This is a genomic window from Arthrobacter sp. A5, assembly GCF_051131705.1.
GTDB lineage: Bacteria > Actinomycetota > Actinomycetes > Actinomycetales > Micrococcaceae > Arthrobacter_M.
In genome coordinates this window covers 2,172,124-2,227,489 of sequence record NZ_CP180316.1, presented here as the reverse complement: position 1 = coordinate 2,227,489, position 55,366 = coordinate 2,172,124, and the positions used below count along the sequence as shown (strand labels likewise).

Annotated in this window: 57 protein-coding genes and 2 pseudogenes (2 of these 59 running past the window's edge); 28 read left to right on the top strand and 31 right to left on the bottom strand. The window is 63.9% G+C overall.

Annotated elements, in window-relative coordinates; all coding sequences use genetic code 11:
• Positions 1–1,515: the 5' portion of an ABC transporter substrate-binding protein gene (locus ACLLJI_RS10425; protein ID WP_434612080.1), read on the bottom strand. It extends 78 nt beyond the left edge of the window; 1,515 of the gene's 1,593 nt are visible here — the first part of the coding sequence; its start codon is at positions 1,513–1,515; its stop codon lies off the left edge, out of view.
• A gap of 133 nt (positions 1,516–1,648) precedes the next feature.
• Here ACLLJI_RS10425 and ACLLJI_RS10420 point away from each other — a divergent pair, with 133 nt between their 5' ends.
• A complete protein-coding gene (locus tag ACLLJI_RS10420; RefSeq protein ID WP_434612078.1) occupies positions 1,649–3,046 on the top strand; it encodes an EamA family transporter in 1,398 nt (465 codons plus the stop codon).
• A 136-nt stretch (positions 3,047–3,182) separates the two neighbouring features.
• On the opposite strand, the gene ACLLJI_RS10415 is transcribed toward ACLLJI_RS10420, so the two are convergent.
• The 3 genes from ACLLJI_RS10415 to ACLLJI_RS10405 form a co-directional block, all read right to left on the bottom strand.
• Positions 3,183–3,362: a recombinase family protein gene (locus ACLLJI_RS10415; protein ID WP_434621410.1), complete on the bottom strand. Its 180-nt coding sequence runs from the start codon at positions 3,360–3,362 to the stop codon at positions 3,183–3,185.
• A gap of 187 nt (positions 3,363–3,549) precedes the next feature.
• Positions 3,550–4,299 carry an alpha/beta fold hydrolase gene (locus ACLLJI_RS10410; RefSeq protein WP_434612076.1) on the bottom strand — a complete coding sequence of 250 codons (750 nt, stop codon included), beginning with the start codon at positions 4,297–4,299 and terminating at the stop codon, positions 3,550–3,552.
• Between the two features lie 560 nt (positions 4,300–4,859).
• Entirely contained in the window at positions 4,860–5,801 is a 942-nt protein-coding gene (locus tag ACLLJI_RS10405; protein ID WP_434612074.1) for a patatin-like phospholipase family protein, read from the bottom strand.
• A 285-nt stretch (positions 5,802–6,086) separates the two neighbouring features.
• Between ACLLJI_RS10405 and ACLLJI_RS10400 the strand changes: the two genes are divergently transcribed.
• From ACLLJI_RS10400 to ACLLJI_RS10385, 4 genes are all read left to right on the top strand, one after another.
• A complete protein-coding gene (locus tag ACLLJI_RS10400) occupies positions 6,087–6,521 on the top strand; it encodes a VOC family protein (protein WP_434612072.1) in 435 nt (144 codons plus the stop codon).
• Between the two features lie 5 nt (positions 6,522–6,526).
• Entirely contained in the window at positions 6,527–7,168 is a 642-nt protein-coding gene (locus ACLLJI_RS10395) for a winged helix-turn-helix transcriptional regulator (RefSeq protein ID WP_434612070.1), read from the top strand.
• Positions 7,169–7,208: 40 nt separating this feature from the next.
• Positions 7,209–7,814: a dihydrofolate reductase family protein gene (locus ACLLJI_RS10390; RefSeq protein WP_434612068.1), complete on the top strand. Its 606-nt coding sequence runs from the start codon at positions 7,209–7,211 to the stop codon at positions 7,812–7,814.
• Between the two features lie 147 nt (positions 7,815–7,961).
• Positions 7,962–8,624 (top strand): hypothetical protein, encoded by a 663-nt coding sequence (locus ACLLJI_RS10385; RefSeq protein WP_434612066.1) that lies wholly within the window; start codon positions 7,962–7,964, stop codon positions 8,622–8,624.
• Here the strand turns inward: ACLLJI_RS10385 and ACLLJI_RS10380 are convergent.
• Positions 8,594–9,136: a hypothetical protein gene (locus ACLLJI_RS10380; RefSeq protein WP_434612064.1), complete on the bottom strand. Its 543-nt coding sequence runs from the start codon at positions 9,134–9,136 to the stop codon at positions 8,594–8,596. The two genes, ACLLJI_RS10385 and ACLLJI_RS10380, sit on opposite strands and share 31 nt — an antisense overlap.
• Between ACLLJI_RS10380 and ACLLJI_RS10375 the strand changes: the two genes are divergently transcribed.
• A complete protein-coding gene (locus ACLLJI_RS10375; RefSeq protein WP_434612061.1) occupies positions 9,129–9,284 on the top strand; it encodes a hypothetical protein in 156 nt (51 codons plus the stop codon). The genes ACLLJI_RS10380 and ACLLJI_RS10375 overlap by 8 nt on opposite strands.
• Before the next feature lie 750 nt (positions 9,285–10,034).
• On the opposite strand, the gene ACLLJI_RS10370 is transcribed toward ACLLJI_RS10375, so the two are convergent.
• Both ACLLJI_RS10370 and ACLLJI_RS10365 read right to left on the bottom strand, forming a co-directional pair.
• Positions 10,035–10,319 carry a helix-turn-helix domain-containing protein gene (locus ACLLJI_RS10370; protein WP_434612059.1) on the bottom strand — a complete coding sequence of 95 codons (285 nt, stop codon included), beginning with the start codon at positions 10,317–10,319 and terminating at the stop codon, positions 10,035–10,037.
• The gene (locus ACLLJI_RS10365) at positions 10,316–10,822 is read right to left on the bottom strand and encodes a tyrosine-type recombinase/integrase (protein ID WP_434612056.1); all 507 of its coding nucleotides are present in this window, start codon (positions 10,820–10,822) and stop codon (positions 10,316–10,318) included. Before ACLLJI_RS10365 ends, ACLLJI_RS10370 begins: the two co-directional genes overlap by 4 nt.
• On the opposite strand from ACLLJI_RS10365, the gene ACLLJI_RS10360 reads away from it, so the two are divergent.
• Positions 10,794–11,282, top strand: coding sequence for a hypothetical protein (locus ACLLJI_RS10360; protein WP_434612054.1), 489 nt, complete (start codon positions 10,794–10,796; stop codon positions 11,280–11,282). The two genes, ACLLJI_RS10365 and ACLLJI_RS10360, sit on opposite strands and share 29 nt — an antisense overlap.
• A 101-nt stretch (positions 11,283–11,383) precedes the next feature.
• Here ACLLJI_RS10360 and ACLLJI_RS10355 read toward each other — a convergent pair.
• A pseudogene (locus tag ACLLJI_RS10355) lies at positions 11,384–12,465 on the bottom strand (IS630 family transposase).
• A gap of 526 nt (positions 12,466–12,991) precedes the next feature.
• Between ACLLJI_RS10355 and ACLLJI_RS10350 the strand changes: the two are divergent.
• The 5 genes from ACLLJI_RS10350 (at position 12,992) to ACLLJI_RS10330 (ending at position 16,607) form a co-directional block, all read left to right on the top strand.
• Positions 12,992–13,231, top strand: coding sequence for a hypothetical protein (locus ACLLJI_RS10350; RefSeq protein WP_434612051.1), 240 nt, complete (start codon positions 12,992–12,994; stop codon positions 13,229–13,231).
• 27 nt (positions 13,232–13,258) lie between these two features.
• Complete coding sequence (locus tag ACLLJI_RS10345; protein ID WP_434612048.1) at positions 13,259–13,933, top strand: hypothetical protein; 675 nt, start codon at positions 13,259–13,261, stop codon at positions 13,931–13,933.
• Positions 13,905–14,993: a Fis family transcriptional regulator gene (locus tag ACLLJI_RS10340; protein ID WP_434612045.1), complete on the top strand. Its 1,089-nt coding sequence runs from the start codon at positions 13,905–13,907 to the stop codon at positions 14,991–14,993. The genes ACLLJI_RS10345 and ACLLJI_RS10340 overlap by 29 nt, the downstream gene beginning before the upstream one ends.
• Positions 14,990–15,379: a hypothetical protein gene (locus tag ACLLJI_RS10335; RefSeq protein WP_434612043.1), complete on the top strand. Its 390-nt coding sequence runs from the start codon at positions 14,990–14,992 to the stop codon at positions 15,377–15,379. Before ACLLJI_RS10340 ends, ACLLJI_RS10335 begins: the two co-directional genes overlap by 4 nt.
• A 958-nt stretch (positions 15,380–16,337) precedes the next feature.
• Positions 16,338–16,607, top strand: a complete 270-nt coding sequence (locus tag ACLLJI_RS10330) for a hypothetical protein (protein WP_434612040.1) — start codon at positions 16,338–16,340, stop codon at positions 16,605–16,607.
• A gap of 147 nt (positions 16,608–16,754) precedes the next feature.
• Here the strand turns inward: ACLLJI_RS10330 and ACLLJI_RS10325 are convergent, their stop codons facing one another.
• From ACLLJI_RS10325 to ACLLJI_RS10310, 4 genes are all read right to left on the bottom strand, one after another.
• On the bottom strand, positions 16,755–17,270 hold the full coding sequence (locus ACLLJI_RS10325) for a putative immunity protein (RefSeq protein WP_434612037.1): 516 nt from the start codon (positions 17,268–17,270) through the stop codon (positions 16,755–16,757).
• Positions 17,271–17,473: 203 nt separating this feature from the next.
• Entirely contained in the window at positions 17,474–19,864 is a 2,391-nt protein-coding gene (locus ACLLJI_RS10320) for an ATP-binding cassette domain-containing protein (RefSeq protein WP_434612035.1), read from the bottom strand.
• Positions 19,865–20,121: 257 nt separating this feature from the next.
• Positions 20,122–20,478 carry a VOC family protein gene (locus ACLLJI_RS10315; RefSeq protein ID WP_434612033.1) on the bottom strand — a complete coding sequence of 119 codons (357 nt, stop codon included), beginning with the start codon at positions 20,476–20,478 and terminating at the stop codon, positions 20,122–20,124.
• Between the two features lie 113 nt (positions 20,479–20,591).
• Complete coding sequence (locus ACLLJI_RS10310) at positions 20,592–20,717, bottom strand: hypothetical protein (RefSeq protein ID WP_434612031.1); 126 nt, start codon at positions 20,715–20,717, stop codon at positions 20,592–20,594.
• A 751-nt stretch (positions 20,718–21,468) separates the two neighbouring features.
• On the opposite strand from ACLLJI_RS10310, the gene ACLLJI_RS10305 reads away from it, so the two are divergent.
• On the top strand, positions 21,469–21,993 hold the full coding sequence (locus ACLLJI_RS10305; protein ID WP_434612028.1) for a GNAT family N-acetyltransferase: 525 nt from the start codon (positions 21,469–21,471) through the stop codon (positions 21,991–21,993).
• Positions 21,994–22,153: 160 nt separating this feature from the next.
• On the opposite strand, the gene ACLLJI_RS10300 is transcribed toward ACLLJI_RS10305, so the two are convergent.
• Together ACLLJI_RS10300 and ACLLJI_RS10295 are read right to left on the bottom strand one after the other, a co-directional pair.
• Complete coding sequence (locus tag ACLLJI_RS10300; RefSeq protein ID WP_434612026.1) at positions 22,154–22,708, bottom strand: type 1 glutamine amidotransferase domain-containing protein; 555 nt, start codon at positions 22,706–22,708, stop codon at positions 22,154–22,156.
• A 182-nt stretch (positions 22,709–22,890) separates the two neighbouring features.
• On the bottom strand, positions 22,891–23,286 hold the full coding sequence (locus ACLLJI_RS10295) for a hypothetical protein (protein WP_434612023.1): 396 nt from the start codon (positions 23,284–23,286) through the stop codon (positions 22,891–22,893).
• Positions 23,287–23,436: 150 nt separating this feature from the next.
• On the opposite strand from ACLLJI_RS10295, the gene ACLLJI_RS10290 reads away from it, so the two are divergent.
• On the top strand, positions 23,437–24,066 hold the full coding sequence (locus tag ACLLJI_RS10290; protein WP_283561989.1) for a peptide deformylase: 630 nt from the start codon (positions 23,437–23,439) through the stop codon (positions 24,064–24,066).
• Positions 24,067–24,106: 40 nt separating this feature from the next.
• Positions 24,107–25,897 carry a molybdopterin-dependent oxidoreductase gene (locus ACLLJI_RS10285; protein ID WP_434612020.1) on the top strand — a complete coding sequence of 597 codons (1,791 nt, stop codon included), beginning with the start codon at positions 24,107–24,109 and terminating at the stop codon, positions 25,895–25,897.
• Positions 25,898–26,088: 191 nt separating this feature from the next.
• On the opposite strand, the gene ACLLJI_RS10280 is transcribed toward ACLLJI_RS10285, so the two are convergent.
• Positions 26,089–26,694, bottom strand: coding sequence for a recombinase family protein (locus ACLLJI_RS10280; protein WP_434612017.1), 606 nt, complete (start codon positions 26,692–26,694; stop codon positions 26,089–26,091).
• A 361-nt stretch (positions 26,695–27,055) separates the two neighbouring features.
• On the opposite strand from ACLLJI_RS10280, the gene ACLLJI_RS10275 reads away from it, so the two are divergent.
• The 5 genes from ACLLJI_RS10275 (at position 27,056) to ACLLJI_RS10255 (ending at position 31,264) form a co-directional block, all read left to right on the top strand.
• Entirely contained in the window at positions 27,056–27,523 is a 468-nt protein-coding gene (locus ACLLJI_RS10275) for a TQO small subunit DoxD (RefSeq protein ID WP_434612015.1), read from the top strand.
• Positions 27,520–27,921, top strand: a complete 402-nt coding sequence (locus tag ACLLJI_RS10270; RefSeq protein ID WP_283560644.1) for an Rv1678 family membrane protein — start codon at positions 27,520–27,522, stop codon at positions 27,919–27,921. The genes ACLLJI_RS10275 and ACLLJI_RS10270 overlap by 4 nt, the downstream gene beginning before the upstream one ends.
• Complete coding sequence (fadE16, locus tag ACLLJI_RS10265; protein WP_434612012.1) at positions 27,899–29,209, top strand: Rv1679 family acyl-CoA dehydrogenase; 1,311 nt, start codon at positions 27,899–27,901, stop codon at positions 29,207–29,209. Before ACLLJI_RS10270 ends, fadE16 begins: the two co-directional genes overlap by 23 nt.
• Positions 29,091–30,602, top strand: coding sequence for a PhnD/SsuA/transferrin family substrate-binding protein (locus ACLLJI_RS10260; RefSeq protein ID WP_434612009.1), 1,512 nt, complete (start codon positions 29,091–29,093; stop codon positions 30,600–30,602). Before fadE16 ends, ACLLJI_RS10260 begins: the two co-directional genes overlap by 119 nt.
• Before the next feature lie 353 nt (positions 30,603–30,955).
• Positions 30,956–31,264 carry a glycosyltransferase gene (locus ACLLJI_RS10255; protein ID WP_434612007.1) on the top strand — a complete coding sequence of 103 codons (309 nt, stop codon included), beginning with the start codon at positions 30,956–30,958 and terminating at the stop codon, positions 31,262–31,264.
• A 57-nt stretch (positions 31,265–31,321) separates the two neighbouring features.
• Here ACLLJI_RS10255 and ACLLJI_RS10250 read toward each other — a convergent pair whose 3' ends face one another.
• Together ACLLJI_RS10250 and ACLLJI_RS10245 are read right to left on the bottom strand one after the other, a co-directional pair.
• Positions 31,322–31,666 (bottom strand): DUF4158 domain-containing protein, encoded by a 345-nt coding sequence (locus ACLLJI_RS10250; RefSeq protein WP_434621407.1) that lies wholly within the window; start codon positions 31,664–31,666, stop codon positions 31,322–31,324.
• A pseudogene (locus tag ACLLJI_RS10245) lies at positions 31,584–31,796 on the bottom strand (DUF4158 domain-containing protein); the annotation flags it as partial. The pseudogene ACLLJI_RS10245 and the gene ACLLJI_RS10250, both read right to left, overlap by 83 nt.
• Before the next feature lie 176 nt (positions 31,797–31,972).
• Here ACLLJI_RS10245 and ACLLJI_RS10240 point away from each other — a divergent pair.
• Together ACLLJI_RS10240 and ACLLJI_RS10235 are read left to right on the top strand one after the other, a co-directional pair.
• On the top strand, positions 31,973–32,329 hold the full coding sequence (locus ACLLJI_RS10240; RefSeq protein WP_283560633.1) for a cupin domain-containing protein: 357 nt from the start codon (positions 31,973–31,975) through the stop codon (positions 32,327–32,329).
• A 492-nt stretch (positions 32,330–32,821) separates the two neighbouring features.
• Positions 32,822–33,694, top strand: coding sequence for a putative RNA methyltransferase (locus ACLLJI_RS10235; RefSeq protein WP_434612005.1), 873 nt, complete (start codon positions 32,822–32,824; stop codon positions 33,692–33,694).
• Here ACLLJI_RS10235 and ACLLJI_RS10230 read toward each other — a convergent pair.
• A complete protein-coding gene (locus ACLLJI_RS10230) occupies positions 33,691–34,626 on the bottom strand; it encodes a YczE/YyaS/YitT family protein (protein ID WP_434612003.1) in 936 nt (311 codons plus the stop codon). The genes ACLLJI_RS10235 and ACLLJI_RS10230 overlap by 4 nt on opposite strands.
• Positions 34,627–34,789: 163 nt before the next feature.
• Here ACLLJI_RS10230 and ACLLJI_RS10225 point away from each other — a divergent pair, with 163 nt between their 5' ends.
• The 6 genes from ACLLJI_RS10225 (at position 34,790) to ACLLJI_RS10200 (ending at position 41,013) form a co-directional block, all read left to right on the top strand.
• Positions 34,790–36,199 carry a PLP-dependent aminotransferase family protein gene (locus ACLLJI_RS10225; RefSeq protein WP_434612001.1) on the top strand — a complete coding sequence of 470 codons (1,410 nt, stop codon included), beginning with the start codon at positions 34,790–34,792 and terminating at the stop codon, positions 36,197–36,199.
• Positions 36,200–36,257: 58 nt separating this feature from the next.
• Positions 36,258–36,749, top strand: a complete 492-nt coding sequence (locus ACLLJI_RS10220) for an NfeD family protein (protein ID WP_434611999.1) — start codon at positions 36,258–36,260, stop codon at positions 36,747–36,749.
• A 109-nt stretch (positions 36,750–36,858) separates the two neighbouring features.
• The gene (locus ACLLJI_RS10215) at positions 36,859–37,827 is read left to right on the top strand and encodes an SPFH domain-containing protein (RefSeq protein ID WP_434611997.1); all 969 of its coding nucleotides are present in this window, start codon (positions 36,859–36,861) and stop codon (positions 37,825–37,827) included.
• A 13-nt stretch (positions 37,828–37,840) separates the two neighbouring features.
• Positions 37,841–39,691 carry an ABC transporter ATP-binding protein gene (locus ACLLJI_RS10210; protein WP_434611995.1) on the top strand — a complete coding sequence of 617 codons (1,851 nt, stop codon included), beginning with the start codon at positions 37,841–37,843 and terminating at the stop codon, positions 39,689–39,691.
• 156 nt (positions 39,692–39,847) lie between these two features.
• A complete protein-coding gene (locus ACLLJI_RS10205; protein ID WP_434611992.1) occupies positions 39,848–40,192 on the top strand; it encodes a nuclear transport factor 2 family protein in 345 nt (114 codons plus the stop codon).
• A gap of 473 nt (positions 40,193–40,665) precedes the next feature.
• Positions 40,666–41,013, top strand: a complete 348-nt coding sequence (locus tag ACLLJI_RS10200; RefSeq protein ID WP_283560625.1) for an RNA polymerase-binding protein RbpA — start codon at positions 40,666–40,668, stop codon at positions 41,011–41,013.
• Between the two features lie 125 nt (positions 41,014–41,138).
• Here ACLLJI_RS10200 and ACLLJI_RS10195 read toward each other — a convergent pair whose 3' ends face one another.
• From ACLLJI_RS10195 to ACLLJI_RS10135, 13 genes are all read right to left on the bottom strand, one after another.
• On the bottom strand, positions 41,139–41,876 hold the full coding sequence (locus ACLLJI_RS10195; RefSeq protein WP_434611988.1) for a polyprenol monophosphomannose synthase: 738 nt from the start codon (positions 41,874–41,876) through the stop codon (positions 41,139–41,141).
• A gap of 477 nt (positions 41,877–42,353) precedes the next feature.
• Positions 42,354–44,024, bottom strand: coding sequence for an amidohydrolase (locus ACLLJI_RS10190; protein ID WP_434611985.1), 1,671 nt, complete (start codon positions 44,022–44,024; stop codon positions 42,354–42,356).
• A 109-nt stretch (positions 44,025–44,133) separates the two neighbouring features.
• Entirely contained in the window at positions 44,134–47,004 is a 2,871-nt protein-coding gene (locus tag ACLLJI_RS10185) for a DEAD/DEAH box helicase (RefSeq protein WP_434611982.1), read from the bottom strand.
• An 18-nt stretch (positions 47,005–47,022) separates the two neighbouring features.
• Entirely contained in the window at positions 47,023–47,817 is a 795-nt protein-coding gene (tatC, locus tag ACLLJI_RS10180) for a twin-arginine translocase subunit TatC (protein WP_434621404.1), read from the bottom strand.
• Between the two features lie 51 nt (positions 47,818–47,868).
• Positions 47,869–48,162, bottom strand: a complete 294-nt coding sequence (tatA, locus tag ACLLJI_RS10175; protein ID WP_434611979.1) for a Sec-independent protein translocase subunit TatA — start codon at positions 48,160–48,162, stop codon at positions 47,869–47,871.
• A gap of 33 nt (positions 48,163–48,195) precedes the next feature.
• Entirely contained in the window at positions 48,196–48,552 is a 357-nt protein-coding gene (locus tag ACLLJI_RS10170) for a hypothetical protein (RefSeq protein ID WP_283560620.1), read from the bottom strand.
• Positions 48,553–48,554: 2 nt separating this feature from the next.
• On the bottom strand, positions 48,555–50,570 hold the full coding sequence (locus ACLLJI_RS10165; RefSeq protein ID WP_434611976.1) for a helix-turn-helix transcriptional regulator: 2,016 nt from the start codon (positions 50,568–50,570) through the stop codon (positions 48,555–48,557).
• Between the two features lie 155 nt (positions 50,571–50,725).
• Positions 50,726–51,124: an FKBP-type peptidyl-prolyl cis-trans isomerase gene (locus ACLLJI_RS10160; RefSeq protein WP_283560618.1), complete on the bottom strand. Its 399-nt coding sequence runs from the start codon at positions 51,122–51,124 to the stop codon at positions 50,726–50,728.
• Between the two features lie 51 nt (positions 51,125–51,175).
• Positions 51,176–52,141, bottom strand: coding sequence for an FKBP-type peptidyl-prolyl cis-trans isomerase (locus ACLLJI_RS10155; RefSeq protein ID WP_434611973.1), 966 nt, complete (start codon positions 52,139–52,141; stop codon positions 51,176–51,178).
• A 108-nt stretch (positions 52,142–52,249) separates the two neighbouring features.
• A complete protein-coding gene (gene pafA / locus ACLLJI_RS10150) occupies positions 52,250–53,614 on the bottom strand; it encodes a Pup--protein ligase (RefSeq protein WP_283560616.1) in 1,365 nt (454 codons plus the stop codon).
• A 2-nt stretch (positions 53,615–53,616) separates the two neighbouring features.
• Positions 53,617–54,339 (bottom strand): proteasome subunit alpha, encoded by a 723-nt coding sequence (gene prcA, locus ACLLJI_RS10145; protein ID WP_283560615.1) that lies wholly within the window; start codon positions 54,337–54,339, stop codon positions 53,617–53,619.
• Between the two features lies 1 nt (position 54,340).
• Positions 54,341–55,162, bottom strand: coding sequence for a proteasome subunit beta (gene prcB, locus ACLLJI_RS10140; RefSeq protein ID WP_283560614.1), 822 nt, complete (start codon positions 55,160–55,162; stop codon positions 54,341–54,343).
• 9 nt (positions 55,163–55,171) lie between these two features.
• Positions 55,172–55,366: the 3' portion of a ubiquitin-like protein Pup gene (locus ACLLJI_RS10135; protein ID WP_283560613.1), read on the bottom strand. Its footprint extends 3 nt past the window's final position; only the last 195 of its 198 coding nucleotides appear in the window; its start codon lies off the right edge, out of view; the stop codon is at positions 55,172–55,174.

Genomic DNA, 55,366 nt, shown 5'->3' with positions numbered 1-55,366 from the left:
CACCAACCTGTCGGCAAAGAACGGCGTTAGGGATCCGCCGTCGTCGATGAGGACCTTCTGAGCATCCTGGTAAAGGGTCTTACGCTTGGCGTCATCCACCGTGGCCCGTGCTTGGTCGAGAATCTTGTCAAAACTCGGGTTCGCGAACGCGTTCTCATTGTAGGAGGAACCGGAGCGGAAGATCTGGTTCAGGAGCTGATCGACGGGTCGCCCGGTGTACCAGTAACTGGTCATTAGGGGTTTCTTCATCCACACATCCGTGTAGTAGGAATCTGCAGCTGAGGTCTTCACATTCAAGGTGAATCCGGACCCGGCAACGCTACCCTTCATGGCCAGGGCCAACGGAGTCAGGACAGAATCGTAGGTGGACGTCCAAATGTCCAGCGCGAGGGAGTCGTGGCCGGCCTTCTTCAGCAGCGACTTGGACTTCTCCGGATCGTAGTCGAGTCCGTAGTCCAGGTAATAGGCTTCCGTGGGCGGAACCGGGTTGTTGCGGGCGACCGTCGCGTTGCCATGAACGGCCAGCTGCGATACGTCCTTGGGGTTGTAGGCATGGGCCAAGGCCAGACGTACGTTGGGGTCCTTGAACTCCGGAGACAGGTTGAGCATGGGAACCGTGTACCACTGGGCATTTTTGACGGAACTAACCGTGGCCGTGCTTGAGGCAAGCACCGTTTGGGACGTCGCGTAATCCAGGTTTGTCTGCGAGATCAGGTCAACTTGGCCGGCAAGCAGGGCGTTCACGCGCGCCTGCGTGTCCGGAATCGAAGAGAACTCGATGGAGTCCAGCTTGGCCTTGTCGCCAAAGTAAGCGTCGTTGCGGGCAATCTTGCCTGGCCCTGCTGCCGTGAAGGACACGAGCTTGAAGGGGCCCGTGCCGATGCCCGATGCTCCGATGGTTGCTGCCGATCCGGCCGGTATGACATAGCAGTTGTAGCCGGTCATGAGGCTGGCAAACTCGGCGTTGGGAGAGGTCAGCGCCACGACCACGGTCACGTCATCCTTGGCCGTGGCAGAGGTGGCCGTGATGAAGGGTGAGAGAACGCCGGCCTGCGGGCTCTTGGTCTCCGGATCGAGCATGTGCGCGAACGTATAGACCACGTCCTGAGCCGTGAGCGGCTTGCCGTTGTGCCATTGGACGCCCTTTCGCAGATGGAAGGTCCAGGTCATCGCATCTTTGGACGTCTCCCACGATTCCGCCAGATCCGGCTGGACTGCACCCTTTTCGTCAAGGCGGACCAAGCGGTTGTAGATGGCACCCAAGTATTCGTACGCGGAAAGCGAGCTCGCTGGATCAAGAGTCTCCGCCTTCGACGCCGGAGGGCGGGCAATCCTCAGCGTTCCACCGGACTTGGCCACCGCCCCGTTGCCGCCGGACGAGGCCTGTGGAAGGGCGGAACCGCCTGATCCACAGGCAGTCAGGAATGCCGCAGACACAACGGCAAGACCGGAAACCGTCAAGACGCTGCGCCGCGACACCATGCCTTTTACTGCGCGGTTGTTCAAATGATCCATCTGCCTTGCCTCCATGTGACGAGTACTACACTGGACGATCTATTTGCTGTACTGTACAAATAAATCGGTCAGAAACGCAATAGTTTCAAACCAGAAAGCAATAAATATTCGGGAGCAGGTGGGTGCCACGTCTGTGCAATTTGTCTGGATCCGGCGGCCTGACGTGCTGATGGTCATTACCTCGGCACCCACATACGTGGCCACTAGCGAGGTCCTCAAGGTCTTGAACCCGCTGGACTTGACGCCGGTCCGTTTCCTGCTTGCCGCGGCAATCTTGGGCGGCTACTTCCTGCTGCGGAGGCGGAAGCTGCTGCTGCGCAAGGCAGATGTGCTGCGCGTAGTGGGGATTTCGATTCTTGGCTACGGCGCCTACGGAACCTTGCTCAACCTTGGGCAGACCACAGTTCCAGCGGGGACGGTCAGCCTGCTCTTGAACACGTCCCCAGTGTTTGCGTTCATTCTCGGCTATCTGGTGCTTGGCGAGCGAACTTCTCGCCGCGGGATCCTGGGGATGGCAATAGCCACGCTCGGCGTAGTCATCATCACCCTGTTCGGGCCGGGAGACCTCGGATTCGACTGGAACGCCATGGTCATCCTCGCCTCCGCCCTGATTCTGGCCGCGTTTCTCATCTGGCAACAACCCCTGCTTGCCCGCATCCCACCCGTGGAAATGGTGTTTTGGGGGTGTCTGGTTGGTGGCATCGCCACGCTCCCGACCGCCACCTACGATCTCCACCGCCAAGCCTGGGGGCTGACCACGCTCATTGCGCTGGTAGTTCTCGTGGTTATAAGCACAGTGCTGGCCTACTCCCTATGGAACCTGACGCTGGCGGGCACCAGCGTGGCCGAGGGTGGTTCCCTGCTTTTCGCTGTGCCCATCTTTTCCCTCATCCTCGGCTGGCTGCTTCTGGGCCAAGTACCCACCAATGCGTCAATCGCAGGCGGCTGCATTGCCCTGGCCGGAGTCGTGCTGCTGGGCCGCGCACATAACATCCCGCACCATCCCGACAAGGAAGAAGAAGTCATGACCACGCACCCCGTCGTCGAGGACGTCATCACCGTGTCGATCCACCGCGACAACGCGGAAGCGCTTCGCATGGCCGTAGACCAAGCAGCGGAACAGGTCGGGGCCAGGCTGGCCACGATCTCACTCTGGCGACCCGGGCAGGCTGACCTAGTGCGCGTTTACAGCTCAATGCCCGACATTTACCGATTTGGCGGTGTCTCCGCCGAGCTGGGTCTCGACTGGACCGAGCAGTGCGTGGTTCGCCTGGAATCCTTCATTGCCGAGTCCCCGGAGGACTTGGAAACGGACGCCTTTGAGCACCACGACACCTTAACAGCGCTCCGCCTGGGCGCAGGCATCAATGCCGTCATCCAATTGGACGGGCAGTTCCTGGGGTGCCTGAACCTAATGGATACACCCGGCAGCTACACGCACGCTGACCTAAACACAGCCCAGGCAATCGCGGACGGGCTGGCGCCGCTGTTGAATGCCATTTCCACCGCGATGGGTTCGGTCAGCTCCTGAGTGAGCGGGGCGGCCTAGTACGACTGGCATTTTTGAGGCATGTGCCCTGTTCGGTGGGCATCATTCCTGTTCTGCTTCAAAATGACTGTTTTCCGGGGGAGCTCTTTCTAGGGAACTGCTTCACCTGGCTGATCAATTAGGCCGGACGTGTCTTCGCCAGGCTGTCGAGCGCTCGATAAATCTCGGGTCGTGAGGCTCGCTCTCCGGATGCACCGTGATCCAAGGTGAGGTCATCGCGTCGTACGCCGATGTCCCCAAGGTCTGCCTGCTGCCGGTCGGTGGACTGCTGCCGCGTCGAAACGCGTGCGTAGCCGATCAGTCATTTCATGGGCTGCTCCAATGTGTCTCGTAACTAACGGTGAGTACACCGATTCAACCAGAAGGTTGTGAGACATAGTTAGGAGAATCGTCGTTCGTCGTCGAACTTGTGCGATTCCGCGAAAGCTGGACTATTGCATTCGCGGCGATCGCTCGTTCGGTGAGACGCCTCGTATCACTACGGCTCACTCGAGGGAATCAAAGAACGCCGTCACATCGGACGCGACCCGATCCGGGCATTCCCACAAGACCAGATGCGCCGCATCGGGGTAAACCTTCAGGACCGTGCCGGCTATCCGGGCTGCCAGGGTTTCCTGGTCGCTCCGTGGCAACAAGCTGTCATGGTCGCCCCACAAGATCAGTGTGGGTGCGTGGATGGTTCCCGACTTAGTTGGCGGCGGGGCGTTGCCTAGGCCATGCAGGATGCCCTTCCAGGCGTGGGCGGGCATTCTAACGCCGTCACGTATCCGGTCCTCAATAAACCAGGAGGGAACCGCACGCAGCAGTGGATACCAGGACAACGAATCCCGGACCCAGTCCTCGTCGATGGGGTCCGTCAGGCGGTCCACTTCATCGGCGAACGGGACCCGTCCGTGGAGGCTCAGGGGCGAGCCCACCAGCACGAGTGCCGCGACCCGCTCGGGGTAAGCGACGGTCAACTGCTGGGCGACGTAGCCGCCGCTGGAGGAGCCGAGAACGAAGGCCTTCGGAACGTTGAGGGCGTCAAGAATCGCGGCGGCGTCCTCGGCCTGTTCCGCAAGGGAGTAGCCCGACTCCGGTTTGTCCGCGTCGCCCTGCCCGCGGAGGTCGGGGGCGTAGACCCTGAAGCCAGTTAGCAGCGGTACCAGGCGGTCGAAGCAGCCGCGGGATTCGCCCCATGGATGCAGCAGCAGCACTGGCCGCGCGTCGGCGTCGCCCTGGACGAGACACGGCACCGTGATGCCTGTCCGGAGCCTAAAATCCCGGACCTCGGATTCCATAGCCTCAAGGTAGCCGCGCAAGTGGACCGTGGGCAAGGCTCATGCCAGACGCTGAGGCTCAGTAGAGGATGTGCTGGTAAAGGACGTGGTCCTGCCAGGTGCCTGCGATCTTGAAGCATTCCAGCCAGTAGGCCCCCGATTTAGGAGACATGCCCTGGCCCCTCTGCCAAACTGAACGAACTCATCAACGTTGCACTAGCCACTTGAGACCACCCGAGCATGGTGTCAGAAAATTGGGCAAAGCCCAGCGAGAGAATCGGCAGAAATGTCTCATAACCCAAATGTCTCATAACCCATGGGTTTCGAGGCACAAGAATTACGAGACACTTCAGCGTCTGGTTTAGACGGAAAACGGGTGATTACGAGAAGACTATTCATTGGCTTCGCTTACGAAACCAATGATGAAACGGATACCACTTCCCCCAGAGGCCACTTCCCCCGCTACGCCGCAGTTGCACGAAAGGTGAGCCGAATTCTGGCGCTGACGCCTACCGAGTCGACTGGGTCCGTAGGCGTCAGCGCCAGAATTCGGTGAGCTGCTCGGCGAGGGCTCTGCCTTGGTCGTAGCCGGCTCGAGCGGCGGGCGGACGCGTCGACGGATCCATCACATTGTCGCCGAATGCGTCGCGGGAGTTGCTATCCGGGAAGATCGTTTCGGCTCTGCTGCCGCCTGCGCGCAGTTCGTCGACCTGTGTTCTGAGATGCATGCCCCAGTTTAGCGGCGTCCGTGATCTGCCGCCGAATGGTGACAGCACCAGCACCCGCCCGTATCCGGCTGCCAGATCGGCATTCTCGGCGTTAGATCGGTAGCCGCCGTCGATGTATCGGTTGTCGCCGATACTGTAGGCGAAGCCACTGGCACAGCTGGCGGCCACGGCGTCCACCAAGTCGACCCCGCTGTGGCGGTCGAACACGACCGGTTCTCCGGTATGGGCATCGACCGCCGTGATGAGCATCCGCCGTTGCGGCCAGAGCTGATTGGGCAGCCGAGCGGCGACGGTAGTGCGCCACTGCGTTTGCGCAGACCTGTGCGACGCCGCGTCCGTCTCGAGCGCCGCCGCGCCCATCCTGCGGCGCATGTCGGCCGCATCCTCAGCGGCACCGATGATTGCGCTCGTTTTCTCCATGTGGTTCGCCGCCCGCCCAAGCGGAACGCGTCCACCGTCAGATCCGACCGGAGCAGTCCGTAGCGGTGGCACCTCGGCAAGGATGGCGGCAAGCAGTTCGGCCGGGTTCGCGCTAGTTATTTGGGCCGCAGTCGTCGATCCGGCCGACGTCCCGATGATCAGATCGGCCTCGGTCACATCCAACCCGGCCTCAAACAGGCCGGCGATGACGCCGATCAGCCACGCATTGCCTGCCGATCCGCCACCACCAAGGACCAACGCTGTACCGGAGGGGTGTTCCGAGACGCCGTCAGCGGTCGTCGCCGAGGTGAACTGAAGTGAATTATGCATGGTTCGTAGCTTTCTGAGAGTGCGTGCAGCGCTCCCCGCGACGGCTACGTCAGTCGCGCGATCGTGAACTCGAAGGAGCGCCCAGAGTGGACAGTGTGTGCATCGGGCTCACCTCCTCGAATCGTGTCACGTTCGCCGAGTAGTCTACCGGTTTGGGCTCCGTGTGCCAACGAATTCGACTGTTTCACTCGTGGGCGGGCGTTGCCGAGATCAAAGCTCTTGACGTGGCACTTGTTTTTGCAAGTGTTGTCTCGTTCGCATACAGAACCAACGAGGGAGACCACAATGACCGCGATGTTCGTCAACCTGCCGGTGACCGACCTGGAGCGCGCGAAGGCGTTCTACACGGCGATCGGCTTTACCATCAACCCGAAGTTCACCGATCACAACGCGGCCTGCGTCATCGTCGAGGAGGACCACAGCTACTTCATGATCCTGGTCCGCGAGTTCTTCCAGACCTTCACCGACCTCCCGATCGGCGACCCGGCTGTGAGCCCGTCGGTGGCGACCGCGATCTTCCTCGACGATCGGGAGGCCGTCGACAAGACAATTGCCGCCGGTGTCGCAGCGGGCGGCGCCGAACCGCACCCCGCGTCGGACTACGGTTTCATGTACCAGCGCACGCTCACCGACCCCGACGGCAACATCGTCGAGTTCGGCTGGATGGACCCGGTTGCGGCCGAGCAGGGCCCCGAGGCCTACGCGAACCAGCAGGACTGAGCTCGATGGCTGCTCGCGAGTACGGACAGTATTGCGGCGTCACGCGAGCCCTGGAGCTCGTGGGCGAACGCTGGTCAATGCTCATCGTCCGCGACCTACTCGTCGGGCCGCGCCGCTATGGAGAGCTCGCCGCTGGCCTGCCGCGAATCCCGAGCAACATCCTGGCGACGCGGCTCAAGGATCTGCAGGCGGCCGGCGTCCTCCGCCGGGTGCCGCACTCGCGCGTCATCGTCTACGAACTGACGCCCTACGGCCGCGAGCTCGAGCCGGTCGTGCTCGCGCTCGGCGCCTGGGGCTTCAAGGCGATGGGCGATCCGCGCCAGGAGCAGATCATCACCCCCGACTCGATGACGATGGCGCTCCGCACGGCCTTCCGGCCGCAGGTCGCGGCGAGCCTGCCGGCGACCGCCTACGCAGCGCGCTTCGGCCCCGCCGAGCTGCTCATCCGGGTGGACGGCTCCACGCTCGACGTGGCACGCGGCGACGGGCCGGTCGACCTCGCCTTCGCCGCTGGGCCGGCCATCCGGCGGCTCATCTCCGGCGAGCTCACCCCGGATCGTGCGATCGCGACCGGCGTGGTCGAGGTGCTGCGCGGGCGCGGCGACTTCCTCGACCGTTTCGCGAACACGTTCCACCTGGCCGCCTAATCCAAGAACGGCCCCACAACTACCAAAGGACATGCCTCACATGCGAAAGCTCATACTGAAAATGTCGATGTCACTGGATGGTTTCGTCGGCGGACCGAACGGCGAGATGGATTGGACGCTTCGCTCGCGGAGCGAAGACGGTGCAGCCTGGGTCTTGGAGACTCTCCAGCAGGCGGGCCTGCACGCCATGGGCAGCCACTTTTACAACGAAGTGGCGAGCTACTGGCCCACCTCGACGGACCCGATGGCAGCGCCGATGAACGACATCCCGAAGGTAGTCTTCACGCGGCAAAAGTCGTTCGACCTCCATGCAGGGCAGGGCGGAGTGCCAGCGCAGGAGCCGTCTCACGGCGCAGCCAGTTGGGCGTCGGCCAGGATCGCAAATGGAGACCTCGCGGAGGAGATGCAGCGCCTGAAGCAGGAGCCCGGCAACTACATCCTCGCCCAGGGAGGAGCGGACTTCGCCCGCAGCCTGGTAGAACTCGGCCTGCTCGACGAATACCGCCTCGTGATTCATCCGGTCGCGCTCGGCTCCGGTCTTCCACTCTTCTCCGACCTGCAACAGCCAATGGACCTCGAACTCATCAGCACCACCCAGTTTCGGGCAGGCGCCATGGCACAGGTCTATCGTCCCGTCAGCGCGTAGCAGGGAGTGTTTTCACACCCGCAATGGACCTGCAGGCAGGTAAGAAAGAACTGGTGGCTGACGCCGCGGTGCGGGGGTGCACCTCTCGTAATCGCGGAGCCCGAGACCGCCGACCTTGGACTGGCGAACCAGCGACTCGACTCTGGTTTGGCGGGCATCGACGATGAGGTCTTACGGGTCTACGAAAAGGTGCTTCCCAAGTCTGAGTACACGGTCCTTCTCATCGACCTGGCACCGCGTTTGGTGGAGCCGGGAGATGCTTCGGACTACTTCGCCCATGAGCAGGTGACTACGTGGGGCGTCGACCCGGTCGTTGGAGCTGCCGAAAACCCCGGCACCCCCTACTACAGGACGTTCGAAACTCCGGTGGGGAGGAAGCAACACCTCTACGAGTTCATCGTGCCGATGGTCCCGCCGGCGCGGAACGACACTGATCGGGTCGATGAGTACTCCGCCGACACGCGGGGCGAACCAGCGACAGCGGTCGCCTCTTCGCTTCTGGACCTGTTGCAACCGGCAATGGATGAGGGCGAGGACTACTACGAGCACTGGGTTCTTACTCACTTCCTGCTCGATGGGCACCACAAGATCGAGGCGGCGGCGCGTGCGGGACGGCCGCTTCGCCTTCTATCTCTCGTCGACGAGCGCATCAGCATCGCAGAGGCCGACGACCTCGCGGCTATGGTTCACGCTCGCTCGCAGCCAGAGGGACGAGAAGCGCTGGCCGCTGACGACGCACGTCAGGGACGAGCGCTAATCGGCAGGAGAGCGCGACACGATCAGGGAGATCTGAGGGACAGGCCCGCGTAGCGTGCCCATGGTTCTGCTGCTTTGTCGGCGTGGAGGAATGCGACTTTGGGGCTGTAGCCGAGCGCTTCAGCGACGAGTGATGGTGGGACTTCGAGTACGAGTTCGCCGATTGCGCGGTTGCGCGCGCCGAGGAGATTCACGCCGAGCTCGCGGAGCCGGTCCATCACTGTGTTCGGATGCAGGTGCCGGCCGGCGAGGGTACTGGGGAATAGCCAAGGGCTGTCAGGGCCAGCGCCGGTGCGGAGGTTGGGGCGGTTGGTCACGTGTCTGCGGAGGAGCTGAGCGAACGGCTCGGGCACCCCGGTCGGCCGTTGGCCGAGTGTGATGCTCATGCCGGCGGGTTTGTCGTCGACGAAGCTCATCTCGAGGGTGACGACTTTGACGAGCGGTTGGGCGTAGAGCAGTAGAAGAATGCCGGCAACGCGGTAGGGGAGTGATTCACTTGCGCCGTTGAGTAGCTCTCGGATCCACGCCATCCGCTGGTCCTGCGTCAGCGACGGGCTCGTGCGCACTGCTCTGTGCTGCACGGCCACGCTGGTGTTGAGCCGGGTCCTTTTGGCGACGACGAAGAAGGTGCGGATTGCCGTTCTGGTCGTCGGCCCGGTGGCGAGCCACTCGTCGACGTCGGGTTGGGTGCACGTGGCCGCAGTCCGGTGGTAGGTCTCGTGGAGCCATACGAGGAACTTGATGGTCTCGGTGATCTCCTGCTTGGCCGAGTGAACTGGCCCATGCGTCGCTTCGCCGGCAACAGATTTTGCCCGAATGCGACGGAGGTGATGCCAGGTGGCGAAGTGCAGGACGGGCTGGCGTACTTCGTCGGGCAGCCCCTCGAGTTTCGCGGGGATCCAGTTCTCGAACCGGCCAGGTGCGGGTCGCGGGGAGGCAGGTATCCGTGGTGTTGCAGCAGGGCACGTAGATGTTCCGCCGGCTTCCCGGGATGGCCGTCGAGGCCGTCGCGGGTCAGCGGGACGCTTCCGTCGCCGAGCCCGCGCAGGAGGGCTTGGACTTTGGGGGAGCGCTTCCAGGTGATGATTGATTCTGGTCGATCTGAGGCGCAGAGGACGCCGATCAGCCCGATGAGTGCTGGCACGGTCGGGACACCACCGACGAGGTCGTTCAGGTCGTCGCGCAGCGCGCATCTGGCGCAGAGTTTGCCTCGGTGGTGGCCGGGTTCGTCGCCGCATCGTTCGCAATGAAAGCCGACCGGTATGCCGGCGCACGTTCCGCACACGGGCAGCCAGTCGGCATTGCGTGGGCCCGGTAGAAGTCGGTCCTGAAGGCACTCTGGGCAGGGTCCGCGCGTGTGAATTGCGTCGAACCAGCAGGTGAAGCAAATCCGCCCCTCTGGCCATCGAGCCGCGAGGCGGGGGATGGGACGGCCGCAGCGCCCGCATGGATCGTCGCGTGTGGTCACGCGAGCGGACGTAACGCGCGGTCGTCCACGCTGGGTCGAGCGAGGGGAGAGGCAGTCACGGTCAGCAGGTCATCGGGGCCGCAGTCGAAGATGTCGCAGATCGCGGCGACGACTTGCAGCGAGACCCGCTCAGGGCGTTGGTTGACCAGGCGGTAGACCTGCGGTCTGGACAGGTTGATGTCTCGTTCGGCCAGCAGGGGAATCAGGCCGGTGGTGTTGTGTAGGCCGCGTGCGGCCATGAGCTCGGCCAGACGCCAGGTGTATTCGACTTTGCGCCTCATCGTGTTCCGTCCTTGTTGCTGCGGGCCAGTGCCTCGGTAACCGTACGGTCCAGAGCTGCTCGAAGCGTGGACCGACGGAACTCATCGGAGACGAACTGGTAGATCCCCGTGGTGGAGGCGTACTCGTGGCCCATCTGATCTTGGACGAACCGCGGGTCCCAGCCTGCTTCCAATAGGTGAGTGGCGTACGAGCGGCGAAACGAATGGATGTCCAGGCCGTCGGGGAAGCCGAGCTCGTTGCAGTAGCGCCGCAGCCGACGCAGGAGCGTTGACTCGACGACAAGCCCGCCACGTTCGCTGGGGAAAAGGTCCAGGCCAGTCCTCGATGATGTCTGGCGTCCAACGCCACACCGTGAGCACGCTGCGGCCCTTGTAGGGGGAGGAACGTCTGGACTTGCCGTACCGGACCTTGCAGACACCGAAGGAGCCGAACTCGCGCGCGTGCGGATTGCGGGCGAAGTCGACTGTCTGCAGATGGCGAAGCTCGTTGAACCGAAGCCCATAACCGTAGGCGACCTTCATCATGACCGCGTCGCGGTAGGCGGCCTGCCAGCCCTTGCGGCTGGACTTCCCGGTGCGCTCAACTTCCATGTCGGCGTGCTCGAACAACGCGTCGAGCTCTTCGCGTGTGTAGGGACGTTTGGACGGACGGCCGTCGTATGCCTGGACATGGGGAGCGGTATTCCAGTCGAAGAACACCTGAGCCGGGTGGGTGCCGAAGTATTGCTCACAGACTCGGTCCCAGCCATAGTCCGGGTTGCTGATGTAGCTATTGAACGCACGCAGCGCGGAGTGGTAGCCGCGCAGCGTCGAGTGCGCGACGTGTTTGACCGTACGCAGATCGGCCGAGAACTCCTCGACCATCGTCGGCGTCCAGTTCCACGGGTCCTCGTTGACGTGATCGATGAAGCGGTGCACGTGGCGCAGACGCTGCTCGATGGTGGCGAACTGCAAGTTGCGTGACAGTTGCTGGTTGCGCCAGCCGTCGAGCATCATCTGGAGCACCTGCTCGTCGGGGCGAAGTACGGGCAACGATTGCACCAGGTGCACCCGTCCAGAGCCGTCTAGTGTTCCGTGTTAATGGTTTGTTTGCGTTTCATCTTGCCCAGGAGATACTCCGCTGACTTGGTCCAGGTGAATGGTTTGGCGTCCTGGTTGTAGTTCTCGATGTAGCGTTCCATGGTTTCCTCCAGCTCTTTCACGGAGCTGAATGCTCCGCGTTTGAGGCACTGGCGGGTGATGATCCCGAAGAAGATCTCCACCATGTTCAGCCAGGAACAGCTGGTCGGGGTGAAATGCAGGCTCACGCGCGGGTTTTCGGCCAGCCAGTCCTTCACGTTCTGGTGCTTATGGGTCGCATAGTTGTCGCAGATGACATGCAGCTCAACCCCGGGGTGGGCGTGGGCGACCCGGCCCAGGAAATCGACGAACTCGATGTTGGTGTGCTTTGGGTAGAAGGCGTTCGCGCTGAGTTTGCCGGTGAGAACCTCCAAGGCGGCGAACAAGGTGGTGGTGCCGTTGCGCTTGTAGTCGTGCGTCTGCTGCAGCGGGTGGGTCGGGACAGCGGCTGGTCCGGGCCGGTGCGGGACGGTGCCTGGATTTGGGTCTTCTCATCAATGCTCACCACCACCGCGTTTTCCGGCGGGGACATGTACAGGCCCACCACGTCCCGGAGCTTGGACTCCAGGGCCGGGTCGGTGGAGAATTTAAACGTCTCGATCCGATGCGGCTGGATCTTCCAACGGCGCCAGATTCGGGCCACGGACGAAAAAGAGATTCCGTGGCGTTCGGCCATGATGCGCGCGGACCAGTGCGAGATCCCCAGCTCCGCCGGCGGGTTCCCGTCATTGGTCAGGGTGTCGGCAATCAGGGCGAGTTCGTCGATCTCCCGCTCCCGGCCCGGGCGCTGGACATCGGACAGGGCCTCGATCCCGCCCTCGGCATAGCGGTTGCGCCACTTCAAAACCGTGGGCGCCGAAAACCCGGTGATCTTCTCAATCTGGACATTCGGCATCCCGTCAGCAGCCAACAAAACCGTGCGCGCCCGCAACGCCAACGTCGCAGTGGAAGAATTCCCACGAGTCAACGCTTCCAGGGCGCCCCGGTCCCCGTCGCGCAACTGAAGTGCCTTTGCCAGATAAACCATGGATCAAGTCTGACAAACAATCAGACCCAAAGGAATCAACGACACGCTACACTAGCTGCATCGAAACCTCCGCAAATCGTGCTACATCCAGTGATTCAATGATGCATCTGATGAATCCTCGCGTTCGTCTATACAGGTCAGCGGCATGTCGCGCCCCAGCCTTTTCGCTGTCTTTGAGGCTTTGGCGAGCTCAGGACCAAGTCCCGAAGCGTGACCTGCAGGGGTATTCGTGCAGGCCAAGGACCCTTTCGGTAGCGCCACAGGGGAGCAACGCTGACCATCACCGATGATTCATCCAATGCAATACGCAGAGTACTTTACATAATGTGGATTATCGGCTCTAAAGGCCAACGAGTAGAAACAGATGCAAGAACACGTTGCACAGGCCGATTCGACCATCACTGCAGGTCAGGATGGAGATCTGCAGGAGCCTAGCGATTTGCTTCACCATGACTATTGCCAGGCTCGCGCTGGTCAGCATACGTTTCACTCATTAGATGATTGATTCCTCTGCTGGATGGTTGTCATGGATCGTGTTCCTGGGTTCGTTCCACAGGTCTTGCTGGTGGGCGACGTTTCGTTGCTGCGGGCCGATCAACAGGTGTTTGACGCGATGCTGAGTGGTTGGCGTGCGCAAATGTTGGCGCGTGGGCTGACGACGGCGACGATCGCCTCGAGGTGCCGGCTGATTGAGCGTTTCCAAGCTTTTACGAATGAGTATCCGTGGGTCTGGCGGCCGTTGGATGTCGACGAATTCTTGGCATAGCGGCGGTCTGGTGAGAAGGCGATCAGCTTGTCGACGTTGCGCGGTTACAGCAATGCCATTTCGGTGTTCTGTTCCTATATCGGCGACTCGCGTTATGGGTGGGTGCCGTTTTGCGAACGCACCTTCGGCGACGTACCTTCGCAAGTTTGCTTTGAGTGGAATACCCCTCGCCACACCACCGATGACGCGGTTTCGCCATCACGGCGGGCGTTCACCGAGGCCGAGTTGCAGCACTTGTTCGACGTGGTCGATGACTTCGTCGATGAGCAGCATCGTCGTGGTTCGAAACGTTGGCTTCCTGCTCTTCGCGACTCAATCGCCTTCAAGGTCGGCTACGCCTATGGGCTGCGCCGGCGCGAGTTGACGGTGCTTGATACGACCGACTTCGGCCCCAATCCTCACGTTGCGGCTTACGGCAACTTTGGTGCGGTGACGGTGCGGTGGGCCAAGGGCACGAAGGGATCGGGTCCGCGACGTCGCACGGTTCTGACCAGTCCGGAGTTCGAATGGGTCGTCGACCTTTTGCAGTTCTGGTGTTCGCCGAACGGTCGGGGCAGGTTCGCGACCGCCGATCGCTCCAATGTTCTCTGGCCTACTGAGCGGCGTGAGCGGGTCAACTTGCAACGCCTTGTGAGTCGTGGTGATCCAATCGCGAAGCGGGTTCGTTTGGTCCGTGACGACACCGACGAGCCCGATGGCTAGACCCTGCCATCCTGGCGACCCTGTCCGGTGGCCAGAGGGATGTGATCGCTGCTATGGGCGCTATGAAGTCGTCACAGTCTGGCAGAGCCGTGGGATCTGTGGATATTGCTACCAGGCCGCGAAACGCATCACCGGCATCTGTGCCTGCGGCCATGAAGGGGTCCTGCCGGGCATCATCGACAACCGGCCGGCTTGTCGGACCTGCTCGAACATCAAGCTGAACGTCGACTGCAAGAGTTGTGGCGCCGAGGCCGAGCTCTACAGCGGCGGCCGTTGCCAACGATGTGTCCTGGCCGACACGATCGACAGGCTCCTGACCAACCCCGACACCGGACACATGGTGCCCGAGCTAGTCCCAGTGGCCGAGGCATTGAAGACAATGAAACGTCCGAACAGTGGCCTGACATGGATCCGGCAGCCCCACGTGGACGCCTTCCTCGCCGACCTCGCCCAACACCCAGTCATCTCCCATCGCCTCCTCGATGAACTGCCGCCGAGCAGAACCCTGGATTTCGTGCGTGGACTCCTGGTCGAGCACGGCGCGCTCCCCCGCCGCGACGAGCGATTGGCTCGATATGAGCGTTGGGCGCTCACGGCGCAAGCTCGAGTCGTTGTTCCCGAGCACCGTGACGTTATTGCCCGGTTCATCCGTTGGGGCATGCTGCGCCGGATGCGAATAATGGAGTCAGTGCCAAACGGGACATTCCTGCGGTCCAAGCAAACCGTGACCGTCGGGATTGACTTCTGCAACTGGCTCACCACACATGGCGCCACACTCGCGGAGCTGAATCAGTCGCATATGGATGCCTGGCAGGCTGAAGGGCCGACTACCCGCGGGTTCGTGAGCCGCTTCATCAGCTGGACCGCCAAAGCCAAAATCACCACTGAAGGAATCACGGTGATACCTCACCGGCGAGGCACGAGCCCCCGACTGCCCGCCGCAGAACAACGTGAGGCGATCGACCGTGTTGTCCACCACGATGACTTCAGCCCACGAGACCGGCTCGCCGCCATCCTCATTCTCGTTTCGGTCAGAACATCGAGACCGTCGCTACCTTGACCTGGGAGAAGATCACCGTCGCCGAGGAGCAGGTCACGATCGATCTAGCCGGCTTCTCGATCCATCTGGAAGCTCCACTCGACAAGCCTGTCAGAGCGCTTGCCGTCGCTCCCCTGCACACGCAGACGGCGGCGCATCCGAACTCGCCCTGGGTGTTCCGCGGAATGAAGCCCGGGCAGCACGTCGATCCCGCTCACCTCCGGCAGCGGCTCAAGCCAGTGTTCTCGACCCTGGCCGCAAGGATGGGCACGCTGCACGAACTTACCCGCATCGCGCCGGTCGCGATCATCGCTGACGTTCTTGGATATAACCCTCAAACCATCGAGCAGCATTCGCATTCGTCGGCAAGCTCCTACGCCCAATATGTCGCGTCCAATCGAACGTGACACGTTCTTCCGCCAATAGAATGGGAAGTGGCAGGCCGTTCGGAAAGCGGGACCAAACCTTCTCGGATACCAAGGTTTCCGAAGTCGGCGATGGGGCGCTTTGAGACGTATTCGGCTCCATACTTGCAAGAGTTTCTTTCTCTCGGAAGCCGGGTGAATCAATGTCGATTCGCGGCAAAACGGTCGGAGGGATCGTTTGCTTAGTGGCCATGCTGTCAGCAGCAGTTGGCTGTTCCTCTGAAACTGATCGCGGCCAGACGAATCCTCAGACTTCCAAGACCGCCCCTCGTCACAGTCAGAGAACTTTGCCCACAACCGAGAAGTGCGTGGGCAAACAAACAGCGGTACCCTGTGGTCGCTGTTCTATCACTGCAAGGTCGGGAAGAGCGTGAAGACACTGTGGCGAATGTCGGGATCTGGAGATTTGACGATTCGAGCGACAGGCCCTCAGGGCCAAAATCTCCAACCAGACTGGGGCCCCGAAGCCCATTCGGGCAGTAGCTGGAAGCGACCTGGAGACGAATGGGGTGTTGGATGGACCGTTCCGAGTGCCGGAGTCTGGACTTTCTTGGCAACACGAACTGACGGCGATACTCGTTGCTCATCAACACGTCGCTCTGCCAGTTAAACCACGGGGGTTCCGTCTGATGCGAGAACTCTCGTGTCGGGAAGAATCTGGCGTTTGGGCAGGTCGGCAGCAGGTGTGGGCCATCATAGGGATCTCGCTCCGCCAAGTCGTTTTGGGGAGCAGCCCTGCGCGACATCCTCGAATTCACCCCGAACGACCTCTTCGAGCCCTACGTCGAGATGCGCGTCGCCGCGACGGCGAAAGCACCAAGACGCAGCGAAGACCTCGGCGTCCAGCCCGGCAACCCCATCGCCGAGCGCATCCGGCTCGTCGCTGACGACGAAGACGAGTAACCGGCGTGACGAGACCCCGCAAGGCCGCGGCGAGCTGGTGTTGCTCGCCGATCAAGACCGATCCCGATGGAACACCGCGCAGATCGCCGCTGGACGCGCTGAGCTCGACAGCGCGCTCGCTCTGGGCGGCCACGGGCCCTACGTGCTACAGGCCGCCGTCACCTCATTGCATGCAGAAACGCCCTGCGACTGGGTACAGCTCGCGGCGCTGTACGGCGAGCTGGCGCACCTGACCGGCTCTCCGGTCGTCGAGCTGAACCGCGGGCCGCACCGATTCCTCCGCGGTCACTCAGCCGGGATCGCGTAAAGAGCACGCCGATGGTGCTCACCGTGAGTCGGTCGTGTCGCTGCGTGGCCGACCCGGCGCTGGCCGAGGGAGGTCGCGATCGCTACACCCGCCCCATCGATTTCCGTGCCTATCGGCGTTAACCCACGGGAGTTGCATCAGATGCGCTCAGCAGTCAAACACCGACCAGCAGATGTCGTTCCGCAATTGCTGGTCGTCAAGTACGAGCTCGCGAATCGCCTCCGGGAGCTGGTCGCGCTGCCACCGGCACTCGAGTTGCCCTGCGGACTCTGCCTCGCCGTCCTGCGCGGCAGCACGTGCGGCCTTGATCGCATAGGCAGCCGCACCGAGGTCGTGTGCGGCGACGTGCGCGACGACCGCGGTCTGGCCAGCAGCGTACGCGGCATACCGTGCTGCCCCACGCAGGTCTCTGGCCGCGCCCATTGCATGGCCGCCCGCCGTGCGAGCCTCGGTCATCTTGACCTCGCCACCCACCCAGGCGCGCGCATGCTCGATCGCCTGACGCGGTCGCGGATCCTCAGGCCGAGCCGACTCGAAGAGGTGAAGGACGTGCTCCGCGCACGAGGCCGCCCAAAGAGCGAGGAACTGGTGGTCCGAATCAGTGAGGGTCCCACCGCGGCGGATCGTCACCAAGCGCGGGTCTCGGACCTTCGGGAGGATCATGGTTGGCCTCCTTCTGCCTGCATCCGTCACACACCCTACAGCGGCGCACGCCCCGACCGGGGCGAAGCGGTCTACCTAACCTACTCCCGACTCATGAACTCCCGTTCCTGCGAGTTTTCCGTGTTGAGTCTCATCTGGCCTTAGGGTCGGTCTCTCAGTGAGGATCTCCACGCAACTCCGTCGTGTCCGGTACCGCGGGACTTTCAGCTGCCCACGTAGGCCGCGAGATGCTTACCCGTCAGGGTTGACTTGGCTGCCACAAGCCCGGCCGGGGTGCCCTCGAAAACGATCCGGCCGCCGTCGTGCCCGGCGCCGGGGCCGATGTCAATGATCCAGTCTGCATGCGCCATGACCGCCTGGTGGTGCTCGACGACGATGACCGACTTGCCGGAGTCAACGAGCCGGTCGATCAGGCCGAGAAGGTTCTCAACGTCGGCAAGGTGGAGGCCGGCGGTCGGCTCGTCAAGCACGTAGACCCCACCCTTCTCCCCCAGGTGCGTGGCCAGCTTGATCCGCTGCCGCTCGCCGCCGGACAGCGTGGTGAGCGGCTGGCCGAGGGTCAGGTAGCCGAGCCCTACGTCGGCGAGCCGTTGGAGGATCTTGTGGGCGGCCGGAAGCAACGCCTCGCCGTCGCGGAAGAACTCCTCGGCCTCGGCCACCGGCATCGCGAGCACCTCACTGATGTCCTTGCCGCCGAGCCGGTACTCCAGCACCGACGCCTGAAACCGCTTCCCGTCGCAGACCTCGCAGGTGGCGGCGACGCCGGCCATCATCGCCAGGTCCGTGTAGATGACACCGGCACCGTTGCAGTTCGGACAGGCGCCCTCGGAGTTGGCGCTGAACAGCGCCGGCTTCACGCCGTTCTCCTTCGCGAACGCCTTGCGGATCGGGTCCAGGAGCCCGGTATACGTCGCCGGGTTGCTCCGCCGCGAACCGCGGATCGCACCCTGATCGACCGTTACCACGCCGTCCCGTCCGGAGACCGAGCCGCGGATCAGCGAGCTCTTGCCCGAGCCCGCCACCCCGGTGATGACGATAAGGACCCCGAGCGGAATGTCGACGTCGACGTCCCGCAGGTTGTGCATGTCGGCCCCGCGGACCTCCAGGGCCTCCGACGAGGTCCGGACCTCGTCCTTGACGGCAGCCCGGTCGTCGAGGTGCCGGCCGGTGATCGTGTCGGAAGTCCGCAACCCTTCGACGGTCCCCTCGAACATCACCTCGCCGCCGTCGGTCCCTGCTTTCGGGCCGAGGTCGACGACGTGATCGGCAATCGCGATCATCTCCGGTTTGTGCTCCACGACAAGCACCGTGTTGCCCTTGTCGCGCAATTGCAGCAGCAGGTCGTTCATCCGTGCAATGTCGTGCGGGTGGAGCCCGATGGTCGGCTCGTCAAAAACGTATGTGACGTCGGTGAGTGAAGAGCCGAGGTGGCGGATCATCTTGGTCCGCTGCGATTCGCCGCCGGAGAGCGTGCCCGACGGGCGGTCGAGGCTAAGGTAACCGAGGCCGATCTCCACGAACGAGTCGAGGGAGTCCCCTAACGCCGAAAGCAACGGTGCAACCGACGGTTCATCCAATTGGCGCACCCAGCCGGCGAGGTCGCTGATCTGCATAGCGCAGGCGTCTGCGATGTTGAGCCCGTTGATCTTCGAGTTTCGGGCGGGCTCGGCCAGCCTCGTCCCGCCGCACTCGGGACAGGAGGTGAACGTGACGGCTCGCTCCACGAAGGCGCGGATGTGTGGCTGCATCGCGTCGACGTCCTTGGCCAGGAACGACTTCTGCATTTTCGGGATCAGCCCCTCGTACGTCAGGTTGATGCCCTCGACCTTGATCTTAGTGGGCTCGCGGTAGAGCAGGTCGTTCAGCTCTTTCTTCGTGAACTTGCCGATCTTTTTGTCCATGTCAAAGTAGCCGGAGCCGCTGAAGATGCGGCCGTACCAGCCGTCCATGCTGTAGCCGGGGATCATGAGCGCACCCTCGGCCAGCGACTTGCTGTCGTCGTACAGCGCCGTGAGGATAAAATCGGTGACCGAGCCGCGGCCCTCGCAGCGCGGGCACATGCCGCCGGTGACGTTGAAGCTGCGCCGCTCCTTCACGGTTTTCCCGCCGCGCTCGAACGAGACGGCGCCCGCTCCGCTGACCGAGGGGACGTTGAAGGAGTACGCCTGGGGCGAGCCGATGTGCGGCTGTGCCAGCCGGCTGAAGACGATCCGCAGCATGGCGTTCGCGTCCGTGACGGTGCCGACCGTGGAGCGGGGGTTGGCGCCCATTCGCTCCTGGTCGACCAGAATAGCCGTCGTCAGGCCCTCCAGTACGTCGACCTCGGGCCGCGCGAGTGTCGGCATGAAGCCCTGCACGAACGCGCTGTAGGTCTCATTGATCATCCGCTGCGACTCCGCGGCGATCGTGCCGAAGACCAGCGAGCTCTTGCCCGAGCCGGAGACGCCGGTGAACACCGTCAGCCTGCGCTTCGGGATCTCGACGCTGATGTCCTTGAGGTTGTTTACGCGTGCGCCCTGCACCCGGATCAGATCGTGGTTGTCGGCAACGTGCGACGCAGGCGGCTGCGTGTCCGTCCTCGTGGCCATGCTCATCGTGTCTCTTTTCTGTTAGGCGCGGCCGGCTTCGCGGTCTCCGTCGGCGTCGCCTGATTCTATCCAACCAGCTTCGAGCGGAACGTCTGGTTCTCCTTGGCTTCGGCCCGTGGAGCCTCGGGGCCCCGGCCACGCAGCGCGCCCGGCCGAGGCGTCGGACCAACCAGCGGCCGTCGCGCATCGGTTCGCGGTCAGGCGGTCCGTCGGCCTCCTGCCGGACGGTGCCGACGACGCTGAGCGCAAGAGCGGGGAGGTGCTCACCGATCCTGAAGCAGCCCAAGGACGTTGCCGTCGGGGTCGGTGACGGTGGCCACCAGGCGGCCGCCACCGACGTCGTGTGCGGGCTCCTTCACGGTGGCACCCGCGGCGGTCACCTCGGCCAGCTTGCCCTCGATATCCGGCACGTGCCAGTAGGCCTCCGGTGAGGTCATGCCCTGCGGTCCACCGCCCGGCACCAGCCCGATGTGCTGGCCCGCGGCCTCGAAGCCGACGTAGTAGGACTCGTCGGTCTGCGGCGGTACGCCGAGCAGTGCGGTGTACACCGCCTTGGCAGCTGCCAGGTCGGACACGGGATGCAGCACGGTCTTGATGCCCTGAGTGGAAGAGTCGGTCATGATCACTCCTGAAGTCGTGGGTCTGGTCGGGATTCTGGCTTATAGGCGACCGGGAAGTGCGGAAATCGACAGCCCGATCGCCCCGGATGGCGATTTCGCGTTGGCCGTTCGTCCTAACCCGGCCCAGCCTGCAAGAGAAGGAGGACCACCGGGACCACCTCCGGGCGGTCGGGATAGAAGGCCTGGGAGGCGTCCGGGGCGTGCTGCGGGATGAACGTCGAGTGAGTGGTGATGTCCATGCTGGTCATGCTAGCAGCGGCCCGTTGGCCCGCGCTTCTCGATTCCCGATCAGTCTAGTCACCTGTTCCGCCGCGCACGACGGCGTCCACGCCGTCGCGCGCGACGCGTGGCTCCGGTAGGTGCTGGGCGACATGCCGACCAGCTCGATGAAGCGACTGCTGGAGGTGCCCAGCGACGAGCAACGGACCGTGAAACAGACTTCGGTGAGCTGAGGTTGCCCCGATGCAGCAGCGCCATCGCGCGGGACGCGGCGCAGCCACGCGAGGTCGCGCGGGTGCTGCGCCGAGGCGGGTCTGCTGGTCACATGTGAGGCCATATTTGCGCCGGAAGCCAGGCGTACTCGACATCATTGAACAAGTCACCTCAGCGGATTTGTATGGCTTGTACGATCCATGCGATTTATTCCAAAGTCTAGTTTCGTACACCTGAACGCCATTCCGATCTATGAGGCACGAAAGCACTTGGCGACCATCGTGGACAACGCGCATCATGTTCGCGGGCCCACGTTCCTGATCAGGCGCGGATTCGAATTGGTGGTTGATGCTCTCGAATTTTGAGCGCCTCCGCGGGGCGGCCGAGGAACTGGATGACGTCCGCGCCGTTGAGACGGCCTGGGACGAAGCCGAAAGAACCGTGCAAACTCAGATTCCGCGGGAGCACATATCCTAGTCAGCCGGTGGTTGCATGCAGCCAACCATAAGCCAGCGCCACGAGGATTCCTGTACAGGTCTGTTATGGAATCATGGTCGAGTGAATGTCACTCGTCTGATAACGCTCGACGACGCTCCGGCGATGGCGGATTTGCTCCGCCTGAATCAAGCCTTCCTTGCTCCGTGGAAGCCCCTGCGGGACGCCAGCTACTTCACGGTAGACGGCCAATGTGATGAAATCCGCGCCGCGCTGGAGCGACATGAGAACGGCTCCGCACTTCCGCACGTCATCATTGATGAATCCGACCGCCCGGTCGGGCGCATCACGCTCAACGGCATTGTCCGAGGTCCGTTTCTGTCGTGCAGCATGGGCTACTGGGTCAGCGCCGCGGAGAACGGTCGCGGCTATGCCACAAATGCCGTCCGGACCATCCTGCGGGTGGCCTTCGAGGAGCTGCGGCTGCACCGCGTGCAGGCGGAAACCCTGCTGCACAATGCCGCGTCGCAGCGTGTGCTGGAACGCAATGGTTTCGCCCTATACGGCCTGGCCCCGACATACCTCAAGATTGCGGGTATATGGCAGGACTGCGCCATGTACCAGGTGGTGAGTTCATTGCCGGTCTGAAACGAGACTGGTTCAGTGAACCGCCGGTCCGGAGGGCATGCAAAGCGAAATACTGTGAAGACTCTCCGCGGAGAAGGCGCCGTGTCTCGTCTTGTGCCGGGCAGGACAGGGTTTGTGGGAATCGGCGCCCACAGATTCAAATCACTGATCCGGGGACGGATCAGCTGAATGCCTTGACCATGGCGGTAGAGAAGGCGTCGAGGTCATCCGGTTTGCGGCTGGTGACCAAGGTCCAGCCCTTTTCGGTGCAGGTGAAGGACTCCTCGTCAACCCAGATGCCGCCGGCGTTGCGGATATCGGTCTGCAGGCTTGGCCAGCTGGTCAGAGTTTTGCCCGGCAACACGGCCGCCTCCACCAACGACCACGGCCCGTGACAGATCGCGGCAATCGGCCTCCGGGCGGTCACGAAGCTCTTGACGAAGTCCACGGCCTCCGGAACGGTCCGCAGCTTGTCGGGATTGGTGGTGCCGCCCGGTAGGACCAGCCCGGCATAGTCCTCGGAGGAGACCTCCCCCGCCACTTTGTCCACAGGAAACGTGTCCCCCGGTTCAACATCGTGGTGGAAGGCCTGTGCCTCGCCAGGTTTGGTCGAGACCAGCTCCGGGGTTCCGCCTGCGTCCAGGACGGCCTGCCACGGCCGGGTGAGCTCGACCTGCTCCACCCCGCTGGGCGCCACCAAAAATGCGATCTTCTTCCCTGCCAGTTCGTTGCCCATGAGTATTCCTCGCTTTCGTTGCTTCCGGTACACGTTCCGGTCCGCCGGTGCCGCAGGTCCGCCGGTGCCGCCGGTCCGCCGGTGCCGCAGATCCGCCGTGCCGCCGGTCGCCTTGCTGTTCGCTCGAGAATCCAACGCTATCGTGGGGCACGGACCCGATCAAGGCTGTCCGGGTGCACGGACTACAAGTCGTCGTCGGCTACCCACGGCTCAATGATTCCGTCGTTCCAGGGCAGAAAGATGAAACCGCCGGAGCAGTCCTGCAGCGCAGCCTGTAGCTCCGTGATCGCGTGTATCTCGTCCAGGGCAGTCTCGAGATCGTTGATTTCCACGTCGAAACGGGCGGTGCAGAGGGACATATCATTCTCAAATTCGCTGTCTTTGCCAGCCTCGGTGGCAGCTGTCCCCATGCCATCGGTTTCATCGAGCGTGACCGTGAAGATCAGCTTTCCGCTTCTTACCTCCAGACCGGCATCTTTGTGAGCGGCATACAAGTCGTGATCCGGCAGGGTGACGGCGGCATCATCCAGACCGGCCGCGCCGCGGACGAAGTACACGTAAAACCGGGCCGCCGTCATGGCCAAATGCTACTCCCCTGCCGGTCCCCCGCCGCGGGCCGGTGGCGTCTGGCTGGCTGGCTCCGGCAGCTGGTCTGCCGGCGCCGCCAGGTCTGCCGCTGCTCCCCGGGCGCGCACGGAGGCTCTGCGACGTCACCATAGAATTGCCGTATGAACCTCACCAGCGCCGGAATCCAGGAATTAGTGGCAGGATTTTTGGAATCCGGGGAGCTTCCGACGATCGTTCAGGCGGGCCATCCGGTGCTTCGGAGTCCGGCGCTGCCCTTCGATGGGCAGCTCAGCTCGGCCGAGCTCGTGGCGCTGATCGAGCTGATGCGCCGCACCATGTACGATGCACCGGGGGTCGGCCTGGCCGCCCCGCAAATTGGCCTCCCACTGCAGCTGGCGGTCGTGGAGGATCTGTATGAGATGCCGGAGGCTGTCGCAGCGCAGCGGCAGCGGTCGGCACTGGAATTCCGCGCGCTGATCAACCCGCGCTACGAGGCGCTGGGTACGGAATCGGCGTCGTTTTTTGAAGGCTGCCTCTCCATGCGCGGCTGGCAGGCCGTCGTCGAACGTCCGCTGCGGGTGCGGCTGCAGTACGACGACGTTACCGGGGCTCGTCAGAGCGAGGACTTTAGCGGGTGGCCGGCACGCATCGCGCAACACGAGACCGACCATCTGTGCGGGACGCTGTACATCGACAAGGCGCTGACCCGGTCGCTGTCCGACGACGTGGAATATGGTCGGCGCTGGGCCGGCCCCGGCATCGCTCTCGCCCGGCAGGGCCTCGGGTTCTAAATGCCGGTCGGGACACTGGCCCGCTGCTAGGCTCCGCAACATGGACCCCACAGGTGAAGAGCACGAAATTCCCACTGCGGTTTCTGCCACCGACGCCCCAACACGGGTCCGCACGAGCTTTCGGACCGAGTTGGTTAAAAAGGAAGGCCATACCGTTGACGCGGGCTGGGCGGGCGGCATTGCACCGCAGTACGGTGTCGCTCCGCGCATACGGCTGGGAAGCAATAAATGGTTCAATCTGCTCTGGTTAATTCCTATTGGGCTGCTGCTGCTGGTCGTTGGAGTCGCGGTCGCCAAAGGCCTCCGGGAACTGCCGGGTGTACAGGCCTTTATGCAACGCTACCCGGGAATGTCCCGGCTTCCCGATAATGCACCGGTAGGGTTTCCGGCGTGGCTGGGCTGGCAACATTTCCTGAACCTGTTCCTGATGACCTTCCTCATCCGCTCCGGGGTGACCATCATGGCCGATCACCCGAGGTTCTACTGGACCAGGAACTCGACCCCCGGCAAGGACTGGTTCCGCATGCAGAAACGCGTCCCGCCGGATCCCCTGTACACCGCGAAACAGGATTCAATCACGCTGCCGGACGGGGTGGGCCTGCCCGGCCGGCGCCACTCGATCGGTCTGGCACGGTGGTGGCACCTTGGTATCGATACCCTCTGGCTGCTGAACGGCATTGTCTTTTTCGTCCTGATTTTCAGCACCGGTCAATGGATGCGGCTGGTCCCGATGAGCTGGGACGTCATTCCCAACTCCATCTCCGTGGCTACCCAGTACCTCTCGCTGGACTGGCCCGCAGAATCCGGCTGGGTCAACTACAACAGTCTGCAGCTCCTCGCGTATTTCCTCACCGTCTTTATCGCCGCCCCCGCGGCCTTGGTAACGGGATTGGGCATGTCCCCGGCGCTCTCCACCCGGTTCCGCCGGATCAGCTCCTTGTTCAGCATCCAGGCGGCCCGTTCCCTGCATTTCCTGGTTCTGTGCTGGTTCGTCCTGTTTATCGTGGTGCATGTGACATTGGTGGTGACCACCGGGGCGCTGCGGAACCTCAACCATATGTACGCCAGCGCGGACAACGAATCCTGGCTCGGATTCGGAATCTTCGCCGTTTCCATGCTGGTCGTGATCGTTACCTGGGTCGCCGCCACTCCCTTGACCTACCGCCATCCGCGCACGGTCCAGAAGGTGGGCTACGCGCTGATCGGGCCGGCGCAGCGGCTCTTCGAGCATATTGATGCCAAACCCGGCCAGTACACCGAGAAGGACATTTCCCCGTACTTCTGGCACAACGGCAAGTTTCCGGAAACCGAGGAATACAAAGAACTGCGGGCCGGAAATTTCACCAACTACCGGCTGCGGATCAACGGCCTGGTGGACAACCCGGTGGAACTGGACCTTGAGCAGCTGCGCGCCCTCCCCCATCACGAACAGATCACCCAGCACTTCTGTATCCAGGGCTGGTCCGGCGTGGCGAAATGGGGCGGCGTCTCCATGCAGACCATTCTCGAGGTGGCCAGGCCCAAGCCGGAGGCAAAGTGGGTCATCTTCTATTCCTTCGCCGAGGGGCCCGACAAGGGCATCTACTACGATGCGCAGCCGATCGGGCAGATGGCCTATCGGCTGACAATGCTGGCCTATGACATGAACGACGAGCCGCTTCCCTATGGCCACGGGGCCCCGCTGCGGCTGCGCAATGAAGTGGAGCTCGGTTTCAAACTGGTCAAATGGATCAAGGGCATCGAATTCGTTGAGCATTTCTCCGAGGTCGGCGGCGGTCAGGGCGGCTACAACAACGACCACGAGTTCTTCGGATACCGTCAGTCCATTTGAGCAAACCACGGACGACGGCGGCAGCCGGGTGAGGCGGTCGTCGGAAGAGCAAACCACGGACGACGACGGCAGCCGGGTCAGGGCGGCCTTGCTGAAGTCGGTGAACGCGTCACGGACTTCCGGCGCCAGCTCCCGGCGGCGCTTACTCATGGCCGCGGTTGCCTGCGGATACAAACTTCCGGTTAGGGTGCTCAGGAACGTTCCACCCGTCCTCTACTGCTCCAATGGGGCGGTACTCCAATGAGGGGTCTGACCTGCGGCGGAACAGTGGTTGGCGCTAAGGATTCTGTCCCGGTGGCACGGCTCGGGGGTCTGGCCCCGGCGGCTGAGAGGGTATCCATGACTGTTGGGCGCCCGCCGGTGCGGCCTTGGGCCCGGGCTGCTGCGAGGCCGGCCATGGTTCGTTGGTGGATCATGTCGCGCTCGAGTTCGGCGAACGCGCCCATCATGACGAAGAATAATTTCCCTTCTTCGGTCGGGTTGTAGGTTCCGGTGAGGGTGCCAGTGAGAATCTGCAGGCCGACTCCTTGGTCGTGGAGGCTATCGGCGATGGTGAGGACTTCTTTCACTGACCGGCCGAGGCGGTCCAATTTCCACACGCACAGGGTGTCTGTTGGACGGAGATGGTCGAGGGCTTCGGCGAGCCCTGGGCGGGCGGTGGCGCGGCTGGAGATTTTGTCTTCGAAGATCCGGCCGCAGCCGGCCGTTTTGAGGGCGTCTCGTTGGACTTGGGCGTCTTGTTCATTGGTGGAGACGGGGTGTAGCCGATGAGATCGAAGTGTTGGGTGGCCAACCATCGGTATTCGCCGACCTGTTGTGAGGTGGGTTGTGGACCGTTTGGTGTCGGCGCGCCGCCTGGGCGCGGGTCGTCTCAAAACTGGCCGTTATCCGACACTCTCAAACGGCTTAGCGCACAGTTTGCCGCGCCTTGGTTCCCCGACCCCTGGTCGATCTGGGCGCCGTACGCCCATATGCACCGGCACCCTGACTGCCGTATGTAATGGAGGCCGTTCGGGATATGTAAGGACTTTAGTGTTGCGCGTCCCCGGCCGCGGGTCCTTAATGGGAGCCATGGGAAAGGCTCAGGTGATGGCTGCTGGAACGCCTGCCCCCGTTGAGGCGGGCGGGGACTCACGGCTGGCCCGTGGGGGTGTCGCCGTGTTGCGGATTGGTGTGGCGCTGCTGTGGATTCAGAACGTTGCGTGGAAGGTGCCACCAGACTTTGGTGAGCACGCGAACAACGGATTGTATTTTTTCACTCGTTTCGCGGTCGAGCGCCCGGTATTCCAGCCCTATGCATGGTTTGTTGAACACGTGGTGCTGCCGAATTTTCCCTTTTTCGGGTGGATGACGCTGTTCATCGAGGCCGGCCTCGGTGCGTTCCTGCTGATCGGGCTTGCCACCCGGTTTTGGGCGGTGGTCGGGTTGGCCCAGTCGCTGGCGATCACTCTGTCTGTCTTGAACGCACCCAATGAATGGCACTGGTCCTACTATCTGATGATCCTGGCGCACATCGCCGTGTTCGCCACCGCCGCCGGGCGCAGCTTCGGGGTCGACGGTGTCCTGCGCCCCGGCTGGCAGAAATCCACCGGACGCCTCGAGGCGCTCCTTGTGAGGCTCTCATGAGCGGGCGGCGCTTCGATCTTCCCGCGCTGGTCCTTGGTGTGGCCGCACTGCTGGGCTCCCTGTTCGCCTTCTCCACCGGCGGACCGGCGGCGGTGGACTTTATCCATGTCCGCGGTGCGGCCCTGATCGTGATCGTGGCGTTGGGGGTCCTCGCGGTGCTCGGTGGGGTGCTGCGCCGGCGCGTACTGGTGATTGTGGCCGGTACGGCGTTCGTGGCGGCCGCGGTGATTCAGCTCCTGCAGGCCGGCCAGACGGTCAACTGGCTCGGCGGGGATGGCTCCACCCTGGCGTTGATGGGCGGGCTGGGGCTCGGACTGCTCGCCGTCGGACTGACACCGCGTCCCCTCTCCACGCCCACAGACAGGAAGACCCACGATGAATCTAACCGCACGGCTTGATCCGGTACTCGCCATTGCCGGGGAGCATGCCCGCGACGTCGACGCCGATGCCCGGTTCCCCGAGGAAGCCGTCGCAGCCCTGCGGGAGTCCGGTCTGCTCGGCCTGACGCTGCCGGTGGAGGCAGGTGGTCTCGGCGGCGGACCGCACGAACTGGTCGAGGTCCTGGGTGCCCTGGCCGGGATCTGCGGGTCGACGGCGATGATCTATCTGATGCACGTCAGTGCCGCGATGGCGGTGGCGGCCGGACCACCGCCGGGACTGCCGGACCTGGTGGCCGATCTGGCCGGCGGCAGGTTCCTCGGATCGCTGGCGTTCTCGGAGGCCGGATCCAGGTCGCACTTCTGGGCGCCCGTGTCGCGGGCAGGGCTCAACGGTGCGGGGGTGCGGCTGAACGCCGCCAAGAGCTGGGTGACCTCGGCCGGTCACGCCGACGTCCATATCGTCTCGACGCTGACGGCGGATGCCGACGGCGTTGATCTGTTCGCGGTCCCGGCGTCCACCCCCGGCGTCGAGGTGGCCGGGAGATGGCGCGGCATGGGGTTGCGCGGCAACGCCTCCTCCCCGATGACCTTCGACGTCGAGGTGCCCGAGAGCTACCGCGTCGGTGCGGCCGGTGCCGGGTTGGACCTGATGCTCCAGACAGTGTTGCCGTGGTTCAACCTGGGCAACGCGGCCGTGTCGGTCGGATTGTCCCGTGCCGCGGTGGACGCCGCGGTCCGGCACGCCAGCGCCGCCCGGCTGGAACATCTGAACGAGAGTCTGTCCGCGCTGCCGACTATCCGGGCCCGGCTGGCCCGGATGTCGATCGAGCTGGCCTGCACCGCGGCCTACCTCACCCAGGGCGCCGGCCGGCTTGTCGAACCGCGCGAGGACACCATGCTGCACGTGCTCGGCGTCAAGGCTGCGGCCAACGACGCGGCTCTGCGCACCACCGAGTCCGCGATGCGCGTCTGCGGCGGAGCGGCGTTCTCGGAGCATCTGCAGATCGATCGGTACTTCCGCGACGCCCGGGCCGGACACGTCATGGCCCCCACCGCCGACGTGCTCTACGACTTCTACGGCAAAGCCATCACCGGACAGCCCCTGTTGAGAGCCAGCCGTCCGCCCCGGCGCAGGTCCCGGCATCATCGCCCCGCTGATCGTGGGTTCGGTCGCTTACACTCCCAACGTGGTCACCATCTGGGAGGGAATCCGCGACTACTTCGCCGGCAGCCCAGCCGAGATGGATTTCGTGCTCTTCTCCAACTACGGGCGCCAGGTGGACGCACTGCTTCAGGGCACCATTGACCTGGCCTGGAACACCAACCTGGCCTGGGTACGCACCGTCGCGCAGACCAAGGGCGCCTGCCGGGCGCTGGCCATGCGGGACACCGACACCGTGTTCCGGACAATGTTCGTGGCCCGTGCCGGCAGCGGGCTGGGCGGCCTGGAGGATCTGACGGGCCGGCGGCTGGCGCTGGGGTCCCGCGATTCGGCGCAGGCCGCGATCCTGCCCGTCCACTTCCTGACCCGCGCCGGACTCGCGCCCGGCGAGGTGGACTTCCTGCGGATCGACAGCGACGTCGGCAAACACGGCGACACCGGCCGCAGCGAACTCGATGCCCTGCGCGCCGTCCTCGATGACAGGGCCGACGCCGCCGCGATCGGCATCAACACCTGGGAGGCAATCGGACGCGATGAGCTGAGGCCGGGGCCCTGGAGCTGTTCTGGGAATCCCCGACCTACAGCCACTGCAACTTCACCGCCCTGCCCGCCCTCTCCGAGGAGCGGGCCACGCCTTGGGTCGAGCACCTGCTCGGGATGGACTGGGACAACCCGGCGCACCGGCCCATCCTCGAAATGGAAGGCCTGCGCCGATGGGTGGCCCCCGGCTGGAGGGCTACGCATCGCTGTTCGAGGCGGTGCGCGAGCAGCAGATCGGCTCCCGATGGTAGACCACGTTATCATCCTGGATCTGGTTGAACGCACCGCCGCCGTGGCCGACGGCGCCACCGTGGCCGTGCCGCTGGGACCCGGGGACCCGGGCCCGCTGGCGGAGACGGTGGCCGCATGGTGTGCCCGGACAGGCAACGAACTCCTGGCGGTCCGGGACGGGGCCGCCATCATCCGCCGCGGCCGTGCCCCGGACCCGCTCGTCGGGCTGGCTCCCGGGCAGATGCCCGGGACCCGGTTGTGGATGTATACCAACTTTGACTGCAACCTGGCCTGCGACTACTGCTACGCCCGCTCCTCCCCGCAGACCGCGCGGCGGGCCCTGGGCATCGACCGTGTGCGCCGGCTGGCCGGCGAGGCCGTGCAGGCCGGGGTCAGCGAGCTGCTGATCACCGCCGGGGAACCGTTCCTGCTGCCGGACCTCGACGACCTCGTGGCGGCATGCACGAACGCGCTGCCGCCCACGCTGCTGACCAACGGGATGCTCTTCCGCGGGAACCGGCTCGAACGCCTGCGCCGGAAGGACCGCAACACGGCTCGTGCTGCAGATCAGCCTCGACTCCGCCACCCCCGACGACCACGACAGCCACCGCGGGACCGGATCGTGGCAGCGGGCCGTGGCCGGCATCCGGATAGCGCAGGACGAGGGGTTCCGGGTCAGGGTCGCCGCGACCCTTCCCGCCGGGCAGGCCCACGAACTCCAACCCTTCCACGCCTTCCTCGACTCGCTCGGCATCGCACCCGTTGACCAGGTCATCCGCGCCCTCGCCCACCGCGGCAAGGCCACCGCCGGACTGGAGCTGGCCATCGAATCGCTCATCCCCGAAGTGACCGTCACCGCCGACGGCGTCTACTGGCACCCCGTCAGCGCCGACGACACCGACCAGCTCATCACCTCCGAGATCTTCCCGCTGGCCGAGGCCATCGCCGCGGTCCGCCGCCGCTTCAGCGCCTACCGCGCCCGCGCCAACGCCGCCGCCCAATGGTTTCCCTGCGCCTGAGCACACCAGCCGTGGGCCGGGCCACCCGACGCCGGCATCCCCGAGCCGGGGATGCTGCAAGCACCCCTCCCTCGCCGCGCACAGGGACCGGGGTCAAAACATGACCGAAAAAGGGCCGGGCATCGACGTTGTCCTGCCCTGCCTGAATGAGGCAGCAGCGCTGCCGCGTGTTTTGGCGGGTCTACCCGACACCTTCCGCCCCATCGTGGTGGACAACAGGTCCACCGACGGCTCCGCCGCCATTACCCGCGCACTCGGGGCCACCGTGGTGTTCGACCCGCTGACGGGTTTCGGGTGGGCAGCCCACGCCGGGCTCAAGTCTCGGCACAAATCCCCCACATCCGATTCACCGGGCCCTGCAGGCAGCACTGGCACAACGCCCGGCCGGAAGACCATGAGACCCCGTTGAGATCCGGTCATTGCGGGCAGCTTCAAAAGAGAAACCATATGAACAACGTGCCGTCAGTCATCGCTTCGTCCGAAGCCATGCCACGCCCTGATCGAAGAGTTGGGTTGGACGCTCCGCCCTCGTCCACGCGCGGGCCATCAGGAAGCTCCTGAATTCGGCGGCAGTCCCGGGCACAGACAGCCGCCGATACCCATCGGCCTGAGCAATCTCCCACCGGTGCTCGTACAGCGTCTTCGACCGCGCGGCATAACTCCCCCAACGCAGAACCGTCGACGATCCGGAGTTGCGTTGCCACGAAATCGGCCACTGATCCCGGTACCGCCACTGGATCGTCAAGAAACGTCCCCAAGAACCGCAGCGTACCCAGCTGCACCCCGAAACCCAGACGGTTACCCGCGCCACGACGGCGATCAGCCAACTCCAGATCCCGGTCATCGAGGAAGAAGAACCGCCACAACTCAGCCCGCGAAACCGGACCAGCAAACTGGCCATACACCGCTACCGGATCATCACTGAGAAACTCAACTGGCATGACACCAACCTAAAGCCAACCCCGAAGGCTTAGCGCCAACGGGTCAGACCCCCAATGAGGCGGTAGTCCAAACGGGGTGCGATTCAGCGGAATGCGCTCAACGAAGTGTTCAAAACCTGCTGTACTTATCGCACGGTAGCGAGTAGATCGTACGGTAACGACAAGGGAGAAAAATTGTGCAGAAGACATCACTGACCGCACTGGCGAGGCATCAGCTGGACATTGCCCTTCAGAGCTCCAGCGGCCGGAGCGCTGAAACCGTCTACGGCGGCCATGAGCGGATCCTCCGCCAGACCATGATCGCGTTGAGAGCGGGAGCGGCCTTGAGCGAACATGCCAACCCTGGTGAAGCGACCGTTTATGTGTTCTCCGGCCGGGTACTGCTGACCGCGGGTGTCTCCGAATGCACCGGCTCGGCCGGAGACCTGCTCACCATGCCCGAGGGGCGGCATGCGCTGCAAGCGGTGGAGGATTCCGTCGTCGTCCTGACGGTGGCGAAACTGGGACAGCAGTCCGGTGGCCCAACCAGCTAAGACCAACCAAGACCCCCGCCGGCACAAGACCCGTTTGCGTTAAGCGATGGCGGTTGATGCAGGCTTCAACCGAGCTTTGCCAATATCTTTTTCTGTTCGGCGGCCACAGGTTATCCGCCAAGATCGACGCCGAGCGTGGGCGTCCGGACTGACCTACCAGAGCAGCCCCCTGGATCGTATCCCGGACAGTCCCCCGGCGCTTCGCTCGCTCATCGATGCCGCGTTTAAGGCCCATGTTGCGGCCCGAGACGGCCTTAGATGCGACATCGATGGGGGCGGCGGGGTGTTTTTATCGTCGGAGGGCGGCGGCGGGAGTCCCTTTAGGATAAAGCTATGTATCCCTACGCCGTCGCCGCCTTGCTGTGTCCCCTCTGTGCCGGCTCTTTCCTTGCCTTACCCGCTCGTAGGCGGGGGCCGGCCAACCCTGTCCAGACGGTCCCATCCGCTGGGGCGGACTCGCCGTCTACTGACTCGGGTGTTCTCTCAAATACTGTGACTGGCCCTGCGGATGCCGAACCAACGGCGAAGCCCGTGGAGCGGGCCACAGCGCTGATCTGCGACTCCGGCCACAGCTTCGACATCGCGAGGCAGGGCTACGTCAACCTGCTGACGGGGCCAGGAACCCGCTTCATCCCGGACACCTGGGAAATGGTGGCGGCGCGGGATGGGTTTCTGACAGCCGGCCATTATCTGCCGCTGGCAGAGCAGCTGGCCGATACGGTGCTGGACGGGCTGGAAAATGACCAACTAGTGGTGGACGCCGGAACCGGCACCGGGTACTACCTGCGGCAACTCCATCGTGCAGCCGACAATACTACGGTCGCGGTCTCGTCGATCGGGCTGGATATTTCCAAATACGCACTTCGGCGTGCCGCCCGCGCCAACCCGGACACGGTGAATCTCGTCTGGGATGTGTGGCAGCCGCTCCCGATCGCTGCCGCCACGGCCGCCGCCGTCGTCGTGGTCTTCGCACCCCGCAATCCCGCCGAGTTTGCCCGGATTCTGCAACCGGACGGGAAACTTGTCGTCGTCACGCCGTTACCGGGGCATCTGGCCGAGATAGCCGAAGTGACCGGGATGCTTGGCATTCAAGGGGACAAACAAATCGGGCTGCAGGCATCGCTGTCCGGTTTCTTCAGCGCCGGGGCAGCCAGTGATCTTGAGTACACACTGGAATTGACCCGGGATGATGTGGCGCGCGCGGCGCTGATGGGACCAGCGGGACATCATCTTGTTCCGGCGCAGCTGCAAGATCGGGTGGCTGCGCTCGATGAACGCACGGTGGCCACGGCAAGGTTCCAGATCAGCACCTTCCGCCCGCTTCGACTGCCATTTCAGACGCCAGCTATTCAGAGCGCCAGCTAGCTAACGGGATCGGCGCAGACTGGCCCCCTGCAGCCAGGCTCCGCACTGCCTTGAAGTGCATTTCCCAATCCCGTGCCGCGCACTCCGGTGGCGCCGGCCCCAGCGCCGCCAACACCAGGCCTGTCCCGGTCCCCACCCGCACCTCCCGCGCTCGCCGTTCCGCCGCCCTTCGGGTCCGCACCCGCCTCTCCCGCGCCTGCCGTTCCGGCACTCTTCGGGTCCGCACCGGAGCTCGCCGTTCCGCCGCCCTTCGGGTCCGCACCCGTGGCTCCCGACCCCGGGCGGAGACCCTTAACGCCTGTCGGCCGACGCCGTGCTGCGGGCGAGCGGTGCAGATCCACGTGCAGCCAGCGCAGCGTCAGTTGGGTCAGCGGACCGACTGCGGCCGCAAAGGCCACCGTCCCGACGCCCACAACACCTCCAAGGAAGAACCCGATGACGACGACGATTAGCTCAATCCCGGTGCGGATCAGCCAAACGGGCCGTCCGGTGACCCTGACCAGACCCGTCATGAGTCCGTCCCGGGGCCCTGGTCCGAGACCTGCCCCGATGTACAGTGCCGTGGCCAGCGCCAGCAGAAACAGCCCGGCCATGAACATCAGTGCCTGCAGGACAAGGTGTCCGGGTTGCGGGATGAATGCCAGGCCCAGATCTGCAAAAGCACCTACCAGGACGGCGTTGGCTATCGTGCCCATACCCAGGCGTTGGCGCAGTGGGATCCACAGCAGCAGCACCCCTGCACTGACGATGATCGTGCACAGACCGAAGCTCAATCCGGTGCTACGGGAGACACCCTGACCAAAAACGTCCCAGGGTGACGCGCCAATGTTTCCGCGGATCATCAGGGCGATGGCCATGCCGTAGGCGAACAGGCCCGCCAGCAGGCGCAGTATCCGGGCGGCCAGATTTTGCGTGGTTAGAAACTCGTTCATGGGTGCCGTTCGATGTCGGTGGGATGGAGGTACGCAGCATTAGGATGGCAGACGTGGGGCGTGGCTGGGACCGGCTGAAATCGGCTGGGACCGGCGGCTTCAGTGTCGATTATTCGCCCCAAGTGGTCTTATGTAAAAGGGCCAATTGCCATAAAGTGGCACTGTGACACAATCCTTTAGCGGCCGTCGGCTGGCCCGCGAGCTCGGCGACTGGCGGACTTCAGCGCCCGCGTACCGCGCCTTGTCCGATCGGATTCGTGTGCTGTTGCTGGACGGTCGGCTCGGCAGCGGCATCACGTTGCCTGCGGAACGTGAGCTAAGCCAGTCCCTGGCGGTGAGCCGGACGACTGTGGCGGCCGCCTATGCGGCGCTCCGCGACCATGGCTATCTGAGCAGTGTGCGCGGTTCCGGCAGTACCTTGGCGCTCCCCGGTGGCCGGCGGGGCGCCCACACCTCCCCGATCGATCTTCGACTGGACTTCACCAAAGCCACATGCGCGGCCTACCCAGGCATGGCGGCGGCCTACCGGCAGGCGGCGGACCTGTTGCCGGGATACCTGCACCACCATGGTTTCGATATGGACGGGCTGCCGGAGCTGCGCGAAGAGATCGCCGACAGTTACGCGCAGCGTGGCCTGCCCACCTCTCCGGCTCAGATCATGGTGACCATAGGGGCCCAGCATGCGCTGAATCTGCTGACCGGAACGCTCTATTCGGCCGGCGACCGGATCCTGGTGGAACAGCCCACGTACCCCCACGCACTGGATACGTTCGCCGTGGCGGGTGCCCGGATGCTCTCCGCACCGGTCACCTCTGAACACGGCTGGAATATCGCCGAAGCTGCGCAGCTGATCCGCCGGTCGGCGCCGAGCATGGCCTTCCTGATGCCTGATTTCCAGAACCCCACCGGGCTGAGCATGCCGGCGGCTGACCGCGCACGCCTGGCGGCCGTGGCAGCCCGGGAAGGAATGGTTCTGGTGGCGGATGAGACCACGGCACTGCTGGATATTGACCGCGGGCCCGAGCTTCCGCTGGCGGCATATGCGCCGGGCGTGGTGACCTTGGGGTCACTAGGAAAGCTCGCGTGGGGCGGCCTGCGGATCGGCTGGATCAGGGGCCCACGGGAACTGCTGGACCGGGTCCGTCGGCATCGCCCGTCAACAGACCTTGGCACTCCGTTGTTTGAGCAGCTGGTGGCAACCCTGCTATTAAGGGAACTGCCGCTGCTCGCCGCCAGCCGGACCCGGGACCTGCGCCGCGGCCGGGACCATCTGAGCGGACTGCTCGCGTCTGCCTTTCCTGAGTGGACCTGGCCGGTTCCCGACGGCGGCATGTCACTGTGGATCAACACCGGAAATCTCTCCACTTCGGCGCTCTCTCTGGCGGCCCGGGCCGAGGGAATGGCACTTGTCCCGGGACCACGGTTCGGTCTCGACGGCGCCTTCGAACGGTTCCTCCGGTTCCCTTTCTGCTACAGCAACGAGGAACTGACCGAAGGCGTCCGCATCCTGTCAGGTGCCGCGGCGCGGACGGGGGGAATTCCGTTCCGTCTGCCGCTGCAGGCCGTTATATGATCCGGAACACGCCGAAGGTAGTAGGCTGAAATTTACCTTCACCATCTAGGGGGCTGCAATGTTTGACTGGTTGGTACAAAACGGCTGGGCACTTTGGCTCGTCGTCTTCCTGCTCCTTGCCGGCATCGAGATGCTGACCTTGAGCCTGTTCTTCATCATAATGTCCGCAGGCGCCCTGGCGGCTCTGGCCAGCTCCTTCCTGGGGGCCCAGCTATGGCTGCAGATCGTGGTGTTCTGTGTGGTTGCGCTGGCAGCGATCGTATTCATCCGCCCCATTGCGCTCAGCCACCTGCGCAAGGACCCGGACGAACGCAGCACCAACGTGGACCGGCTGATCGGCCACAGCGCTGTCGTCATTGAACCGGTCACAGCCCATACCGGGCTTGTGAAAATCGGCGGTGATACTTGGACCGCCCGGACACGCGGCGCCGCGGCGCTTCCTGCAGGCCAAGCGGTCGTGGTGGGCGCCATCGAAGGCGCCACGGCCGTCGTCGACCTCCCCGGAACCTCCTTTGCACCCGGCTCCCCCAGCGCGGCAGCCGGCCACTGATCTTCGCCGGGCGGACTGCCACTCGGTGCTCCGGCCCCCGGCTGATCGTGCGGTGCAAGCTGTCCATGAACCGTCACATACGCTTTGTAGAAATGAAAAGAGGGGAAATATGGGTGACAACGCAGGGGCCGTAGCGCTTACCATCGTGCTGTTGGTCCTGATCATCTTTGTGGTGATCGTGCTGGTCCGGTCCGTCCGGATCATTCCGCAGGCCCGCGCTGGCGTGGTGGAACGTCTGGGCAAGTACGCACGGACGCTGAATCCGGGACTGACGATTCTGATTCCGTTCGTCGACAGGCTGCTGCCGTTGCTCGATCTGCGTGAGCAGGTGGTCTCCTTCCCACCGCAGCCGGTCATCACCGAGGACAACCTGGTCGTCTCGATCGACACGGTCGTTTACTTCCAGGTGACGGACCCGCGCGCTGCGACCTACGAAATCGCGAACTACATCCAGGCTGTCGAACAGCTGACGACGACGACGCTGCGTAACGTCGTCGGCGGACTGAACCTCGAAGAGGCGCTGACGTCCCGCGACCAGATCAACGGCCAGCTGCGCGGCGTACTGGACGAGGCCACCGGGCGCTGGGGAATCCGTGTCAGCCGTGTCGAGCTCAAGGCCATTGATCCGCCCCTGTCGATCCAGGATTCGATGGAGAAGCAGATGCGGGCCGAACGCGACCGGCGTGCGGCGATTCTGACCGCAGAGGGTACGAAGCAATCCGCCATCCTGACGGCCGAAGGTGAGCGGCAGTCCGCGATCCTCAAGGCCGAGGGTGATGCCAAAGCCGCGATTCTGCGCGCCGACGGTGAATCCCAGGCGATCCAGAAGGTCTTCGACGCCATTCACAAGGGGAATCCCACCCAGAAACTGCTGGCCTACCAGTACCTGCAGACGCTGCCCAAGCTGGCGAACGGCTCGGCCAACAAGCTGTGGATCATTCCCAGCGAGATCGGTGAAGCGCTCAAAGGCATCGGCGATGTTCTGGGCAACAGCACACCGGACCGGCCTTCCGTAAAGCTGGCCAAGAACGAAGACAGCGAATCCTTCCCCGGTCACAGCGCCGCAACGGGCGTCTAGCATTACCGCAGGAATGACAGGAGGCGGCCGCGGCGGCCGCCTCCTGAGTGGTCCCGGGGACCTGAATGCGCCCACCATCCGTCATCTGGGCCGGCGGATCTGGGCACTGCTGCGCAACTACCGTGGGAAACTTGCCGGCACCGCCGTGTTGGTTTTGGTCGGATCCTCGCTGGGGGTTGCGGTGCCGCTGCTGACGCAGCGGGCCTTCGACGATGCGCTCTTCCCGCACGACGGCGGCGTGCGGCTTGCGCTGCTCGCTCAGCTGGTGGGGCTCATGATAGCGCTGAGCATCGCGGCTTCCGTGCTGAACGTGTTGCGGACCTATCTGACCACCAGCGTCGGAAACAAGGTCATGGCAGATCTGCGCAGCCAGCTGTTTTCGCACCTGCAGAAGATGGAACTGGCCTTCTTTGCGCGGACCAAAACGGGAGTAATCCAGTCCCGGCTGGCTAACGACGTCGGCGGCGTCGCGAGCGTACTGACTAATACGGTCCCCTCGATTCTGGCCAACACGGTCACAGTCATCTCCTCGCTGGCCGCCATGCTGCTGCTGTCCTGGCAGCTGACCGTAGTGGCACTGATCCTGCTGCCTTTCCTGGTACTTCTGCAGATCCGGATCGGACGGGTACGCCAGGTGATCGCCCGCAGAACGCAGGAATCGCTCTCCGATATGACCTCGATCACGCAGGAAGCGCTGTCGGTTTCCGGGATCGTGCTCAGCAAAGTCTTCAACCAGGAGGCCGCGGAAACCGCACGTTACCGCGCCGAGAACGACAAGCAGCTGAAGCTGCAGATCAAACAGCAGATGACGGGCCAGTGGTTCTTTGGTTCCGTCCAGATCGTGATGAGCGTCACCCCTGCCATTGTCTATCTGAGCGCAGGTTGGCTGCTGACCCAGAGCTGGCCTATCACCGCCGGAACGCTGGTGGCTTTCACGACCCTGCAGGCACGCATCAGCATGCCAATTCTGTCCCTGATGCGTGTTTCCCTGGATGTGCAGACGTCGCAGGCTCTCTTCGCACGGATTTTCGAATATCTGGATCTCCGGCCGGGAATCACAGACCGCCGGGGTGCCGTGACTCTTCCGGCCGGCACCATCCGAGGCGGGTTGGCCTTGGAAAACGTATCATTCTCCTACTCCCCCCCGCCGGTGACCGGCGAGGTAACGTGGGCCCTTGAAAACGTCAGCCTTACCATCGGGGCCGGCGAGTTTGCCGCGTTCGTCGGCGCATCCGGCGCCGGCAAAACCACACTGTCCTACCTGATCCCCCGGCTTTATGAGGCCACGCGGGGCAGAATCCTGTTGGACGGTACCGACATTCAGAACCTGACCATGGAATCGCTGCGGCAGAACATCGGGATGGTCACCCAGGAAACCTACCTCTTTCACAGCACCATCGCGGAGAACCTTCGCTATGCCAGACCGTCCGCCACCGACGCCGAGCTGGTCCGCGCCACAAAGGTGGCCAACATCCATGACCGGATCATGAGCTTCGAGGCCGGTTACCAAACGGTGGTGGGAGAACGGGGGTACCGCCTCTCCGGCGGGGAAAAGCAGCGCCTGGCGATCGCGCGCGTGGTGCTGAAGAATCCTCCGCTGCTGATTCTGGATGAAGCGACGAGCGCGCTGGATACCACCGGTGAACGGCTGGTCCAGGGCGCCCTGGAAGCAGTCATGGCGGACCGCACCACCATCGCCATTGCCCACCGGCTCTCAACGGTCATATCAGCAGACCGTATTTTCGTTTTGGACAGGGGGCAGCTGGCCGAGCAGGGCACCCATGAGCAGCTGCTGGCGGACGGCGGTATATATGCCCGGCTGAACCTGGCACAGCTGCGTTCCGCCGAGGACCTTGCCGGATGACCGTGTGCGCCCGCGGTCCCTGCGTGGGCGACGCCCGGGAACGAGACCGACGACGGAATCCGTGACGAATTGAACCCCGTCGCCGGCTGCCGCCGAAACCCGAGGGGCCTCATGACGGCCAACTGGAGCCGTCTAAATCGGCCGTAGAATGAGGACATGTCTGACACCGATGTCGTGCGTGCTTCCATTGAGGCCTATCTGGCGCAGGATCTGGACGCAGCTGAGGCTCTCATCGCAGAGGATTTCGAGTTCACGAGCCCACAGGACGATCACATCGGCAAGTCGGCCTATCTCGAGCACTGCTTTCCCACCGCGGACCGCTTCACCTTCCACGAGATTCTCGAACTTGTCACCGTGGGAGAGGACGGCGTCTTCCTGCTCTATGAGTATGTACTGCAAAACGGCGGCGAACGGTACCGTAATGCGGAGTTCATCACGGTCCGCGGCGGCCGGCTCGTCCAGACGCAAGTCTTCTTCGGAGGACGGGTGAACCCGCCGTAGCCAGCGCCTGTCCGACCCTCGATGGCAACGCACATTCAGCCCGCTTCGATGGTCCTCGGTGCGCGCCTGTTAAGGTCCCGCATCGAGAGTGTTGACGTATCCCTGACGACCACGATCGCACCGGCGTAATCCGGGCCAGCGGCTGGTGCCTGTGGATAAGGGAATGGGAGCGCGGATCCGGGTACAATGGAGCTACGGGCCGCCTCCGCCGGGGCCGCTGGGATAACGGCGCGCGGAACACTGCAACCGGGAACACTGCAACCGGGAACAAGGCACCCGGGACGGTGTAACTGGGAACAATAAGACGCGGTAGCGCGTTGGACCTAATGCACTTGAATCAACTGAACTTATCCGGCAGCCGCCAGGGGACTATCCCGGCGGCAGCCGAAGACGCGTGGTTCCATCCTCAGCGCGGCTTGCAAACAACAGCGGTTCCGGCGTAGTCGGGCCCGCGCACATTTTAAGGAGAAGTCATGAGCGATCGCAGCCTTCGGGGCATGCGTCTGGGAGCCCAGAGCATGGAAACTGAGTCCGGCGTCGAGCCGGCACCGCGCCAGCGGATTGAATACCGCTGCGCCGACGGCGAGCAGGTGTTCGTGACGTTCTCCGCGGAGGCGGAGATTCCGGCCATCTGGGTGTCCAAGACCGGCAAAGAGGCACTGCTGGTGGACGGAGAAAAGCCCGTAGATTCCAATGAAAAGCCGGTCCGCACGCATTGGGACATGCTGCTTGAACGTCGTTCCCTGCCGGAGCTGGAAACGATTTTGGCCGACCGGTTGACCATTCTCCGGGAGCGCCGCGGAGAGCGCCGCAGCGCCTAGCGGATAGGTGCCAGACGAGTTAAATGACAGGACCGGGCAACCAGCAAGGTTACCCGGCCCTGTCGTTTAAGCAGACTCGGACTTCGTATCGTTTAAGCAGACACGGACTTCGTGCCCGTTGAATTTTAACTGCGGCTTGTCCTGCCCGTAAGTTTCCCCCAGCGGGCTGTAAGTCCCCACTTGGTCACGTTGATCATGGCCTCCTGGACGATGTTGCCGCTCATCTTAGAGGCGCCAAATTCCCGCTCCACGAAGGTGATCGGAACTTCAACAATCTTCAGCCCGAGCTGGGCGACCCGCCAGAGCATGTCCACCTGGAACCCATAGCCGACCGAATCCACCTTTTTCAGATCGAGGGCTTCGAGGGTGGAGCGCCGGAAGGCACGGTAACCACCGGTGACATCCTTGACCCGGACGCCGAGCAGGACCCGAGAGTAAAAGCTGCCACCGAGGGAGATCAATTTGCGCCTCAGCGGCCAGTTGACCACCTCGCCGCCGGCGACCCAGCGTGAGCCGAGCACGAGATCTGCGCCCTCCTCGAGCGCTGCCAGCAAACGGGGAAGCTGCTCGGGCTTGTGCGAGCCGTCGGCGTCCATCTCCACCAGGACATCGTAGCCTGCCTCCAGACCCCAGGTGAATCCGGCGATGTATGCCGCTCCCAGGCCTTGTTTGCCGGCGCGGTGCAGGACGTGGACGGCAGGATCTTCCGCCGCGAACCGGTCCGCCAGCTCCCCCGTCCCATCGGGGCTGTTGTCATCTGCGATCAAAACGTCCGACTCGGGCACCGCAGCGCGCAGCCGGCCGAGCGTCTTCGGCAGTGATTCGAGCTCGTTGTAGGTGGGAATGATGGTGAGGACGCGCACTGGTGGGTGCCTTTCCTTGCAGGAGAAGGCCGGTAGACCGGACTTCGGGACAGGGGCTGTAGCCGGAGCGCCCGCGCGCAGACAACAAATGTCCATTATACGGCGCAGAAAATGGGTAGGCTCACGCGCCTTCGGGCCAGTGTCGCTGCCGCCGTCGCGGCGGCAGCAAAGCTGTTTTCTACTGACGCGTGAACCTACCCGCTTCTGGAGCCACTGCGGGCTCTTTTCCCTCGCGGCACACGGCTGCTTAACGGACGGACCATTAAGTGGTGTGTGGTCTTGCCAGACCAGGTCTTTTTCGTATTCTCCGGAAGAACCCGTTGAGCTAAAATCCTACGGGCTGTGGTGGAGGTGTCAACACGCCTCTGACCTGCGGTTTCTGATGTTTCCGCAGGTCAGGAGCGGGTCATTGGTAACAGAAAAGTTATATAAAGCAGGGATATACCACCGGCGATTACTGTCGTATAAACCGGGCCGCTATTGATGGAAACCGGCGGCCTCATCACTGAATCCCGGACCGCTGTACAGCTCGGTCCCTCGGTGCACGGTCTGCAGGCACCTCGGGTCGCTCCCCGTATCCAAGGCCGGCAACAGCGGTGTCCGGGCGCGCGGATCCGTGCTCCAGGACTGGACCCGCTCATCGGCCACCTGCACCATCAGTTCCTCTACGTCCCAGACGGCAAAGCTGGCCGGTGCGCCCGGAACCAGCTGTCCCAGCAACGGGTCACGCTCCCGTGCCGCACGCCATCCCGCGCGGCTGTGTCCGATGAAGGCTGCGCGAGCCGAGATCCTGGCGTCGCTGCGGTGGTGCTGCAGGGCCGCACGCACGCTGGCCCACGGATTGAGCCCGGTGACGGGGGAATCCGAGCCGCAGCAGACCGGCACGCCTGCCGCGAAGAACGCCGCGATCGGGTTGAGTTCCGCGAAGCGGTCCGAACCGAGCCGTGTTTCATACATGCCGCCGGGACCGCCCCAGAGCGTATCGAAGGACGGCTGGACCGAGACCGTCACGGAGTGCTCCGAAAGCGCCGCTATTGCTGCGGCGTCGGCCATTTCGACATGCTCGAATCGATGTCCGGCCGACCGGACCGCCTCGATGCCGACCCGTTGCGCGGCCTGCCGCAGCCCCTCCACGGCAATGTCCATGGCGCCATCGCCGATCACATGGAAGCCGGCCTGGATTCCCAGCTCCGATGTGGCGGCGAGGTGATCGGCGACCTGCTGCACGGTAAGGTATTGTATCCCCCGAGTGTCCGGGGTATCGGAATACGGTGTGCGGAGCAGGGCCGAATGGGATCCCAGCGAGCCATCGATGTTCAGATCCCCGGCCAGACCAAGTACAGGGGTTCCGAGGCCGGCCAGTACGGCGCGCGCTTCCTCGGTCGAGCTGACGGCCTGCCCCCAGTACGGCAGTACCTGCGGTAGGGTGTGCGCCATACCGTCAGCCGGGGCCGCCGATGTGCCATCCGTCAGGTCGGCCAGCAGACGAAGATCCTCCGCGGACCCCACATGCGGGGCGCTCATCTCCGCCACGGCCACGTAGCCGGCCGCTGCGGCCGCGCGCAGCGCCCGCAGCTGGTGGGCGCTGCGCTGGGCGTCCGTGAAGGTGCGGGTGGCGTCCCGGGCGACGGCGTGCGCCGCCCGAACCACCAGGCCGTCCCCCAGCCAACCGTCGAGGCCATGCAGGGCGCACCGGGCGGCCAGAGACGATGACACCACTGCGGAGTGCACATCGATGCGGGACAGGTACACGTCCTGCCCGCCTGCGGCGCGGTCCAAGTCAACGGCCGTCGGCGTCCGGCGTTCCGGCCATCCCGTTTCATCCCAGCCGTGGCCAAGCAACGTACCAGCTGTGGCCGATCGGGCTGCGGCCACGAGCACCAGCACCTCCCGCAGCGACCGGGCGTGGGTCAGATCAACCGAAGCCAGTGCCATCCCGGTTTCAGTGACATGAACGTGCGAGTCCACGAACCCGGGAGTGACCAGCGCACCCTGCAGGTCCACCTGCTTCATCCGGGCGTCTGCCAGTGATTCCGCGGCGTGCTCGGTGCCGATCCAGGCCACCGTGTCCCCGTCGATCAGCATGGCCGTGGCCAGTGGATCAGCGGCGCTGTAGACGGAACCGTTCCGGTAAAGAGTCAGCGGCATGAGGTGTTAATCCTTTCAAAGAAGAGCCCGGACAACGCGTGCCGGTCGGTGGAGGAATGACAGTTCTCTTCGGCCGACCGGTCCATGAGAAAGGTCGATTCAACGCAGGCTATTCGACGACGGCCGAGTAGGCTACGACGCCGCGGCGAACAGCGCCGATCGCGGCTATGCACAGTCGGGCGAAGGACGGCTCCAACCCCGGCACCTTGGCCACCTGATCGAGCAGGTCAATGACCTGTTTGGCCCAGCGGACAAAGTCCCCTGCCGCCAGTTCGGTCCCGTCCAGCACGTCCTGAAGCGGGCGCCCCCGGGCCCATTTGTACATCGGCCAGACCAGCCCGAGCTCGGGTTCGCCGGTCAGCGGCAGTTTGTGCGCCTCCTCAACGTCCTCCAGTACAGACCACTGCCGGACCACGGCGTCGACGGCGGATTCCAGACCGACACTGGGCATCCGCGGCCGCAGGCCCCGGTCTTCACGCTTGGCCTGGAAGACCAGAGTGGACGCCAGCGTTGCCAGCTCCGCCGCGTCCAGATCGTAGAATGCACCGTCACGCAGGCACAATGAGACGAGCAGGTCCTTTTCACCGTAAATCCGGCGCAGCCGCTGGCCGTCGGCGCTGGCCCGCAGTCCGCCGTCGGGCATGGCCTCCAAATACCCGTAGCCGGAGAGCACTTCGCAGACCCGGTCAAAGGTCTTGGCGATGGTGTTCGTGCGTCCCTGGATCTGCCGGAGCAATCCGTCCGTCTCGCGGCGCAGTGTCCACCAGCGCTCGGACCAGCGGACGTGGCTCTCGCGGTCGCTGCAGCCGTGACAGGGGTGCGTCCGCAGCCGACGGCGCACGTCGCTGATGGCGCGCTCCTGCCCGGTGGCGGCATCAGACAGGACAAACTCGGGGGCCCTGCCGGACGCGCCACGGAATTCCTGCGGCTGTGTCTGGGACCGTGTGGACGATTCCACCAGGGCGTGGCGCACGGCGGCGCACAAGTCACGGCGGTCCTTGGCCAGCTTCACGTTAAACGCCTTGGGAATCCGGATCCCGGTGACCGGTGTGATGGGACCGGTCAGGTCGTGGATGCTCAGCCGGCGGATCTGCTTTTCCAGGGTCAGAATCGTCGGCCGTGGTTCATGGGAGGATGGATCGGCGCTGACCACGACGGCGACGCCGGGGGTGCGTCCGCCCGGCACCTCAACGACGTCGCCGGGCCGGAGCCGGTCCAGGGAGTCCTCGGCCGAGGACCTGCGCAGGTGCGATTTCCGCCGGGCGGCGGCATTTTCCAGGTCCGACAGGTCCCGGCGCATCCGGGCATACTCAACGAAATCCCCGAGGTGGCAGTGCATCGATTCGGCGTATCCCTTGAGTGATTCCTCCCGGGAGCGGACCTGCCTCGCCAGGCCCACGACGGAACGGTCGGCCTGGAACTGGGCAAACGAGGATTCCAGAATCTCCCGCGCCCGGGACCGGCCGAACTGCGCCAGCAAATTCATACTCATGTTGTAGGTGGGCTGGAAGCTGGAATTCAGTGGGTACGTCCGGCGCGAGGCCAGCCCCGCTACGGCGGCTGGATCGGTACCAGGCTGCCAGAGCACGACGGCGTGGCCCTCCACGTCGATGCCGCGCCGTCCCGCTCGCCCGGTCAGCTGCGTGTACTCCCCCGCCGTGATCGCCACGTGCGCTTCACCATTAAACTTATCGAGCTTCTCCAGCACCACCGACCGCGCCGGCATGTTCACTCCCAGCGCCAGGGTTTCGGTGGCGAAGACAGCACGGACCAAGCCGTCCACAAAAAGCTGTTCCACTACTTCCTTGAAGGTCGGCAGCATGCCGGCATGATGCGCTGCCAGTCCCCGGATCAGTCCGTCGCGCCAGCTCCAGTAACCGAGCACATCCAAATCGTCCGCTGGGATCTCCTGGCACGCCGCATCGACGCGGCGGGCAATTTGACGTTGTTCGTCCTCGGTGGTCAACCACAGGCCGGCCTCTGCGCACTGCCTCACCGCAGCGTCGCAGCCGGCCCGGGAGAAGATAAACGTAATGGCCGGAAGCAGACCCTGCCGGTCCAACGCAGTGATGACCTGCGCGCGGCTGGCCTTACGCACCACGGGCTGCTGTTGGCCACGGAGGTCGGAGCCGCGCAGGTTCCCGCGATGCTGCTTGCCCCGGCCGGCCCGGTGGGCGTAGCTCCCCCGCAGGGAGCCGGCTTCCGAACGCGCCAGCCTGGTCAGTTCGGGATTGACCTCGAAGGGATCCGCAGCACCGGGGCCCGGCACTGGCCCGTCGGGGAGCTCACTGAACGGGGTGTCGGAGGCGAACAGGTCGACGATGTCGCGGCCCACCATGACGTGCTGCCACAGCGGAATGGGCCGGTGCTCGGTGACAATCACATCGGTGTCCCCGCGGACGGTATCCAGCCACGCACCGAATTCCTCGGCATTGGAAACGGTGGCACTCAGCGAGGCCAGCTGTACCTCGCTGGGCAGGTGAATGATGACCTCCTCCCAGACGGCCCCGCGGAAACGGTCGGCCAAATAGTGCACCTCGTCCATCACCACATAGGCCAGATCATCGAGCGCCTCGGAACCGGCATAAAGCATGTTGCGCAGCACCTCGGTGGTCATCACTATCACCGCGGCGTCCGGGTTGATATTGGTGTCACCTGTGAGCAGCCCGACGTTTTCCGCTCCGTATTTTGCCGCCAGATCGCTGTACTTCTGATTGCTGAGCGCTTTAATCGGAGTGGTGTAGAACGCCTTGAGCCCACGCGCCAGCGCAAGATAGATGGCGAACTCGCCCACGATGGTCTTCCCTGACCCGGTCGGTGAGGCCACCAGCACTCCGCGGCCGGCCTCGAGGGCGGAACAACCCTGCCGCTGGAACTCATCAAGCTCGAACGCGAAAGTTTCCTGGAAGCCACCCAGCCTGGTGTGCGCCCGTGCGGAACGGGCCATGGCCGCCTGGTATCTTTGCGCTGGCGAGGACATGCTACTAGCCTACGGTAGCTAGAGCTGATCCAGATCCGTCAGCGGTGTCGCACGGTCAGCGGTGCTTTCCGTTTCCGCCACGCGCTTGGTGGTATTCCGGTCCCGCCGCTTGTCATTGAGAATACAGAGGCCGATGGCGCTGAAATAGAGCACCAGCAGCGGCGCCCCGAGGAAGAACATCGAAAAGGCATCCGACCCGGGAGCTGCCATCGCCGAGACCACGGTCACGGCCAGGATGGTGATCCGCCAGGCCTTCAACATCGTCCTGCCGCGGATGAACCCGGCCATGTTCACCGCCACCAGCACCACCGGAACCAGAAACGAAATACCCATGAACAGCATCAGCTGCATGACGAAGGTCAGGTAATCCGTCGCGTGGATGATGTTGGACCCGCCCACAGGCGTGAACGAGGTGAGCGCGACGACTAAGTTGGGCAGGACCAGCCAGCCGGTCCAGATGCCGGCGAGGAACAACGGAATCGCTGCGAACATATAACCGAGCGTGTAACGGCGTTCCTTGCTCGTCAGGCCGGGCGTTATGAACGCCCACAGCTGATAGATCCACACAGGTGAGGAGAAAATCGCGGCGAGAAAAAACGAGCTCTGGATTTTCAGGTCAAACGACGTGGAAACGCCGTCAAAGTTCAGCGACGCAACCACGCCGCGCTGCTTGCTGATCTCCATCAGTGGCTCGGCGACGGCGGTAAAAAGCCGGTCATACAGAATCCAGCCGACGACGGCGGCGACAAGCAGTGCGATGGCGCACTTGAAGAGCCGATTGCGCAGCTCAATCAGGTGGTCTTTGAGGGCCATCCGACCCTCAGGGTTGGATTTGCGCCCCGTCTTCCCGCTCACTGGTCCTAGCTAGGACGGATTGCCGGTGCCCGGCGTGCGGCCGTCACCGTTAACCTGGCCACCGGAATGTGGCGGATTGTTCACGATCTTGCCTTCGACGGGCTGCTCAGCCGGAGCTGCCGCCGTGGTTCCCGTGCCTTCGGTCTTTGAGTCACTCTTCATTTCCTTGACCTCGGACTTGATGATCCGCATCGACTGGCCCAGGCTGCGGGCCATGCCCGGGAGCTTGGGGGCCGCAAAAAGCAGCACAATGACGATAATGATAATGAGAACAACCCAAGGGTTTTCAAAAAGTTTGCCCACGATAAGTCCCTTCCTTTTGGTACATCCTACGTCTTAAGCTGATTCGATGTCGCGCAAGGATTGGAGCTGCCCCCGCGCCGCCCTGCGGGCAACGCGCCGGCGGCGTCGCTCGCACTGCCGTGCGGCCTTGGCAGCGGTGTAATCATCCTTCATTTGCTCCGGCGAGGCAAAGACCGCCCAGCCAGGTGACGGGCGCGCGGCCGGGACCTGGCCGCCGTCGGACGTCTCCTCCGCCGTCCGGCGGTGCTGCGAGAGCGTCGTGCCCGCCTCATGGAAAGCACTGACTGTCGAGGAAAAGCCCCGCCAGACCTTGATTCCGAGCAGCAGAAAATACGCCAGAGACAACGCTCCGAGCGCAATCCAGATAACAATCCATGACCACCAAGGCATGCTTAGAGTCTATCCGGTTTCCCCCGCCGCCCCGGGGACGGCGCCCCTTGGCCGGCGCCCGGAAGCGGATAGCCCGCCAAGGCGCGGGCGAGCCAGTCCCCGGAGGCTTTGCGCAGCTCCTCCGGTTCGAGGACCTGCCCGCCTCCGCCCAGTCGTGCCATCAGCGCGGGGACCGTTTGGGCCCGGCCCACCGTGATCCGCACCGCGGTACGCCCGTCCGGCAGTGCCGCACGAGCGCGGGCACCGTACGCATCCGCCACCCAGCGGGCATCCGGATCCAGGGCAAGCACGACCTTCAGATCGCCGGCCTCGGGCATAAACACTCCCGGCGACGACATCCGTGCCGGGCCCTTCGACTCCAGCTGCAGTTCCCGGACCGGGGCGGTTCCGGGGGCAGCCACCGCGGTCCGGATACCGTCCATCCGGAAATTGCGCATGCCTTCGGACAGCGTGCACCACGCCTCGACGTACCAGAGAGAGTCGAGGGAGTAGATCCGCATTGGCTCGATCACGCGCTCCGTGACGTCGTCGCGGCCGCGGACCAAATAGGTGATCCGCACCCGCCCCCTGCCCATGACCGCCCGCTGCAGGATAGAGAGCGTTTCCAGTGAGGTCTCCGGAGCTATCCTGGCCTCTACGACGTCGGCCATCCATGCGTCCGGACCGGCTACCCTGCGGACGCTGTCCAGCACCTCCCGCAGCGTCTCCTTGCCCGCCTCGTCCGGGAGCGACTGTAGGGACTCGAGCCCGACCAGCAGCGCACAGGCCTCCTCCTGGGTCAGGCGCAGGGGCTTGGCCAGTTCATCCGCATCACGAATGAAGACGACGCCCTCGTCCCACTGGACGTCGATGAGCTCCCCGTGCTGGTAGCCGGGGAGGCCGCAGACGGAAAGCAAGGCCAGATCCTCGTCCAGCTGTTTACGGCTGATGCCGAATTCCTCGGCCACCGTTGCGGCCTCAATTCCGGAATTCTGGACCAAGTAGGGCACCAGATCCAGCAGCCGCCGCAGCCGGTCTTCGCCGGGCGGCTTGTGCCGGACCGGGGTCGCAGGTATGGAAAAGTCCACCGTCGGCAGCGGCGCCCCGGCCGCGGTTGCCGCACCGCTAAGACGGCGTACCACCGCATCCCGCAGCGCGGCAGGAGCAAGCACCACCACAGCAGGGCCCATCGAGGCCAGATCATCCGCCAGCAGTTCCGGTTCACGGTAGGGCACGGTGAGCGTGTCCCAGCCCGGGCGGGGCGCCGGAACGGCTCCGCTGGCCAGTTCCCGCAGCAGCTGGCCTCGTCCGGCCGGAACCTCAAGAACCGCTTCGCTCTGCGGGCCGGTGCCCAGGGAGTCAAGGGCCTCCGCATTGTCATAATCCACCGGCGGGGCGAACCCAGCGCCCGGGTCGATGGTGACGTCAGAGGCAATCCTGGACAGCCGGTAGAGGCGCTGCTCTCCCCTGCTGACGTCGCGACCGCTCAGATACCACTGACCGTACCTATTGCCCAGCCCCCATGGTTCGACGTGCCGCGGCCCGGCAGCAACATCCTGGGACTTACGATAAGAGAAGCTGACCCGCCGATGATGTAGCAAGGCATCCCACAAGGCATCAAAAGCGGGCTCCTTGGTGCGGATACGCGACTCCATGGCCGGCCCGGCGCCGGCGGCTTCCGTCCCGGCGACCGTCTCCAGCTTTCGCAGGGCGCGCGCCGCCGCCGACCCCAGCGAAGCCTGCTCCCAGACGCGCGCAGCCAACGAGAGCACCGCCAGGCCTTCGGGTTTCAGCCGGATCTCCGGCAACCGGTAGTCCTCGGGCCGGATCAGGTACTTCCAGGAATTCTCGTCCTCGGCATAAGGATCCCGCACGGCACTGATGGGAATGCCGAGGCGTTTGAGGTGCACCTTGTCGCGTTCAAACATCCGGCCGAAGGCTTCGTCGGAGACCTTCGGGTCATAGCCCTGGATCCGGGTGCGGAGAAACTCACGGCTCCGCCCGTATTGGGAGCCGAGCAGCGCTATGACCAGGTTCATCAGGCGTTCAGTGGAAGAAGCAGACACAATCGCCAGAGTACTAGAGATGATGGTCCGACCCGTCCAAGCCTGGCAGGGAGAACGGACACGATCCGGCAGTTCATGAAAGAACGGTGTCCGGGATGTCCCGGACACCGTTCTTCTGGTGCCTTTACTCAGGCGCGCAGGCCGACCAGGTCAACCACAAAGATCAGCGCTTCGTTCGGTCCGATGGCCCCGCCCGCACCGCGCTCGCCGTAGGCAAGGTCGGAGGGGATTTCCAGGCGACGGCGGCCGCCAACCTTCATGCCCAGCAGGCCCTGGTCCCAGCCCTGGATAACCTGGCCCACGCCGACCTTAAAATCGAGCGGGGCGCCGCGGCCCCACGACGAGTCAAACTCCTCACCGGTGGAAAAGGCGACACCGACATAGTGTGCCGAAACGGTGTTGCCAGCCTCCGCCTCCGGACCGGAACCGTCAATCAGGTCCACGATCAGCAGATCCGTGGGGACCCCGTGATCCGGAAAATCAATTTCCGGCTTCTGCCGGTCGTACTCGCGCTGTCCAAACGACATGGTGCTCCTCAAGGTGAATGGTAAATTGAACTTTTTGTCCTGCGGACCGGGTTACTGAATACCGAGGATGTCGACGACGAACACGAGGTCGCCGTCGGGCTGACCGGCGGTAGGTGTCGGGTAGCCCAGGGCCTTGGGGATGACCAGCAGCACGCGTGATCCGACGGTCTTGCCGGTCAGGCCCTGCGTCCAGCCCTGGATGACCCCGCTGAGCGAGAAAGTGGCCGTCTTGCCGCGGGCAAAGCTGGAATCGAAGGTTTTGCCATCCTTGTAGGTGACGCCAACATAGTTGGCTACGATGGTGTCGGTAGCCTTGACTGCCGGGCCCTTGCCCTTGATCAAATCCTGCGAGACCAGTGTCGTCGATGCCGGCGTGGCAGGAATGGTGATCTGCGGAACGCCCTTGTCATCATCCTTGACCGTCGGCAGTCCGTCCGGAGGAGTGACCGTGTCCCCTTCGGGCTTGGCGAGCGGCTTGGCAACGTCTTTGGCCGATTCAATGTGGTAGACAACCAGCTGCGCAGGGGCGGCAGGTTGCGCCGGTGCGGCGGTGCTGCCCGCAACGGCCGGTGTCCCAGGGACCCCGTAAGCGATGTCCGAGCCAACCTTGGCACCGACAAAGGTTGCGTAGATCAGCGGGTACTGCTGCTGGAACTTGGCGTCGACCACGTACGACTGGCCAGAGGCTTCGGCGTACGTATCGCCCAAGGCCGTGCCGTCGTCGGCGTTGAAGGCCGCTAACCGCAGGATCATGGCCTGACCATCGGCCACCTTGGCGCCGTCGCCCTCGGAGACCACCTTAATTGACTCGGTGGCGATTTTCAGCGGTTTCGCGAAGTCGACGGTGGGGGCCTTGCCATCGGCACCCTTGGTCACCTTGACCGAGTCAAGAGCTTCGGCATGGGCGGGCGGAACGCTGACGGTGGACGACGACGACGCCGTGTCCGTGGAGCTGGCGGCGCCGCAGCCCGTCAGCAGCAGCAGCGCGGGGAGAAGTATTGCAAGAATTCGGCGCACAGAAACACTTTCGTCGATGTCAGTGGGGGGCCGAGGCGCAGCTAAGCGCACCGGACCGCGTCCAGCTTAGCCTCCGTGCCTGTGAATTGCCCTTTGGAACCCGGCCGCTTAGTCAATGGACCTGACCAAGGCATCGACCCGCTCGTCGGAATTGGCGAAGGGGTCCTTGCACAGCACCGTTTGGTGCGAGCGGTCGTTGAGCTTCAGGTGCACCCAATCGACGGTGTAATCCCGCCCCGCTTCCTGCGCCTTGCGGACAAAATCGCCGCGCAGCTTGGCACGGGTGCTCTGCGGCGGAGTGTCCACCGCAGACTTCACCTCGGCCTCGGTCACCACGCGGGCCGCCGACCCGCGGGCACGGAGGATGTTGAACAGGCCCCGGGTGGGCGAAATGTCATGGTATGTCAGATCCAGCTGTGCCACCCGCGGCGAGTTCAATTCCAGGCCGTTGCGGGCCCGGTAGCCGTCCAGCAGCTTTTTCTTAATGGCCCAATCGATCTCGGTGTCGATGCTGCGGTAATCCTCGGATTCGATGGCATCCAGCGTCCGCCCCCACAGGTCCATAATCCGGGGGACATACTCGTTGTGTGCGCCCTCCCGGGCGACAAAGGCGGTGACGGCAGCGAAAAACTCCCGCTGGACCGCCAGCGCCGAAATCTCGCGTCCGCTGGCCATCTTTATCGGCTGACGCCCGGTGAGGTCATGGGAGATCTCACGGATGCTGCGGATGGGGTTCTCCATCCGCATGTCTCGCATGATGACTCCCTTCTCCACCATCCGCAGAATCAGATCCACCGTGCCCACCTTCAGCAGGGCGGTCGTCTCGGACATATTGGAGTCCCCCACGATCACGTGCAGCCGCCGGTAAAACTCCGCGTCTGCATGCGGCTCATCCCTGGTGTTGATGATGGGGCGCGAACGTGTTGTGGCCGACGACACGCCCTCCCAGATGTGATCGGCCCGCTGGGAAAAGGCATAAGCGGCGCCGCTTTGGGTGGGCAGCACCTTGCCGGCCCCGGCGATCAACTGCCGGGTGACCAGAAACGGAATCAGAATCTCGGCCAAACGCGTGAATTCGCCGCGCCGCGGGATCAGATAATTTTCATGGCTGCCGTAGGAATTCCCGGCAGAATCCGTGTTGTTCTTGAAGAGGAAGACCTTGCCGTTAAAGCCTTCCTGCTGCAATCTGTTCTGGGCTTCCTGCACCAGGTCGTCGAGAATCAGCGTGCCGGCCTGGTCCTGGGCGATCAACTCGGCAATGTCATCGCACTCGGCCGTGGCGTATTCCGGGTGGGAACCGACATCCAGATACAGCCGGGAGCCATTGGTGAGGAAAACATTGGAGGATCTGCCCCAGCTGACGACCTTGCGGAACAGGTAGCGCGCCACCTCTTCCGGCGACAGCGGTCGGGAATCCGGACTTGAATACGCAATGCCGAACTCGGTTTCGATCCCAAAGATCCGCTTATCCATGCTCAGCGCACCGCCTTTCCCTCGAGAATGTCCGCCACGTCCTGTTGGCGGAGCCGGCGGAAGGCGCGCCGCACGCCCAGGTTGGTTTCCGACTCCCGATCCAGTACCGCAACCTCCAGGTTCCCGGCCCCCGGTCCCTGAGCCGCGTCCGGGGTCCTGGCCGAGGCCAGCGCGTCAACAGCGAGCCGGATGGAATCGGCAAAGCCAGCGACCGCGTTCCATCCGGTGGCCACGGCATCCTGGACGGCGTCGGCCTGACCACCCATCGCCACAAACCCATAGGCGTCGGCGATTGAACCGTCAAAAGTCAGCCGGTACAGATGATCCAGTTCCTGGCTGCGGCCCACCTCGGCCACCGCCAGCTCCACCTCAAAAGGTTTCTGTTCGGCGGTGAAAACGGCCCCCAGGCTCTGGGCGTAAACGCTGGCCAGTCCCCTGGCGGTCACATCCTCACGGTCGTAGGAGTACCCCCGGACGTCCGCGTAACGCACCCCAGCCTGCCGCAGGCTTTCAAATTCGTTGTACTTGCCGACGGCAGCGAAGGCTATCTTGTCGTAGATTTCGCCGATCTTATGCAGCGACGGCGAGGGATTCTCGGCGACCAGTGCGATCCCGTCGGCGCAGCTGATGACCACGACCGAGCGTCCGCGGGCAATCCCCTTGCGGGCAAAATCGGCCCGGTCCTTCATCATTTGTTCCGGTGACACATAGAACTGTTGCGTCATTTTAGGCCTCCCGTGCCTGTGCGGTCCGAGTGGCGACGACGATCTCCACCGTCGCCCCGAGTTCACGTTCGCTCACCTTGCGGGCCCCGGCTCGCGTGACGGTGTACACGATCGGCCACAACCGCCGGACGATGTCGGGGCCACCGGTGGCGGAATCATCGTCGGAGGCATCGTAGAGTGATTCCACCGCGACCCGCACCGCATCAGATTCGCCCAGATTCGGTTTCCAGAGTTTCTTCAGCGCCCCGCGGGCAAAGACAGACCCGGAGCCGACGCTGTGATGCTCCAGTTCCTCGTACCGGCCGCCGGTCACGTCGTAGGAAAACAACCGTCCAATGGAGCGGCCGGTATCAAAGCCGGCAAAGAGCGGAATGACGGCCAAACCCTGCAGCGCCATGGGCAGGTTTGCCCGGATCATCGCTCCCAGCCGGTTGGCCTTGCCATCGAGGCTCAGCAGCGTTCCCTCGATCTTCTCGTAGTGTTCAAGCTCCACTTGAAACAGCCGGGTGATGTCGATCGCTATGCCGGCGGTGCCCGCTATTCCGAGCACCGAATACTGGTCAGCCGGGAAGACCTTCTCGATGTGCCGGCTCGCGATCATGGTGCCCATGGTGGCCCTGCGGTCCCCGGCCATCAACACGCCGCCGGCAAACGAGAGCGCCACGATGGTGGTCGCGTGCGGTAGGGGCGGCAGGGAACCTGTCGGGAGCGTCCTGCCATAAGGGAGCAGATCGGGGCGCGATTGGGCCAAATGTTCGCTGAAGGACGACGTCGCCGCTGCGGCTACGCGCCCGGCCGTGGACTCATGTGCCAGATTGCCCATGCGGTTGTCCTACTGCCCGCCCTTTTGGACGAAGCCGCGGACAAATTCTTCGGCATTGGATTCAAGCACGCCATCGATTTCATCCAGCAGATCGTCCAGGCCCTCGGTGGCGGCAGAGGTCTGCGCACCCGCCGGCGGAGCCGGCGCCTCGGGAGCCTCGTCCTCCTCAGTGCGACCCGTTGTGTTCTTTTGTTCCTGACCGGC

Excerpts from the sequence above, each read along its gene's own strand:
- ACLLJI_RS10405 (WP_434612074.1), bottom strand. The coding sequence starts at position 5,801 with ATGCATAATTCACTTCAGTTCACCTCGGCGACGACCGCTGACGGCGTC.
- ACLLJI_RS10400 (WP_434612072.1), top strand. The coding sequence starts at position 6,087 with ATGACCGCGATGTTCGTCAACCTGCCGGTGACCGACCTGGAGCGCGCG.
- ACLLJI_RS10395 (WP_434612070.1), top strand. The coding sequence starts at position 6,527 with ATGGCTGCTCGCGAGTACGGACAGTATTGCGGCGTCACGCGAGCCCTG.
- ACLLJI_RS10390 (WP_434612068.1), top strand. The coding sequence starts at position 7,209 with ATGCGAAAGCTCATACTGAAAATGTCGATGTCACTGGATGGTTTCGTC.
- ACLLJI_RS10370 (WP_434612059.1), bottom strand. The coding sequence starts at position 10,319 with ATGAGGCGCAAAGTCGAATACACCTGGCGTCTGGCCGAGCTCATGGCC.
- ACLLJI_RS10360 (WP_434612054.1), top strand. The coding sequence starts at position 10,794 with ATGGCGAAGCTCGTTGAACCGAAGCCCATAACCGTAGGCGACCTTCAT.
- ACLLJI_RS10365 (WP_434612056.1), bottom strand. The coding sequence starts at position 10,822 with ATGGGCTTCGGTTCAACGAGCTTCGCCATCTGCAGACAGTCGACTTCG.
- ACLLJI_RS10350 (WP_434612051.1), top strand. The coding sequence starts at position 12,992 with ATGGATCGTGTTCCTGGGTTCGTTCCACAGGTCTTGCTGGTGGGCGAC.
- ACLLJI_RS10325 (WP_434612037.1), bottom strand. The coding sequence starts at position 17,270 with ATGATCCTCCCGAAGGTCCGAGACCCGCGCTTGGTGACGATCCGCCGC.
- ACLLJI_RS10320 (WP_434612035.1), bottom strand. The coding sequence starts at position 19,864 with ATGAGCATGGCCACGAGGACGGACACGCAGCCGCCTGCGTCGCACGTT.
- ACLLJI_RS10315 (WP_434612033.1), bottom strand. The coding sequence starts at position 20,478 with ATGACCGACTCTTCCACTCAGGGCATCAAGACCGTGCTGCATCCCGTG.
- ACLLJI_RS10310 (WP_434612031.1), bottom strand. The coding sequence starts at position 20,717 with ATGGACATCACCACTCACTCGACGTTCATCCCGCAGCACGCCCCGGAC.
- ACLLJI_RS10300 (WP_434612026.1), bottom strand. The coding sequence starts at position 22,708 with ATGGGCAACGAACTGGCAGGGAAGAAGATCGCATTTTTGGTGGCGCCC.
- ACLLJI_RS10295 (WP_434612023.1), bottom strand. The coding sequence starts at position 23,286 with ATGACGGCGGCCCGGTTTTACGTGTACTTCGTCCGCGGCGCGGCCGGT.
- ACLLJI_RS10290 (WP_283561989.1), top strand. The coding sequence starts at position 23,437 with ATGAACCTCACCAGCGCCGGAATCCAGGAATTAGTGGCAGGATTTTTG.
- ACLLJI_RS10285 (WP_434612020.1), top strand. The coding sequence starts at position 24,107 with ATGGACCCCACAGGTGAAGAGCACGAAATTCCCACTGCGGTTTCTGCC.
- ACLLJI_RS10280 (WP_434612017.1), bottom strand. The coding sequence starts at position 26,694 with ATGGTTGGCCACCCAACACTTCGATCTCATCGGCTACACCCCGTCTCC.
- ACLLJI_RS10270 (WP_283560644.1), top strand. The coding sequence starts at position 27,520 with ATGAGCGGGCGGCGCTTCGATCTTCCCGCGCTGGTCCTTGGTGTGGCC.
- fadE16 (WP_434612012.1), top strand. The coding sequence starts at position 27,899 with ATGAATCTAACCGCACGGCTTGATCCGGTACTCGCCATTGCCGGGGAG.
- ACLLJI_RS10255 (WP_434612007.1), top strand. The coding sequence starts at position 30,956 with ATGACCGAAAAAGGGCCGGGCATCGACGTTGTCCTGCCCTGCCTGAAT.
- ACLLJI_RS10230 (WP_434612003.1), bottom strand. The coding sequence starts at position 34,626 with ATGAACGAGTTTCTAACCACGCAAAATCTGGCCGCCCGGATACTGCGC.
- ACLLJI_RS10220 (WP_434611999.1), top strand. The coding sequence starts at position 36,258 with ATGTTTGACTGGTTGGTACAAAACGGCTGGGCACTTTGGCTCGTCGTC.
- ACLLJI_RS10215 (WP_434611997.1), top strand. The coding sequence starts at position 36,859 with ATGGGTGACAACGCAGGGGCCGTAGCGCTTACCATCGTGCTGTTGGTC.
- ACLLJI_RS10210 (WP_434611995.1), top strand. The coding sequence starts at position 37,841 with ATGACAGGAGGCGGCCGCGGCGGCCGCCTCCTGAGTGGTCCCGGGGAC.
- ACLLJI_RS10205 (WP_434611992.1), top strand. The coding sequence starts at position 39,848 with ATGTCTGACACCGATGTCGTGCGTGCTTCCATTGAGGCCTATCTGGCG.
- ACLLJI_RS10200 (WP_283560625.1), top strand. The coding sequence starts at position 40,666 with ATGAGCGATCGCAGCCTTCGGGGCATGCGTCTGGGAGCCCAGAGCATG.
- ACLLJI_RS10190 (WP_434611985.1), bottom strand. The coding sequence starts at position 44,024 with ATGCCGCTGACTCTTTACCGGAACGGTTCCGTCTACAGCGCCGCTGAT.
- ACLLJI_RS10185 (WP_434611982.1), bottom strand. The coding sequence starts at position 47,004 with ATGTCCTCGCCAGCGCAAAGATACCAGGCGGCCATGGCCCGTTCCGCA.
- tatC (WP_434621404.1), bottom strand. The coding sequence starts at position 47,817 with ATGGCCCTCAAAGACCACCTGATTGAGCTGCGCAATCGGCTCTTCAAG.
- ACLLJI_RS10170 (WP_283560620.1), bottom strand. The coding sequence starts at position 48,552 with ATGCCTTGGTGGTCATGGATTGTTATCTGGATTGCGCTCGGAGCGTTG.
- ACLLJI_RS10165 (WP_434611976.1), bottom strand. The coding sequence starts at position 50,570 with ATGAACCTGGTCATAGCGCTGCTCGGCTCCCAATACGGGCGGAGCCGT.
- ACLLJI_RS10160 (WP_283560618.1), bottom strand. The coding sequence starts at position 51,124 with ATGTCGTTTGGACAGCGCGAGTACGACCGGCAGAAGCCGGAAATTGAT.
- pafA (WP_283560616.1), bottom strand. The coding sequence starts at position 53,614 with ATGGATAAGCGGATCTTTGGGATCGAAACCGAGTTCGGCATTGCGTAT.
- prcA (WP_283560615.1), bottom strand. The coding sequence starts at position 54,339 with ATGACGCAACAGTTCTATGTGTCACCGGAACAAATGATGAAGGACCGG.
- prcB (WP_283560614.1), bottom strand. The coding sequence starts at position 55,162 with ATGGGCAATCTGGCACATGAGTCCACGGCCGGGCGCGTAGCCGCAGCG.